This window comes from Aeromonas sp. 102P (genome assembly GCF_051920345.1).
Taxonomy (GTDB): Bacteria; Pseudomonadota; Gammaproteobacteria; order Enterobacterales; family Aeromonadaceae; genus Aeromonas; species Aeromonas veronii.
This window is the reverse complement of sequence record NZ_JBQBCZ010000001.1, coordinates 320001-373954: the sequence shown is the minus strand read 5'-3', so window position 1 is coordinate 373954 and position 53954 is coordinate 320001. Positions and strand designations below refer to the sequence as shown.

At 59.3% G+C, this 53954-nt stretch carries 64 protein-coding genes and 1 pseudogene (2 of these 65 cut by a window edge); 49 read left to right on the top strand and 16 right to left on the bottom strand.

Annotated features, from left to right (window positions below; translation table 11 throughout):
- A protein-coding gene (locus tag ACTG1K_RS01855; RefSeq protein WP_069527634.1) for a chromophore lyase CpcT/CpeT crosses the window boundary here: on the top strand, window positions 1-300 show its final stretch. The gene continues 351 nt to the left of window position 1, outside the view; 300 of the gene's 651 nt are visible here — the last part of the coding sequence; the start codon falls outside the window, past its left edge; its stop codon occupies window positions 298-300.
- A 100-nt stretch (window positions 301-400) separates the two neighbouring features.
- Here the strand turns inward: ACTG1K_RS01855 and rpmE are convergent, their stop codons facing one another.
- Window positions 401-616: a 50S ribosomal protein L31 gene (gene rpmE / locus ACTG1K_RS01850; RefSeq protein ID WP_005340673.1), complete on the bottom strand. Its 216-nt coding sequence runs from the start codon at window positions 614-616 to the stop codon at window positions 401-403.
- 147 nt (window positions 617-763) lie between these two features.
- Here rpmE and priA point away from each other — a divergent pair, with 147 nt between their 5' ends.
- Window positions 764-2971, top strand: coding sequence for a primosomal protein N' (gene priA, locus ACTG1K_RS01845; protein WP_440004744.1), 2208 nt, complete (start codon window positions 764-766; stop codon window positions 2969-2971).
- 61 nt (window positions 2972-3032) lie between these two features.
- Here priA and ACTG1K_RS01840 read toward each other — a convergent pair whose 3' ends face one another.
- Entirely contained in the window at window positions 3033-4130 is a 1098-nt protein-coding gene (locus ACTG1K_RS01840) for a hypothetical protein (protein WP_440004743.1), read from the bottom strand.
- 286 nt (window positions 4131-4416) lie between these two features.
- Here ACTG1K_RS01840 and ACTG1K_RS01835 point away from each other — a divergent pair, with 286 nt between their 5' ends.
- From ACTG1K_RS01835 to dtd, 5 genes are all read left to right on the top strand, one after another.
- Window positions 4417-5850, top strand: coding sequence for a DUF2867 domain-containing protein (locus tag ACTG1K_RS01835; protein ID WP_101530388.1), 1434 nt, complete (start codon window positions 4417-4419; stop codon window positions 5848-5850).
- A gap of 169 nt (window positions 5851-6019) precedes the next feature.
- On the top strand, window positions 6020-7246 hold the full coding sequence (locus ACTG1K_RS01830; protein WP_005355439.1) for an aromatic amino acid transporter: 1227 nt from the start codon (window positions 6020-6022) through the stop codon (window positions 7244-7246).
- Between the two features lie 254 nt (window positions 7247-7500).
- Window positions 7501-8742: a malic enzyme-like NAD(P)-binding protein gene (locus ACTG1K_RS01825; protein ID WP_101530374.1), complete on the top strand. Its 1242-nt coding sequence runs from the start codon at window positions 7501-7503 to the stop codon at window positions 8740-8742.
- Window positions 8743-8918: 176 nt separating this feature from the next.
- On the top strand, window positions 8919-9791 hold the full coding sequence (locus ACTG1K_RS01820) for a virulence factor BrkB family protein (protein ID WP_005340664.1): 873 nt from the start codon (window positions 8919-8921) through the stop codon (window positions 9789-9791).
- 86 nt (window positions 9792-9877) lie between these two features.
- Entirely contained in the window at window positions 9878-10315 is a 438-nt protein-coding gene (gene dtd / locus ACTG1K_RS01815; protein WP_335812675.1) for a D-aminoacyl-tRNA deacylase, read from the top strand.
- Here the strand turns inward: dtd and ACTG1K_RS01810 are convergent.
- Window positions 10304-10984, bottom strand: coding sequence for a spermidine synthase (locus ACTG1K_RS01810; protein ID WP_368157481.1), 681 nt, complete (start codon window positions 10982-10984; stop codon window positions 10304-10306). The two genes, dtd and ACTG1K_RS01810, sit on opposite strands and share 12 nt — an antisense overlap.
- 51 nt (window positions 10985-11035) lie before the next feature.
- On the opposite strand from ACTG1K_RS01810, the gene ACTG1K_RS01805 reads away from it, so the two are divergent.
- On the top strand, window positions 11036-11944 hold the full coding sequence (locus ACTG1K_RS01805; RefSeq protein ID WP_115544223.1) for a bifunctional GNAT family N-acetyltransferase/hotdog fold thioesterase: 909 nt from the start codon (window positions 11036-11038) through the stop codon (window positions 11942-11944).
- Between the two features lie 54 nt (window positions 11945-11998).
- On the opposite strand, the gene ACTG1K_RS01800 is transcribed toward ACTG1K_RS01805, so the two are convergent.
- From ACTG1K_RS01800 to gntU, 4 genes are all read right to left on the bottom strand, one after another.
- Window positions 11999-14128, bottom strand: coding sequence for an AsmA family protein (locus ACTG1K_RS01800; RefSeq protein ID WP_368157475.1), 2130 nt, complete (start codon window positions 14126-14128; stop codon window positions 11999-12001).
- Window positions 14129-14271: 143 nt separating this feature from the next.
- Window positions 14272-16341, bottom strand: coding sequence for an ATP-dependent DNA helicase RecG (gene recG, locus ACTG1K_RS01795; protein WP_368150119.1), 2070 nt, complete (start codon window positions 16339-16341; stop codon window positions 14272-14274).
- 190 nt (window positions 16342-16531) lie between these two features.
- Entirely contained in the window at window positions 16532-17881 is a 1350-nt protein-coding gene (gene pssA, locus ACTG1K_RS01790; protein WP_193860903.1) for a CDP-diacylglycerol--serine O-phosphatidyltransferase, read from the bottom strand.
- Between the two features lie 150 nt (window positions 17882-18031).
- Window positions 18032-19372 carry a gluconate transporter gene (gene gntU, locus ACTG1K_RS01785; protein WP_005355418.1) on the bottom strand — a complete coding sequence of 447 codons (1341 nt, stop codon included), beginning with the start codon at window positions 19370-19372 and terminating at the stop codon, window positions 18032-18034.
- Window positions 19373-19617: 245 nt separating this feature from the next.
- On the opposite strand from gntU, the gene ACTG1K_RS01780 reads away from it, so the two are divergent.
- Genes ACTG1K_RS01780 through ACTG1K_RS01770 form a run of 3 tightly spaced genes read left to right on the top strand, consistent with a single transcriptional unit; the run spans window position 19618 to window position 22571 of the window.
- A complete protein-coding gene (locus tag ACTG1K_RS01780) occupies window positions 19618-20127 on the top strand; it encodes a gluconokinase (protein ID WP_005340649.1) in 510 nt (169 codons plus the stop codon).
- Window positions 20124-21920, top strand: coding sequence for a phosphogluconate dehydratase (edd, locus tag ACTG1K_RS01775; protein WP_440004742.1), 1797 nt, complete (start codon window positions 20124-20126; stop codon window positions 21918-21920). The genes ACTG1K_RS01780 and edd overlap by 4 nt, the downstream gene beginning before the upstream one ends.
- A 9-nt stretch (window positions 21921-21929) precedes the next feature.
- Window positions 21930-22571: a bifunctional 4-hydroxy-2-oxoglutarate aldolase/2-dehydro-3-deoxy-phosphogluconate aldolase gene (locus ACTG1K_RS01770; protein WP_005342660.1), complete on the top strand. Its 642-nt coding sequence runs from the start codon at window positions 21930-21932 to the stop codon at window positions 22569-22571.
- A gap of 84 nt (window positions 22572-22655) precedes the next feature.
- Here the strand turns inward: ACTG1K_RS01770 and ACTG1K_RS01765 are convergent, their stop codons facing one another.
- The gene (locus tag ACTG1K_RS01765) at window positions 22656-23663 is read right to left on the bottom strand and encodes a substrate-binding domain-containing protein (RefSeq protein ID WP_106844209.1); all 1008 of its coding nucleotides are present in this window, start codon (window positions 23661-23663) and stop codon (window positions 22656-22658) included.
- Between the two features lie 89 nt (window positions 23664-23752).
- Between ACTG1K_RS01765 and ACTG1K_RS01760 the strand changes: the two genes are divergently transcribed.
- A complete protein-coding gene (locus ACTG1K_RS01760) occupies window positions 23753-24403 on the top strand; it encodes a Qnr family pentapeptide repeat protein (protein WP_374880129.1) in 651 nt (216 codons plus the stop codon).
- A gap of 132 nt (window positions 24404-24535) precedes the next feature.
- Here ACTG1K_RS01760 and envC read toward each other — a convergent pair whose 3' ends face one another.
- Together envC and gpmM are read right to left on the bottom strand one after the other, a co-directional pair.
- Window positions 24536-25888 (bottom strand): murein hydrolase activator EnvC, encoded by a 1353-nt coding sequence (envC, locus tag ACTG1K_RS01755; protein WP_440004741.1) that lies wholly within the window; start codon window positions 25886-25888, stop codon window positions 24536-24538.
- Between the two features lie 9 nt (window positions 25889-25897).
- Window positions 25898-27427, bottom strand: a complete 1530-nt coding sequence (gpmM, locus tag ACTG1K_RS01750; protein WP_421284604.1) for a 2,3-bisphosphoglycerate-independent phosphoglycerate mutase — start codon at window positions 27425-27427, stop codon at window positions 25898-25900.
- Between the two features lie 246 nt (window positions 27428-27673).
- Between gpmM and ACTG1K_RS01745 the strand changes: the two genes are divergently transcribed.
- Genes ACTG1K_RS01745 through gpsA form a run of 3 tightly spaced genes read left to right on the top strand, consistent with a single transcriptional unit; the run spans window position 27674 to window position 29633 of the window.
- Window positions 27674-28105: a rhodanese-like domain-containing protein gene (locus ACTG1K_RS01745; RefSeq protein ID WP_005340640.1), complete on the top strand. Its 432-nt coding sequence runs from the start codon at window positions 27674-27676 to the stop codon at window positions 28103-28105.
- A 50-nt stretch (window positions 28106-28155) separates the two neighbouring features.
- Window positions 28156-28626 carry a protein-export chaperone SecB gene (gene secB, locus ACTG1K_RS01740; RefSeq protein ID WP_042054222.1) on the top strand — a complete coding sequence of 157 codons (471 nt, stop codon included), beginning with the start codon at window positions 28156-28158 and terminating at the stop codon, window positions 28624-28626.
- Between the two features lie 2 nt (window positions 28627-28628).
- Window positions 28629-29633, top strand: coding sequence for an NAD(P)H-dependent glycerol-3-phosphate dehydrogenase (gene gpsA, locus ACTG1K_RS01735; RefSeq protein WP_005356865.1), 1005 nt, complete (start codon window positions 28629-28631; stop codon window positions 29631-29633).
- A 69-nt stretch (window positions 29634-29702) separates the two neighbouring features.
- Here gpsA and nfuA read toward each other — a convergent pair whose 3' ends face one another.
- Both nfuA and ACTG1K_RS01725 read right to left on the bottom strand, forming a co-directional pair.
- Window positions 29703-30281 (bottom strand): Fe-S biogenesis protein NfuA, encoded by a 579-nt coding sequence (gene nfuA, locus ACTG1K_RS01730; protein ID WP_005340636.1) that lies wholly within the window; start codon window positions 30279-30281, stop codon window positions 29703-29705.
- An 80-nt stretch (window positions 30282-30361) separates the two neighbouring features.
- Window positions 30362-31090: a ComF family protein gene (locus tag ACTG1K_RS01725; protein ID WP_440004740.1), complete on the bottom strand. Its 729-nt coding sequence runs from the start codon at window positions 31088-31090 to the stop codon at window positions 30362-30364.
- Between the two features lie 38 nt (window positions 31091-31128).
- Between ACTG1K_RS01725 and bioH the strand changes: the two genes are divergently transcribed.
- The 4 genes from bioH (at window position 31129) to ACTG1K_RS01705 (ending at window position 33331) form a co-directional block, all read left to right on the top strand.
- Window positions 31129-31893 (top strand): pimeloyl-ACP methyl ester esterase BioH, encoded by a 765-nt coding sequence (gene bioH / locus ACTG1K_RS01720; RefSeq protein WP_425856567.1) that lies wholly within the window; start codon window positions 31129-31131, stop codon window positions 31891-31893.
- Between the two features lie 71 nt (window positions 31894-31964).
- A complete protein-coding gene (locus ACTG1K_RS01715; RefSeq protein WP_075113715.1) occupies window positions 31965-32198 on the top strand; it encodes a flagellar basal body rod C-terminal domain-containing protein in 234 nt (77 codons plus the stop codon).
- A 1-nt stretch (window position 32199) separates the two neighbouring features.
- A complete protein-coding gene (locus tag ACTG1K_RS01710; protein WP_439971415.1) occupies window positions 32200-32967 on the top strand; it encodes a putative metalloprotease CJM1_0395 family protein in 768 nt (255 codons plus the stop codon).
- 85 nt (window positions 32968-33052) lie between these two features.
- Window positions 33053-33331, top strand: a complete 279-nt coding sequence (locus tag ACTG1K_RS01705) for a hypothetical protein (RefSeq protein WP_005355353.1) — start codon at window positions 33053-33055, stop codon at window positions 33329-33331.
- Window positions 33332-33401: 70 nt separating this feature from the next.
- Here ACTG1K_RS01705 and ACTG1K_RS01700 read toward each other — a convergent pair whose 3' ends face one another.
- Window positions 33402-35711 (bottom strand): Tex family protein, encoded by a 2310-nt coding sequence (locus ACTG1K_RS01700; protein WP_440006787.1) that lies wholly within the window; start codon window positions 35709-35711, stop codon window positions 33402-33404.
- 201 nt (window positions 35712-35912) lie between these two features.
- Window positions 35913-36386: a transcription elongation factor GreB gene (gene greB, locus ACTG1K_RS01695; RefSeq protein WP_005342682.1), complete on the bottom strand. Its 474-nt coding sequence runs from the start codon at window positions 36384-36386 to the stop codon at window positions 35913-35915.
- A gap of 249 nt (window positions 36387-36635) precedes the next feature.
- On the opposite strand from greB, the gene ompR reads away from it, so the two are divergent.
- Both ompR and envZ read left to right on the top strand, forming a co-directional pair.
- The gene (gene ompR, locus ACTG1K_RS01690; protein WP_005340625.1) at window positions 36636-37358 is read left to right on the top strand and encodes an osmolarity response regulator transcription factor OmpR; all 723 of its coding nucleotides are present in this window, start codon (window positions 36636-36638) and stop codon (window positions 37356-37358) included.
- Window positions 37355-38665, top strand: a complete 1311-nt coding sequence (gene envZ / locus ACTG1K_RS01685) for a two-component system sensor histidine kinase EnvZ (protein WP_021230784.1) — start codon at window positions 37355-37357, stop codon at window positions 38663-38665. Before ompR ends, envZ begins: the two co-directional genes overlap by 4 nt.
- Window positions 38666-38702: 37 nt before the next feature.
- Here envZ and ACTG1K_RS01680 read toward each other — a convergent pair whose 3' ends face one another.
- Complete coding sequence (locus tag ACTG1K_RS01680; RefSeq protein ID WP_440004739.1) at window positions 38703-39617, bottom strand: DMT family transporter; 915 nt, start codon at window positions 39615-39617, stop codon at window positions 38703-38705.
- A gap of 356 nt (window positions 39618-39973) precedes the next feature.
- Between ACTG1K_RS01680 and rpsJ the strand changes: the two genes are divergently transcribed.
- From rpsJ to rplQ, 28 genes are all read left to right on the top strand, one after another.
- Entirely contained in the window at window positions 39974-40285 is a 312-nt protein-coding gene (gene rpsJ / locus ACTG1K_RS01675; RefSeq protein ID WP_005307944.1) for a 30S ribosomal protein S10, read from the top strand.
- Between the two features lie 22 nt (window positions 40286-40307).
- Entirely contained in the window at window positions 40308-40940 is a 633-nt protein-coding gene (gene rplC, locus ACTG1K_RS01670; RefSeq protein WP_005340620.1) for a 50S ribosomal protein L3, read from the top strand.
- 17 nt (window positions 40941-40957) lie between these two features.
- Entirely contained in the window at window positions 40958-41563 is a 606-nt protein-coding gene (gene rplD / locus ACTG1K_RS01665) for a 50S ribosomal protein L4 (protein WP_005340616.1), read from the top strand.
- Window positions 41560-41862, top strand: coding sequence for a 50S ribosomal protein L23 (rplW, locus tag ACTG1K_RS01660; protein WP_005307955.1), 303 nt, complete (start codon window positions 41560-41562; stop codon window positions 41860-41862). The genes rplD and rplW overlap by 4 nt, the downstream gene beginning before the upstream one ends.
- 15 nt (window positions 41863-41877) lie before the next feature.
- Window positions 41878-42699: a 50S ribosomal protein L2 gene (rplB, locus tag ACTG1K_RS01655; RefSeq protein ID WP_005340614.1), complete on the top strand. Its 822-nt coding sequence runs from the start codon at window positions 41878-41880 to the stop codon at window positions 42697-42699.
- Between the two features lie 22 nt (window positions 42700-42721).
- Entirely contained in the window at window positions 42722-43000 is a 279-nt protein-coding gene (rpsS, locus tag ACTG1K_RS01650; protein ID WP_005307960.1) for a 30S ribosomal protein S19, read from the top strand.
- A 10-nt stretch (window positions 43001-43010) separates the two neighbouring features.
- Entirely contained in the window at window positions 43011-43355 is a 345-nt protein-coding gene (gene rplV / locus ACTG1K_RS01645; protein WP_005319741.1) for a 50S ribosomal protein L22, read from the top strand.
- 3 nt (window positions 43356-43358) lie between these two features.
- Entirely contained in the window at window positions 43359-44072 is a 714-nt protein-coding gene (rpsC, locus tag ACTG1K_RS01640) for a 30S ribosomal protein S3 (protein WP_005307962.1), read from the top strand.
- Between the two features lie 13 nt (window positions 44073-44085).
- Window positions 44086-44499: a 50S ribosomal protein L16 gene (rplP, locus tag ACTG1K_RS01635; protein ID WP_005340612.1), complete on the top strand. Its 414-nt coding sequence runs from the start codon at window positions 44086-44088 to the stop codon at window positions 44497-44499.
- Complete coding sequence (gene rpmC, locus ACTG1K_RS01630) at window positions 44499-44690, top strand: 50S ribosomal protein L29 (RefSeq protein WP_005307965.1); 192 nt, start codon at window positions 44499-44501, stop codon at window positions 44688-44690. The genes rplP and rpmC overlap by 1 nt, the downstream gene beginning before the upstream one ends.
- Window positions 44690-44938 carry a 30S ribosomal protein S17 gene (rpsQ, locus tag ACTG1K_RS01625; RefSeq protein WP_005307966.1) on the top strand — a complete coding sequence of 83 codons (249 nt, stop codon included), beginning with the start codon at window positions 44690-44692 and terminating at the stop codon, window positions 44936-44938. The genes rpmC and rpsQ overlap by 1 nt, the downstream gene beginning before the upstream one ends.
- Before the next feature lie 147 nt (window positions 44939-45085).
- Complete coding sequence (gene rplN, locus ACTG1K_RS01620) at window positions 45086-45454, top strand: 50S ribosomal protein L14 (protein WP_005307975.1); 369 nt, start codon at window positions 45086-45088, stop codon at window positions 45452-45454.
- 11 nt (window positions 45455-45465) lie between these two features.
- A complete protein-coding gene (gene rplX / locus ACTG1K_RS01615) occupies window positions 45466-45783 on the top strand; it encodes a 50S ribosomal protein L24 (protein ID WP_005307977.1) in 318 nt (105 codons plus the stop codon).
- A 13-nt stretch (window positions 45784-45796) separates the two neighbouring features.
- Window positions 45797-46336 carry a 50S ribosomal protein L5 gene (gene rplE, locus ACTG1K_RS01610; protein WP_005331162.1) on the top strand — a complete coding sequence of 180 codons (540 nt, stop codon included), beginning with the start codon at window positions 45797-45799 and terminating at the stop codon, window positions 46334-46336.
- A gap of 10 nt (window positions 46337-46346) precedes the next feature.
- Window positions 46347-46652 carry a 30S ribosomal protein S14 gene (rpsN, locus tag ACTG1K_RS01605; protein ID WP_005340609.1) on the top strand — a complete coding sequence of 102 codons (306 nt, stop codon included), beginning with the start codon at window positions 46347-46349 and terminating at the stop codon, window positions 46650-46652.
- Window positions 46653-46673: 21 nt separating this feature from the next.
- The gene (gene rpsH, locus ACTG1K_RS01600; RefSeq protein ID WP_005307980.1) at window positions 46674-47066 is read left to right on the top strand and encodes a 30S ribosomal protein S8; all 393 of its coding nucleotides are present in this window, start codon (window positions 46674-46676) and stop codon (window positions 47064-47066) included.
- Between the two features lie 13 nt (window positions 47067-47079).
- Complete coding sequence (gene rplF, locus ACTG1K_RS01595) at window positions 47080-47613, top strand: 50S ribosomal protein L6 (protein WP_005340607.1); 534 nt, start codon at window positions 47080-47082, stop codon at window positions 47611-47613.
- A 9-nt stretch (window positions 47614-47622) separates the two neighbouring features.
- The gene (gene rplR, locus ACTG1K_RS01590) at window positions 47623-47976 is read left to right on the top strand and encodes a 50S ribosomal protein L18 (RefSeq protein WP_005340606.1); all 354 of its coding nucleotides are present in this window, start codon (window positions 47623-47625) and stop codon (window positions 47974-47976) included.
- A gap of 14 nt (window positions 47977-47990) precedes the next feature.
- Window positions 47991-48491, top strand: coding sequence for a 30S ribosomal protein S5 (gene rpsE / locus ACTG1K_RS01585; protein WP_005340605.1), 501 nt, complete (start codon window positions 47991-47993; stop codon window positions 48489-48491).
- 6 nt (window positions 48492-48497) lie between these two features.
- Entirely contained in the window at window positions 48498-48677 is a 180-nt protein-coding gene (gene rpmD, locus ACTG1K_RS01580; RefSeq protein ID WP_005307985.1) for a 50S ribosomal protein L30, read from the top strand.
- A 2-nt stretch (window positions 48678-48679) separates the two neighbouring features.
- Window positions 48680-49117: a 50S ribosomal protein L15 gene (gene rplO, locus ACTG1K_RS01575; protein WP_005340604.1), complete on the top strand. Its 438-nt coding sequence runs from the start codon at window positions 48680-48682 to the stop codon at window positions 49115-49117.
- An 8-nt stretch (window positions 49118-49125) separates the two neighbouring features.
- A complete protein-coding gene (gene secY, locus ACTG1K_RS01570) occupies window positions 49126-50454 on the top strand; it encodes a preprotein translocase subunit SecY (protein WP_005340602.1) in 1329 nt (442 codons plus the stop codon).
- A gap of 27 nt (window positions 50455-50481) precedes the next feature.
- Window positions 50482-50595: a 50S ribosomal protein L36 gene (gene rpmJ / locus ACTG1K_RS01565; RefSeq protein WP_005319705.1), complete on the top strand. Its 114-nt coding sequence runs from the start codon at window positions 50482-50484 to the stop codon at window positions 50593-50595.
- Between the two features lie 139 nt (window positions 50596-50734).
- Window positions 50735-51091, top strand: a complete 357-nt coding sequence (gene rpsM, locus ACTG1K_RS01560) for a 30S ribosomal protein S13 (protein ID WP_005307991.1) — start codon at window positions 50735-50737, stop codon at window positions 51089-51091.
- Window positions 51092-51105: 14 nt separating this feature from the next.
- The gene (rpsK, locus tag ACTG1K_RS01555) at window positions 51106-51495 is read left to right on the top strand and encodes a 30S ribosomal protein S11 (RefSeq protein ID WP_005307993.1); all 390 of its coding nucleotides are present in this window, start codon (window positions 51106-51108) and stop codon (window positions 51493-51495) included.
- A 39-nt stretch (window positions 51496-51534) separates the two neighbouring features.
- Window positions 51535-52155, top strand: coding sequence for a 30S ribosomal protein S4 (rpsD, locus tag ACTG1K_RS01550; RefSeq protein ID WP_005340600.1), 621 nt, complete (start codon window positions 51535-51537; stop codon window positions 52153-52155).
- A gap of 25 nt (window positions 52156-52180) precedes the next feature.
- The gene (locus tag ACTG1K_RS01545; RefSeq protein ID WP_005307997.1) at window positions 52181-53170 is read left to right on the top strand and encodes a DNA-directed RNA polymerase subunit alpha; all 990 of its coding nucleotides are present in this window, start codon (window positions 52181-52183) and stop codon (window positions 53168-53170) included.
- Between the two features lie 43 nt (window positions 53171-53213).
- A complete protein-coding gene (gene rplQ, locus ACTG1K_RS01540; RefSeq protein ID WP_005307999.1) occupies window positions 53214-53597 on the top strand; it encodes a 50S ribosomal protein L17 in 384 nt (127 codons plus the stop codon).
- Window positions 53598-53878: 281 nt separating this feature from the next.
- On the opposite strand, the pseudogene ACTG1K_RS01535 reads toward rplQ, so the two are convergent.
- Window positions 53879-53954 (bottom strand): annotated as a pseudogene (locus tag ACTG1K_RS01535) (gamma carbonic anhydrase family protein); its annotated part runs 11 nt beyond the window's last position; the annotation flags it as partial.

Genomic DNA, 53954 nt, shown 5'->3' with positions numbered 1-53954 from the left:
GCCGGTGCCTGGCATGATCCCGCCCTGCTCGACAGTCTGACCCCGCAGCAGCTCTCCTTGCGCCACGGTTGCGAGATCTGGCTGACACGCACTCCCTCCGGCGAATATGCCGGTCACACCCGGGTGGGCCATTGCTCCACCGATTTTGGAGGTGCCACGACGCTGGTGCAGCATATCTGGATTGGCCCCGATAGCGTCAGATTGCTGGATCGCGCCTATGACAACGCAGGGAGCCCGCGCTGGGGCAGCCCTGGTGAGGGGTATGTTTATTTGCGTCGTTCCAAAGGATTTGGCCAGTAGGGGAGAGTGCGTCTGGCTGCGGGAACATGAAGGATGAAAAACAGGGATCGTAAAAAAGGCGCCCATTGGGCGCCTTTTTCAGAATTCTTCAGAAGTAAAATTACTTCTTGGTGGTCATCGCACCGAAACGCTTGTTGAACTTGTCTACGCGGCCGCCGCTAGAAACTTCTTTCTGCTTGCCGGTGTAGAACGGGTGGCACTCGGAGCACACGTCCAGGTTCAGATCTTTACCGATGGTAGAGAAAGTGTTGATGACGTTACCGCAAGAGCACTTGGCGGTGATGGCTACGTAGTCAGGATGGATACCAGCTTTCATGGACAACCTCAATTAATAGGCCGTGTCGCCATCCGATCTCTTGTCGGACACCACACGATTGTTGAACACAGTTTCAAAGGCTGCGAATAATATAGGAAATGCCTGAGATCAGGCAAGTGGCTTCGCAGAAAAAATAGGCAACCCCTGGTGAATTCTTCCCAAACGCTGGATCTGGTTCGTGTCGCTGTCCCGGTACCGTTACGCCGTCACTTCGACTATCTCTCTCCCCTGCCGTTACCTGCCCCCGGTTGCCGGGTCGAGATCCCTTTCGGTCCCCAGACCCTGGTCGGGCTGGTGGTGGATCATCCGGCTGACAGCCAGGTGCCCCGCAACAAGCTCAAGCCCATCAAGCGCGTACTCGATGCGACGCCGGTGCTGGGGCCGGATATTTTGGCGCTGATGAACTGGAGCGCCAGCTACTACCAGCATCCGCTGGGGGAAGTGCTGCCCCACGCCCTGCCGGTGCTGGTGCGCAAGGGGGAGCCTGCCGCTTATCGTGAACTGGAGTTCTGGTTTGCTACCGAGGCTGGCATGGCCATCGACCTTAACGAGCTCAAGCGGGCGGCCAAGCAGCAGCAAGCGCTCGCCTTGCTGCGCAAGGGGCCGCAGACCCCCTCCGCCCTCAAACAGGAGGAGATCCAGAGCGCAGCTCTCACCGCGCTGGAGAAGAAGGGGCTGCTGGAGAAGCGTTCGCTGGAGCCGAGCCACGATGGCGATTGGGCTGCCCGTTTCGAGCCGGGGGAGGGGCTGCGCCTCAACGGCGAACAGGCGCTGGCTGTCTCTGCCGTTACCAGCCAGAGCGACAAGTTCGGTGCCTTCCTGCTGGATGGCATCACAGGCTCCGGCAAGACCGAGGTTTACCTGAGCATCCTCGAGCCCTTGCTCAAGGCGGGCAAGCAGGCGCTGGTGATGGTGCCGGAGATCGGCCTCACCCCGCAGACCATCAACCGCTTCCGCCGCCGCTTCAACGTGCCGGTGGTGGCGATGAACTCCGCCATGAGCGACAGGGAGCGGCTCGATGCCTGGCTCGCCTGCCGCGACGGCGGCGCCGCCATCCTGATCGGCACCCGCTCTGCGGTGTTCACCCCGTTTCACAACCTCGGCATCATTATCATCGACGAGGAGCACGACGGCTCCTTCAAGCAGCAGGACGGTTTTCGCTACCACGCGCGGGATCTGGCGGTGATGCGGGCTCATCGTGCCGGTATCCCCATCCTGCTTGGCTCGGCCACCCCGTCACTGGAGACATTGCACAACGCTCGCACTGGCAAGTATCACCACCTCACCCTGACTCGCCGCGCCGGCAATGCCCAGACCGCCCGTCAGGTGATCCTGGATATCAAGAACGTGCGACTGCAGGCCGGGCTTTCCCCTCAGCTGGAGCAGTTGATGGCGGAGCATCTGGCGGCGGGCAACCAGGTGATGCTGTTTCTCAACCGCCGCGGCTATGCCCCGGCCCTGATCTGCCACCAGTGTGGCTGGAGCGCCGCCTGCGAGCGCTGCGATGCCTGGTACACCTGGCATCAGGCCGGGCGACGGCTGCACTGCCACCACTGCGACAGCGTGCGCCCGCTGCCCCATCACTGCCCCGAGTGCGGCAGCAACGAGCTGATCGGCTCCGGGGTTGGCACCGAACAGCTGGAGCAGCTGCTTAGCACCGTTTTCCCGCAATATCCGGTGGTGCGTATCGATCGGGACAACACCCGTCGCAAGGGGGAGCTGGAGACCCACCTCGGTGACATCAAGGCGGGCAAGTACAAGATCCTGATCGGCACCCAGATGCTGGCCAAGGGCCACCACTTTCCGGATGTGACGCTGGTAGGGCTGCTGGATGTGGATGGCGCCCTGTTCAGTGCCGATTTTCGCGCCGCTGAGAAGCTGGCCCAGCTCTACACCCAGGTGGCGGGTCGTGCCGGTCGCGCCAGCAAGCCCGGGCTGGTGGTGTTGCAGAGCCATCATCCCGAGCACGCCCTGCTGCAGGATCTGACCCAGAACGGCTATGGCCACTTCGCCGACACGGCGCTGAAAGAGCGCCGCCTGCTGGGGCTGCCGCCCTTCAGCTATCAGGGACTGTTCCGCGCCGAGGCCAACGGTCGTGACGAGGTGCAGCTGTTCCTCAGCCGCCTCGCCGATACCCTGCGCAGCGCTCACTATCCCCATGTTCAGGTGCTGGGTCCCATCAGCGGCTTTATGGAGCGCAAGGCGGGCAAGTTCCGCATGCAGTTGCTGGTGCAGGGGCCGAACCGGGCTCCACTGGCCCAGCTGCTCGATTGGGCGGTGAAGGAGCTGGAAGGGTGGTCCGAGACCAAGCGGGTACGCTGGAGTCTGGATATCGACCCCACCGAGCTGAATTGAGTCAGGTTCTGGTCGCTGACGGGCTTCGTCCGCGACCGGGTTTGCCATGCGGGTGCCGGTTTCAGACCCGCAGGTCGATCTGCTGCACCCAGCCGCCCTTGCCCTGCTCGGTCACATAGAGACCGGACTGGCGCAGCACCCCCTGATTGCCGCTTTCCCCCAGATGGTTGAAGGGGGTGTCGAGGGGATGGAGCAGGATGGCGCCGATCCCCAGCTCCACCAGAGCGATGGGGGAGTGTTCCGGCTGCCAGAACTGCAGCGCCGAGAACTGGCTATCCCGCTCGTCCAGCACCCCGTTGCCATCCTCATCCAGGGTTGCCAGCTCGCCAAAACCGTTGCCGGAGCGGGCCCCGAACAGCTCGCCGCCGTCATCTATGGTGCCGTTGCCGTTGCGATCCAGCGCCACAAAGCCGCTGCCTTCACTCAAGCCCGGCAGGCTATCCTCTTTGCCATCCTGATCAATGTCGAACTTGACCCGGGCGTCGGTCAGGCCGGCAATTTTTCCATCCAGACTGAGCACCAGTGGATCCTTGAGGGCATTGAGGGTAGTGCGGCGCTTGCTGATATCGAGCTGGCGCCAGTCCAGCACAAAACCGAGATCAAGTTGCAGGCTCTGGCCATCCTGAGTCTCTATGCTGGCCGAGGCGACTACGTTGAGCTGCTCCTTTTGCAGCAGGCTGTCGGTTACTTCCACCAGTTGATCCGGCTCGGCGGCGGGTTGACTACTGTCGCCCGTCGGGGAGTTCACCCCCTCCGCGCTCTGGTCGGTCGGTTTGATCGGATCCGGCAGCTCTATCTCGTGGCCCAGCATCGCCTCGATCATCAGCTTGATCAGCCGCTGGCGGTTATCCAGCCCATCGTCGGGAATACCATCCTGCTCTTTGCCGACGTCCGCTGCGGGCGGGGCGGGAGGTGTTGCCGCTGGCTGGCTGGCGGCGGATTGCCTCGCGGTTTGCAGTGTCAGGGCGCTGGTGAGGGTCAGGGTGCTGCTGCGTTCGCCGGCCACTGCCGCGTTGTTGCCTTCCGGTGGATTGACGACGGGTGGCACTGGCCCGAGGTTGCGCACCTTGCGGCTTTGGGCCTGTTGTTGCCGGTATTGCACCTCCCCCTGGAGGTCGTAGTGATCGATGCGCATACGTTCGCCCTCGGCGCTATACATCTGGTCAGTTATCGACCAATTGATGAGCAGGGCTTAACACCAAATCGGACTAATCAGGGAGGTGGTTAGTACTAGGTTGCAAGGTGGTGACGTGGCAGGATGGCAAGAGATTGGATGGTGGCGCAGTGGTTGAACATTTTCAGGTAGCGCTGCGCACTCTGGCTGACAAGCGGCATCGGTGAGGATAGGGAGAATTACATGAGAAATTGTCTGGTGATGGACGTGGCAGTCTATGGTGGATTCCTGTCTGGTGCCCCTTGCATCAATGATGCTGAGGGCTGCACTCATGCGTAACTGTCTGGTGATGGGAGCGGCAGGATATATCGGTTCCTATCTGGTACCCCACCTGCAAACGCGGGGCTACAGGGTGATTGCCGGGGCGCGCCGTCCCTGCCGCTTGCCTGAGGGAGTCGAGTTTCGCCTCGCCGACAGCCTCAAGCCGATCACCTTGCTGCCTGCGCTGGCGGACATAGATACCGTCTTCTATCTGGTGCATGCCATGGGGGCGGGGGCCGATTTTCACCGGCTGGAGCAGCAGGGGGTAAAGAATTTTGCCGCCGCTGCCCGCGCCGCCGGGGTGCGCCGCATCATCTATCTCGGGGCGATCCAGCCCGAGCAGTGCAACAGCCGCCATCTCAACTCCCGCCGCCACTGTGGCGAGCTGTTTCGTGACTCCGGCGTACCGACGGTGGAGCTGCGCGCCGGCATCATCATCGGGCCCGGTTCGGCGGCGTTCGAGGTGATGCGGGATCTGGTGTTCAACCTGCCGATGATGGTGACGCCCAAATGGGTGCGCTCGCGCACGCCGCCGATAGCGCTGTCCAACCTGCTTCACTATCTGGGTGGGCTGGTGGAAGCCGACGAGGTGGATGGCCGCATCTTCAATGCGGTCGGCCCCGAGCTGCTCAGCTATCAACAGCAGTTGCAGAAGTTCGCCGCCCATATCGGCAAGCGCTGCCCCATCATTCCCATCCCGTTTCTGAGTCCGCGCCTCTCCGCCTGGTGGCTGCAGTTTGTCACCTCGGTGCCACAGCCGGTGGCCAAGGCGCTGGTGGGGGGTCTCAAGCACGATATTCCAGCCGATGACGGCCCGCTGCGCGCCTTGCTGCCGCAGACCCTGCTCAGCTTCGACGAGGCGCTGGCGGAGAGTCTGGCGCTGGAGCAGAAGCTGGGTGCCGAACAGCAGGGGCAGGAGACGCCGCTCGGCCTGCGCTGGCGCCATCCCGAATATGGTTTCTACGATCGCACCGCCAGCGGCGAGGCCATCTGCCTAGCCTCTCCCGAGGTGGTGTGGCAGGTGTTGCAGCAGCTGGGGGGTGAGCAGCGCTACTTCTACATGAACGAGCTGTGGGTGGTGCGCGAATGGATGGATCATCTGATCGGCGGCCCGGCCCGCACCCGTGGCCGCACCAATCCCGATCGCTTCGTGAAGGGTGATATGCTCGACTCCTGGCAGATTCTCGGGGTGGATGAGGGGCGCAGGCTCGATCTCTTGTTCAACATGAAGGCCCCGGGCGTCGGGCGGTTGGAGTTCAACATCCTGCCGGAGGAGTCCGGGTTGACCCGCATCCGGGTCACCGCTCACTGGCACCCGCAGGGCGCCTGGGGGCTGGCCTACTGGCTCGCCATGCTGCCGTTCCACCTCTTTATCTTTCAGGGGATGACCGAAGCCATCGCCCGTCAGGCCGAAGCGAGGGCAGGTATCCCGGTGATGGATTAACCCCTCTTCACATCATTCCCGCTGATAGAGTGCCCCGTTCGGGGCATTTTTTATGCGGCGGCCATACCCTGTTATGGCAGATAGTGGTAGGCGTCTCATGGCAAAGGCTGGCATCATGCCGCGGTCTTGTTTACCGCGGATAGATAATCAGTCAGAAAAAGAAGGGATTATGAAGAAAAAACCGTCAATTTTGGGGGGCGCCTGCATCATTGCCAGCGTCTGCGTGGGGGCCGGCATGCTCGGTCTGCCGAGTTCGGGGGCGGGGGCCTGGACCCTCTGGTCGGTGCTGGCGCTGACCGTCACCATGGTGATGATGACCCTCTCCGGCTGGATGCTGCTGGAATCCTTCCAGCACCACGATATGCGGGTCTCCTTCAATACCGTGACTCGCGAGCTGCTGGGGGAGAAGCTCAATCTCCTCAACAACCTCTCGGTCTACTTTGTTGGCGGCATTCTGCTCTACGCCTATATCACCTCCTCCGGTGCCATCCTGCAGGGGATTCTGGGGATCGACAGCAAGCTTGCATCCGTGCTGTTTGTGGCGCTCTTTTCTGCGGTGGTGTGGCACTCGACCCGCGCCGTTGACCGTATTTCGGTGGTGCTGATCGCCTTCATGATCCTCAGCTTCGCCCTCGGTGTGGCCGGTCTGCTCGGCAGTATCAAGCTGCCGACCCTGCTCGATCTGGCGGGCAGCGAGAGCCGCTATGCCCCCTATGCCATGGCGATGTTGCCGGTGGCACTCACCTCGTTCGGCTATCACCACTCGGTGGCCTCTCTGCGTGCCTACTACCAGAACGAGCAGCAGGCCAGATGGGCCATTCTGGGGGGAACCCTGATCGCGCTGGCGCTCTACGTGCTCTGGCTGCTGGGGATTTTCGGCAACCTGCCCCGTCAGGATTTTGCCCCCGTGATTGCCAAGGGGGGCGATGTGAGCGTGCTGCTCTCCGCGCTTTCAGGGGTGATCGAATCGGAGAAGGTGGCCAGCGCCATCAACGGCTTCTCCATGGCGGCCATTCTCTCCTCCTTTATCGGGGTGGGGCTCGGGGTGTTCGACTATCTGGCTGATCTGTTCAAGTTCGACAACAGCCGCGCCGGTCGCTGCAAGACCTGGGCGGTCACCTTCCTGCCGCCGCTGGTGCTCTCCCTGCTCTTCCCGTTCGGCTTCCTGCTGGCTATCGGTTATGCCGGTGCCGCCGCCACCATCTGGACCTGCATCATCCCGGCATTGCTGGTGCTGCGGACCCGGGCGCGGGCCGAGCGGGGCGAAGTGACACCCCATTTCGTCACCCCCGGCGGCAAGCTGATGGCCTGGCTGCTGATCCTGTTCGGATTGGCGACCGCGCTGTTCCACTTCCTGTCGATGGCAAATCTGTTGCCGGTCTATCTGGGCAACTGAGTCAGGTCTACAGCACTGACAGAAAGGGCGGCAAGGCCAACTTGCCGCCCTTTTTGCTCCATTTTTACCCCACATAGCAGGATCTATAACTAAAGTGGTAGGTGTGGATGGGGTAAGGTGCTGAAATAACTGGTCTGATCTGGCTGACGGCAGCATGATCTGCTGGGCATGCCCACCGCTTTCTTTTATGATCCCCGCCCTTCTGCGTGCCCCCTGTCGGCACCTCATTTGCACCAACCACATCGGGGTCCCCCATGTCCGATCTGCGTCAAGAAGCACTCGATTACCACGCCCAGCCCGTACCGGGCAAAATTGCCATCGCCCTGACCAAGCCTGCCGAAACCGCCCGCGATCTGGCGCTGGCCTACAGCCCGGGTGTTGCCGAGCCGGTGCGCGAGATCGCTGCCAACCCGGCCGATGCCTACCGCTATACCGGCAAGGGCAATCTGGTGGCCGTCATCTCCAACGGCACCGCCATTCTGGGGCTGGGTAATCTGGGGCCGCTGGCCTCCAAGCCGGTGATGGAGGGCAAGGCCCTGTTGTTCAAGCGCTTCGCCGGTATCGACGCCATCGACATCGAGGTGAAGCACGAGACCAGCCAGCAGTTTATCGACACGGTGGCGGCTATCGCCGATACCTTCGGTGGCATCAATCTGGAAGATATCAAGGCGCCGGAGTGTTTCGAGATTGAAGAGGCGCTGATCGCGCGCTGCGACATTCCGGTGTTCCACGATGACCAGCACGGTACCGCCATCGTCACCGCCGCCGGTCTGCTCAACGCGCTGGAAGTGCAGGGCAAGCAGATCAGTGACAGCCGCATCGTCTGTATGGGGGCGGGGGCTGCCGCGACCGCCTGCATGGATCTGCTGATCAAGTGTGGCGCCAGGGCGCACAACATCTTCATGCTGGATCGTCAGGGGGTGATTCACACCGGCCGCAGCGATCTCAACAAGTACAAGCAGCGTTTCGCCAACGAGACTCCGCTGCGTACCCTGATGGATGTCATCGAAGGGGCGGATGTGTTTGTCGGTGTTTCAGGCCCCGATGTGCTGCCCGCCGAAGCGGTCGCCCTGATGGCGCCCAACCCGGTGATCTTTGCCTGCTCCAACCCGGACCCGGAGATCAAGCCGGCGCTGGCCCACGGAGTGCGCAGCGACCTCATCATGGGCACCGGCCGTTCCGACTACCCGAACCAGATCAACAACGTGCTCTGCTTCCCCTTCATCTTCCGCGGTGCGCTCGACGCCCGTGCCAGCCGCATCAACGATGCCATGAAGATTGCTGCGGTCGAGGCGATCCGCGCGCTTGCCAAGGAGTCGGTGCCGGCCGAAGTGCTGACCGCCGCCGGGGTGAGCGAGCTCGCCTTCGGCAAGGATTACGTCATTCCCAAGCCGATGGATGCCCGTCTGCTGCCACGGGTTGCCCGCGCCGTGGCGCTGGCGGCGGTCGCCTCTGGCGTCGCCCGCATCGAGCTGCCTGCGGACTACATGCTGTAATCCGGCGTTGCAAACGGCCCCATAGCGGGGCCGTTTTTATTTCTGCTTCTGACGACAGCCAGAGACGCCAGCCGGGCGACAGGTTGGGGCATATGGAGGCAAATCGGGTTCAAAGGTGGTCAAACAGCGCTCTCCTCTGACACAATATTGCCACTATGACGCTAACGAGAATCAAGATGCAGCAGCCTGTCAGCGGCCGTTTGGCCCACGCCCTCTCCTTCTTGCGCCATGATGGTCGCCACTTTGCCCAGTTTGTCTGGGGCCGTTTCCAGCAGGACAGATTGACGGTTACCGCCGGTTATCTGGCCTATGTCACCCTGCTTTCACTGGTGCCGATGATCGCCGTGGTGTTTGGCATGATGTCCGCCTTCCCAGTGTTCCAGAGCCTCAAGCAGGCGATGGAGCAGTTCGTCTACCACAACTTCGTGCCGACCGCGGGCGACATGCTCAAGGAGTACATCGACGGCTTCGTGGCCAATGCCACCAACACCACGGCAGTGGGGATTGGGGCGCTGGTGGTGGTGGCGCTGATGCTGATCTCCGCCATCGACAAGAACCTCAACTACATCTGGCGTTCGACCCAGGGCCGCCCGCTGGCGCAGGCCTTTGCCATGTACTGGATGATCCTGACCCTGGGGCCCGTGCTTATCGGGGCCAGTATCGCCATCTCCTCTTACATCTTCTCGCTGCGGCTGTTTGGTGCCGAGAGCCTGTTCGGCATCGGCTATCTGCTGTTGCGCGGCTTGCCGTTCCTCTTCTCGGTGCTCACCTTCCTGCTGGTCTATACCGTGGTGCCGAACTGCAAGGTGCGGCTGATCCACGCCTTTATCGGTGCGCTGGTAGCGGCGACCCTGTTCGAGCTGGCCAAGCGCGGCTTTGCCATCTACATCACCAACTTCCCCTCCTATCAGGCTATCTACGGCGCGCTGGCCACCATCCCGATCCTGTTTGTCTGGGTCTATCTCAGCTGGCTGGTGGTGCTGCTGGGGGCTGAAACCACTGCCTGCCTCGGTGAATATGAGAAACCGGCGAGTGAGGAGCTTGGCTAAGCCATCGCCTTGGCCATCGGTTTATTGGTAGCATCGACGACCGCCCCTGTGAGGGGGCGGTCGTTCTGTTTTCAAAGGAGAGGGATGTGATTGCATTGATTCAGCGGGTCAGCGAGGCCAGCGTGACTGTCGAGGGGGAGGTGACCGGCGCCATCGGTCAGGGATTGCTGGTACTGCTCGGGGTGGAGCAGGGGGATGACGAGGCCAAGGCCGACAAGCTGCTGCACAAGGTGAGCGGCTATCGGGTCTTCAGTGACGAGAATGGCAAGATGAACCTCAATGTCAGCCAGATCGGCGGCAGCCTGCTGGTGGTCTCCCAGTTTACCCTAGCGGCCGACACCAAGAGCGGGATGCGCCCCAGCTTCTCCTGCGGAGCTCACCCGAGCGAGGCCGAGCGCCTCTATGACTACTTCGTGGCCAAGGCTGCTGCCAGCGGCATCCCGACCGCAACCGGGCGTTTTGCCGCCGACATGAAGGTGGCGCTGGTCAACGAGGGGCCAACGACCTTCTGGCTACAGGTCTGAGGATGTTTCGTCCCGCGGTGTGACGTGGACGATCACGTTGATAAGCCCCGCTACCGGATAGGGGGTTGCCGGGCCAATCCACTGTTCGATCAGCGTCAGGGCGTGGGTTAGCTCAAGCGCGGTGCGTGGCAGCAGGTTGATCACCAGCGTGCCGCAGAGGCGGGGAGCCAGCGCCCGGTAGAGTCGCTCCTGAAACAGCAGCAGCGGGTTGCCATCCTGACTGAAGAGATCGAGCAGGATGAGATCGTACTGCTGTTCGCTCTGCTCCAAAAAGGCGAGGGCATCGACCTGATGGAGTGCCGGAGCGGCGTGTTCATCGCTCTCCTGATACTGGAAAAACTGCTGATAAACGGTCAGTACCTCTTCGTCGAGGTCAACGCACTCGTGGCGTGCATCGGGCCAGCGCTGACTCAGATGGCGGGTGAGATCGCCGCCACCCAGACCCAGTTCTAGGATCCGGGTGGCCTGCTCCGGCAGCAGGCATGCGATGACCCGTTGATGGGGCAGACAGAGGATCGCGGGGTCGGCGAGCGACATGGCGGATTGCACCACGCCGTCTATCTCCAGCCAGCGGTGCTGGTCATTTTCCTGTACCGTGAGGCGGCGCTGGGGTTTGACGCTGAGGTGCAACAAGTGATCGGCTTGGTACGCTTGCAGATTGAAGTCCATGAATTTGCACGGCAAGATGGTTTCCGACCAGTGTAACTCAAGGATGAAACTATGTACCGGGTAGTCACCCCTCAGACAGTCGCCGAGCTGGATGCCTACTACCAGTTGCGCTGGGAACTTCTGCGTAAACCCTTCAATCTGCCCGTCGGTTCCGAGCGGGACGAGTACGACACCGTCGCCATTCACCGGCTGATGCTGGCACCCGATGGCACTCCCATTGCGGTGGGCCGCCTCTTTATCGGTGGTGACGAGGCGCAGATCCGCTTTATGGCGCTGCGTCCCGAATACCGCGGCCAGGGGCTGGGTGCCCAAATGGTGGAAGATCTCGAGCAGTTGGCCCGCAGCGAGAAGGTGAAACGGCTGGTGATGAACGCCCGTCAGGAGGCGGTGGAGTTCTATCGCAAGTGCGGCTTTCTCGAAGTAGGGGGCGGCCCCGTCTCCTTTGGCCGCATTCCCCATCGCCAGATGATCAAATCCCTGAGCCCGTTGCAGACTATCCAGTATCGGCCGGAGTGGTGTCAGGATCTCACCACCCGCTGGTCGCGCGGGGTGCCCATCAGCGAGAAGATGGGGATGCACATCAGCCACTACGACGGCCAGACCTTCCACCTCAAGGCCAATCTGGCGGCCAACTTCAACGTGCATGGCAGCATGTTCGCCGGCAGTGTCTACAGCCAGTGCGTGCTGGCGGGCTGGGGGCTGATCTGGCTGCAGCTTAAAGAGGAGGGGCTGGTGGGCGAGCCGGTGCTGGCCGAGAGCACCATCAAATATCATGGCCCGGTCGATGAGGAGCCCGAGGCGCGAGTGGCCCGCGAGGGGATGCCCGCCGTGCTGCAGCCGCTCAAACGGGGGGAGCCTGCCACCTTCAGCCTCAAGATCCAGCTGTTCAGCGGCAGCAAGCTGGCGGCGGAGTTCTGCGGTCACTACGTGGTGCAGCCGCCCCGCCGCCCGGGCCAGTAACCGCGTCGTTTCCCCATCAAACAACAAGGCCTCATCATGAGGCCCTGTCTGTTTTTACCCTTGCTGGCTGTCGCTTGTCTGCCCGGCTTGGGTCTGCACTTGGGCCTGGTTTTGGGCTTTCGTTGCGGGAGCCGGTCGCCAGAGCGGCGCACTGTTGCCTTGCGGCGGATAGCGTACTCCCACTTCCCAGCCGCAAGAGTCCTGCTTCTGCGGGAAGCTCCAGGCCAACGTGGGGGCAGTTAGCGGCCCGCGCCACTGGCCGAGCAGCTCGGCGCAGCGGTTGCCGTTGAGGATCCCCAGATCGAGCTGCCACTGTTCGTTGACCAGATCGATCCCCCCTTGCAGCGCCAGCAGATGAGTGATGGTGGAGGCGCCAGCCTGCTCGACTTGTAGTTGCCCCTTGTCGATCTTGCCCTGCAGCTTGATGCGGTAGAAGGGGGTGTCACCCTCCTGCATCGCCTGCCACAGCTGATCCGGCGTCAGGGTGGGCGGGGTCGCGCCCTTGAACCACTCATCCAGCAGCGGATCTATCTTTACTTTGTCCCAGAACGGCTCGTCGGCATCGAGGGCAAAGCTGCCCTGCAGGGTCTGGCGCCACTCGCCCGCCGTTTTGCCGTGTTCGGCTTGCAGGTCGGCGCTCACGTCCGCCTTGCCAGCGAACGAGACAGGGAAGTGGAATATCTTGCCCCATTGCTGCAGATCCAGCTTGGTCGCCTGCAGTTGGAGGCGGCTGTTCTGGCCCGGTTCGCGGCCCCACTGGCCGCTCATGCTGAGGCTGCCCTCATCCGGCAGCGAGCTGGTGAGTTTGCCCAGTTGCCAGGAGCCGGGGGTCAGTTCCCCATCCAGCTCGCCGTTGCGGGCGCTGAGGCCATCCCACACCAGCTCGAACCACTTGCTCTCGATACGGGCGCGGCCGAGCAGCGGGCCGGGTTGGTTATCGCGCAGGGCGAGATCACTCAGATAGAGCTGCCAGCCGGTCAGCGACAGAGGGATGGAATCGTCGAAGGAGAGCACCTTGAGCTTGTCGAACGCCAGCTTGCGGATATCGACCTGCTGCGGGCGCCAGCTCTGCCAATCCTGCCACCACCCCTGTGGCAGGCTGATATCCATGCCGCTCAGCGCCACGTCTTTCAGGGTCAGCTTCTGCTGCTGGCTATCGAGGGAGAGCTCGACATTGAACTCCCCTTCATAGGCCTTGCCCCGCAGTTCACCGTCGATCTGCTGGGGCGAGAAGGCGAGCTTGCCCTTGATCTCCTCCAGCTGGAACAGGCCGCGGCCCATGTCGCCCAGGGTGCCGCTCAGATAGCCGGTGGGCTGGTTGCCCGCCTGCCAGTTGAAGGCGGTGAGCTGGCCGCTGAAGTTGTTGAAGGAGAGCTCCTGATTGATGTCGTTGAGGCTGACGCCGTCCAGATGACCGCGATCCAGCGACACGCTTTGCAACGGGAAGCGCTGCGGGAAGCCTTGTTGTGTCAGATCGCCCAGCTCCACCCGCATGCCGCGCGCCTTGAGATCGTGCAGTTGCAGGGTGCGAGCGGGCCAGTCCAGCACCATGCCGCTCTCCAGCAGACCGTCAAACAGGTTGGTCACCAGCTTGTCGCTGCGCAGCACTTCCCCTTCCAGCCTTCCTTGCAGGTTGAGGCGGGCGAAGGTGAACTGTGGGGTCTCCAGCTGGCCGATATTGAGGCTCAGGTTGGCCTGTGGCTGCCGTTTCGGGTCGATCAGCTCCCAGTCACTCAGGGTGGCATTGAGGCCGCGCAGGGTCAGCTCGGGGCTCTCCAGACTGAGCCGGTCTATGGTGCTGTCACTGATGGTGAGGGAGTGCACCGGCAGGCTCGGTAGCAGATTGGATAACGATTGAGGCAGCGGCAGCTTGATGGCGGGACGAATGAGATCGAGATGGGCGATGCGCACGTCGCGGCTCAGCCAGTCGATGCTCTCGATTTCCAGATAGATCTTGTCGAGTGAGACTGCATCGCCGTAACGCACCTGCTCTGCCAGCAGGGTGTAAGGGTGCAGCGGGTTGAACACCAGTCGCCCTATGGTGACCGGCACGCCGGTCTGCTGGCTGATCCAGCTGGCGATGGGGCCTTTGGCGCGCTCGGCGTCGAACAGGCCGAGGGCAACCCAGACAAACAGCAGCAGGAAGGCGAAGGTGTAGAGCAGGCCGCGTAGCCAGGAATTCATGGTTGCTTTCCTCCTGTTTTGGGATGTGTTGTCAGGCGTTTGAGTAGTGGCCTCGCAGACCGAGCCAGCGCCGTATCAAGGGTTCGACATGACTCGGATGCCTATCCATAAGGACATGTGCCCATCTTCTGCATCTACTTCGATCAGGCATTGGAATAGTGATCCCGTAAGCCGAGCCAACGGCGAATCAAGGGTTCGACATGGCTTGGGTGCCTATCCATGAGGAAGCGCGCCATTTTTTGCACCTGCGGAATAAGCGGCTGATCCCGCACCAGATCGGCGATCTTGAGATCGGCCAGACCGGTCTGGCGGGTGCCGAGCAGTTCCCCCGGGCCGCGCAGTTCCAGATCGCGCTGGGCGATGAGGAAGCCATCGTTGGTCTCCCGCAGCACCCCGAGCCGGCTCTGGGCCGTCTTGGACAAGGGGGCATGATAGAGCAGCACGCAGTGAGAGGCTACCGCACCACGGCCAACCCGACCGCGCAGCTGGTGCAACTGCGCCAGTCCCAGTCGCTCCGGGTTCTCGATGATCATCAGGCTGGCGTTGGGCACATCCACCCCCACCTCGATGACGGTGGTGGCGACCAGCAGTTGCAGTATGCCCGCCTTGAACTCCTCCATCACCCGCTGTTTCTCCACCGGACGCATCCGGCCGTGCACCAGCCCGATGTGCAGGCCGGGCAGCAGGGTCTGCAGTTCGGCGGCGGTATCCTCGGCGGCTTGGCACTCCAGCACCTCCGACTCCTCGATCAGGGTGCAGACCCAGTAGGCCTGCTTGCCCTCGGTGCAGGCGAGTTTGACCCGCTCGATCACGTCGCCGCGACGGCTGTCGGGCAGCGCCACCGTGGTGATGGGGGTTCGGCCCGGCGGCAGTTCGTCGATGACCGAGGTGTCGAGGTCGGCATAGGCGGTCATCGCCAGGGTGCGGGGGATCGGGGTGGCGGTCATGATCAGCTGATGGGGATGTACCCCTTCCCGCTCCCCTTTTTCCCGCAGGGCGAGGCGCTGATGCACCCCGAATCTGTGCTGTTCATCGATGATGACCAAGGCGAGGCGCTGGAACACCACCTGCTCCTGAAAGATGGCGTGGGTGCCCACCACCATCTTGACGCTGCCATCGGCGATAGCGGCCAGCGACTCTTCCCGCGCCTTGCCTTTCTGTTTGCCCGCCAGCCAGCCGACTCCGATGCCGAGCGGTTCCAGCCACTTGGCGAAGTTGATGGCGTGCTGTTCCGCCAGCAGCTCGGTCGGTGCCATCAAGCCCACCTGACAGCCATTGCCGATAGCCTGCAGGGCGGCCAGCGCCGCGACCAGCGTCTTGCCGGAACCCACGTCACCCTGCACCAGCCGCATCATGGGGTGGCTCTGTTGCAGATCCTTGCTTATCTCGGCCACTACCCGGCTCTGGGCGCCGGTGGGCTTGAACGGCAGGGCGCCGAGCAGTTGTTCAACCAGCGCGGGCGCCGGTTTGAGGGCGCGGGCCAGCTGGGTTTGCGCCTGAGCGCGCACCTTGAGTACCGAGAGGTTGTGCGCCAGCAGCTCCTCCAGTACCAGTCGCTGCTGGGCCGGATGTTGGCCGCTTTCCAGCAGCGGCAGCGCTACCGATGGGGGCGGGCGATGCAGCAGTTTCAGGGCGGCGGCCAGTTCAATCTGGTGGGGATAGAGGCCGGCGGGCAGCAGCTCCTCCACGCCATAGAGGTCGAGCTGGGCCAGCGCCTGATCGGTGAGGTTGCGCAGGGTGAGCTGGCGTAGCCCTTCGGTAGTCGGGTAGACGGGGGTGAGCGCCTCTTCGGTCTGACCGGCCTGCTCCTCGCCGAGCAGCTTGTACTCGGGGTGGGCCATCTCCAGCCCGTATTTGCCGGGACGCACCTCGCCAAAGCAGCGGATCAGGCGGCCCGCCGCCAGACTGTTTTTCTGGGCGGCGGTGAAGTTGAAGAAGCGCAAGGTGAGGGTGCCGGTGCCATCGCTGATGCGACAGACCATCATGCGGCGGCGCCCCATCACCAGCTGAGTGTCCTGGATTTCGCCCTCGACGGCGCCGTGCAGGCCGGGCGGCAGATCGCCGATGGGCCACACCTGGGTACGGTCCTCGTAGCGCAGGGGGAGGTGGAACAGCAGATCCTGTACCGTGGCCAGCCCCAGCCGCTCGAGCTTCTCCAGCATCTTGCTGCCGACACCCTTGAGGCTATCGAGAGGAATTTTATCCAATTTCATCAATTAGATGCCCGAAAACACTGTAAATATGTCCAGATGATAGGGGTTGTTGAGGGGCCGATGCAAGCCGAGTTGCTGCTGGCTGGGCCGTCAAAGTGGGGGAAACGGCGGATATAACCAAGGCCTGCCGAAAACGGGAGGCCTTTGTGCGGCTGCCAACAGGCAAGGTGCGGGCGCATGGCGCCCGGAGTCAGATGATGCGTTTGAGCAGCAGGTGGGCCTTGACCCTGTGGATCCGTCCCAGCAGCTTGCGCACCTGTTCCGGGTAGTCCTGAATCTGCTCAACCTGATCAAAGTGGCTGATCCGCTTGGTGTTGGTCAGGATGTTCTCCCGCTCCGCGTTGAACTGGGGACGCAGCAGGTGGCGACGATCGTGTACCAGCAGGCCGTTCTCCAGATCCAGCGCCCAGGCGCGGGGGTTGAGGTTGTTGCCGGTGAGCAGGGCCCACTCGTCATCCACGAAGATCCCCTTGAGATGGTAGGAGTTGCGCTCGCAACACCAGAGCATCAGGTTGAGGCGACCGTCGTCGATGTGACGCTGGTTGCGCTCGGCAAACTTGCGCAGGTTGGTCTCGTAGAGATAGGGCAGGCCACCGATGGTGGAGAACTTCTCTTCCGGCGGAATGAAGAAGTCGTTGGCGGTCTTGTCGCCCACTACGATGGTCACCTTGCAACCGCGCTGCAGCAGATCCTCGATATCCTTGCTCAACTCCTTGGGGGGGTTGAAGTAAGGGGTGCAGATGAAGATCTCCCGCTCGGTGGCGCGCACCAGATTGCGGATCATCAGGTTGAGCTGATTGTTGCGCTTGCCCAGACCCACCATGGGGGTGATGGCCACCTCCTGGGTGTTGACCGGCATGGTGCTGAAACGGTACTGGCTCTGGCGCAGGCTCTGCTTGAAGCGGCGGATCGGCCCTTTCAGCTGTTTGGCGCTGGGGATGTCGCTGTGATCCAGTCGCTGCACCGCGTCGCTCTTCACGAACAGGTCATCCACATAGTTGACCATGCTGCGGGCCAGCTCCGGGCTGGTGATCTGGTGATAGCGATCGAAGCGGTAGCGATCCTGCTGATGCAGGTAGATGTCGTTGAGGCTGGCACCGGAGTAGAGCACCACATCATCAAAGATGAAGCCCTTGAGGTGGAGCACGCCGAGCAGTTCGCGCCCTTTGACCGGCACGCCGTAGATTTCGATCTGGTGCTCGTGTTCGGCAGCCATGGCCTGATACATCAGGTGGTTGCCGCCCTGCTTGCCTTTGCCGATCAGGCCGCGCTGGGCACGGTGGAAGTCGACGAACAGCTTGATGTCGAGGGCCGGATTGCGCTGCTTGGCGGCGTAGAGGGCGGAGAGGATCTCCCGGCCTGCTTCGTCATCTTGCAGATAGAGCGCGACCAGATAGATGCGCCGGGTGGCACTGGCGATAAGCGCAAGAATGCGGCGTTTGAAATCCTGGGCGCTATAGAGCACTTCAAACTGATCCGCTGCGACGGCGATCTGGGGCAGGCGCGCCAGCAGTTGTCGATAATGGGCCGATGAATGCATAGATAAACCTGAAATCACGGGGTTAAGCGTTCCACTCGGAGCGATGAATAGGCGATTCTAGCAATCTCGCCCTCTCAGCCAAAGAAAGAATCATCAGAAAGATGAAAAAGGCCTCACGAGTGAGGCCTTTTTGTCAGCATTTCCCCCTTGTCAGAGGAAGCTGTAGATGATCATCGCCATCACGCCGCCGGTGGTGCCGATGATGGTTTCCATCACGGTCCAGGTCTGCAGGGTCTGCTTCTCGGTCAGGCCGAGGTAGCGGTTCGCCAGCCAGAAACCGGAGTCGTTGACGTGGGAGAGCACGATGGCACCGCCGCCAATGGCGATGGTGACGGCCGCCAGCTGGGCGCCGTTCAGGCCGAGCGGCTCCAGCATCGGCAGCACCAGACCGCAGGCGGTCAGCATGGCGACGGTGGCAGAGCCCTGAATCACCCGTACCGCAGCGGCCAGAATGAAGGCCAGTGCGACGATAGGCAGACCGGAGTCGGCCAGCATGTTGCCCAGCGCGGCGCCCACACCGGAATCAACCAGCACCTGCTTGAAGACGCCACCGGCACCGGTCACCAGGATGATGACACCGGCGGGCTGGATGGCGCTGTTGCAGACGCTCATCACCTCGTCACGGGACATGCCGCGGCGAATACCCAGCAGGTAGAAAGCGGCCAGACAGGCGACCATGATGGCGGTGAAGGGGTGACCGATGAACTCCAGCCAGTTGTGCAGGGTGGAGCCTGCCTCGACGAAGCGACCGACGATGGTCTTGAGGCCGATCAGCAGCAGCGGCAGACCGATGAGGCCCATGGCCAGCCCGAAGGAGGGCAGGGATTTGCTGTCATCGTGAACGCTGTTCTGGGCATCAGCAGGCAGCGGCACATCGACGATCTTGCTGATGAAGTCACCGAACAGCGGGCCCGCCAGGATCAACGCCGGTACGGCGGCGATCAGGCCGAACAGGATCATATAGCCGAAGTCGGCACCCAGCTGGGAAGCCACCAGGATCGGGCCCGGCGCCGGAATAAGGAAGGCCTGGCAAGTGGCGATACCGGCCAGCAGGGCGATACCGATCTTCACCACGCTGCCGCCGCCACGACGGACGATGGCGAAGGCGACGCCGATCAGCAGCACCACGGCCACATCAAAGAAGAGCGGCAGGGCGCAGACAAAGCCGGTCAGGGCCATTGCCCAGTTGGCGCGCTTGACGCCGAACTTGCCGAGCAGGGTGTGAGCCACCCGGTCGAGAGCACCGGTCACTTCCATCACCTTGCCGAACATGGCGCCCAGCGCCACCACTACCGCGACGAAACCGAGGGTGCCACCCATCCCTTTCTGGATGGTGTTGGCGATGTCGGCCGGGTTCATGCCGGCGGCAAGACCCGCCACCATGGAGACCAGGATCAGGGCTACCACGGCGTGGAGCCGGGCCTTCATCACCAGGAAGAGCAGCAACACAATCGAGCCGGCGGCTGTCATGATCAGGGAGAGGTCAGACATTGTTATGCGTTCCTTTTTCCAAGTTCAGTCGTGACACCTTGCCGATCCGTCGGCAAACCATATCTTTATGATTTATTTAGATTTATGGCAAGGGCTCAACATCATATGCCCAGGTGACTATGGGTTTGCTCAGTCTGTGGCAGACTTCACATTTTTAATCGTTACCGGTAACATGTTACCGGTAACGTGTTAGATTAGAACCCATCAACAGCTGGTTTTTTGAAAAGTGGGACAGAGGTCAAATTATGGCGGGTAAGTGCATTATCGTGATGGGTGTGTGTGGTAGCGGCAAATCCAGCGTGGGTCTGAAAGTGGCCGAAGCGCTGGGCGCCAAGTTCATCGATGGTGATGACCTGCACCCCAAGGCCAACATCCAGAAGATGGCTGGCGGCAACCCCCTCAACGATGAGGATCGTGCCCCCTGGCTGGAGCGGATCCGCGACGCCGCCTACAGTCTCGAGCAGAAGAACGAGACCGGCATCATTGTCTGTTCCGCCCTCAAAAAGAAGTACCGCGACCAGATCCGCGAAGGCAACGAGTCGGTCAGCTTCATTTTCCTCGATGGCAGCCAGCCGCTGATCCTCGAGCGGATGCGTGCCCGCAAGGGCCACTTCATGCGTGAAAGCATGGTACAAAGTCAGTTCGATACTCTGGAGCGCCCGGATGGCGAAGCCGGTGTATTCCACATTGATATAGACGGCACCTTCGAACAGGTGGTTGACCGCGCCGTCACAGCATTGGAGCAAGCCCAATGATTCATCAGGTAATTTCCGACGTCACCGCCCGCATCCGCGAGCGCAGTGTCGCCCGTCGTCAGGCATTTCTGGCCCGCATCCAGCGTCAGGCAGAGCAGGGCAAGACCCGCGCCGCGCTGGCCTGCGGCAACCTGGCCCACGCCGTGGCCGCCTGCAGCAGTGACGAGAAGGGTCGCATTCTCGATATGACCCGCGCCAACGTCGGCATCGTCACCGCCTACAACGATATGCTGAGCGCCCATCAGCCTTATCAGGGCTATCCGGATCAGATCAAGGCGGTACTGGCCGAGCTGGGCCACAGTGCCCAGGTCGCCGGCGGCGTGCCAGCTATGTGCGACGGCGTGACCCAGGGTCAGCCGGGGATGGACATGTCCCTCTTCTCCCGCGACCTGATCGCCCAGGCGACCGCGCTGTCGCTTTCTCACAACACCTTCGACGCCACCCTGCTGCTCGGCATCTGCGACAAGATTGCACCGGGTCAGATCATGGGGGCCCTCTCCCACGCTCACCTGCCGACTGCATTCGTACCGGCGGGCCCCATGGCGAGCGGCATCAGCAACGACGAGAAGGTGAAGGTGCGTCAGAAGTACGCCGCCGGTGAAGTGGGCCGTGATGCCCTGCTGGAGATGGAGTGCGGCGCCTACCATGCGGCGGGCACCTGCACCTTCTACGGCACTGCCAACACCAACCAGCTGGTGTTCGAGGCCATGGGCCTGATGCTGCCGGGCTCCGCCTTCGTGCATCCCCATAGCGAACTGCGCCGCGCCCTCACCGATGAGGCCGCCCGCCGCATCAGCGCCATGATCCCGGGATCTCCGGCTTATCGCCCGCTCAGCACAGTGCTGGACGAGCGCTCGCTGGTCAACGGTCTGGTGGCCCTGCTCGCCTCCGGCGGCAGCACCAACCACAGCATTCACATGGTGGCGCTGGCCCGCGCGGCCGGTCTGGTACTGACCTGGGATGACATCAGCGATCTCTCCGATGTGGTGCCGCTGCTGGTGCGCATGTACCCGAACGGCCCAGCCGATGTGAACGCCTTCGAACAGGCGGGCGGTGTGCCCGGGATGATGCGCCGTCTGGCCGAAGATGGGCTGATCCACATGGATGCCACCCCGGTGTTTGGCGAGATGCAGGATTACCTCAGCCGTCCGGCACTGGTGGATGGCCAGCTGGTATGGCAGCCGGTCGGTGAGAGCGGCGATGCGAGCGTGTTGTCACCTTCCGGCAGCGTATTCCAGGCCACTGGCGGCACCAAGCTGCTGGCGGGCAATCTGGGCCGCGCCGTGGTCAAGGTCTCCGCCGTGGCTCCCGAGTATCGGGTTATCGAAGCGCCAGCGCGGGTCTTCTCCTCCCAGCATGCGGTGGAAGCGGCCTACAAGGCGGGCGATCTCAATCAGGATGCCGTTATCGTGGTGCGCCACAATGGTCCGGCCGCCAACGGCATGCCGGAGCTGCACAAGCTGATGCCGGTGCTCGGCAACCTGCAGAAGGCGGGTTACAAGGTGGCGCTGGTCACCGATGGCCGTCTCTCCGGCGCCTCCGGCAAGATCCCAGCCGCCATCCACGTCACCCCGGAAGCGCTGCACGGCGGGGCCATTGGCCTGCTTGCTGACGGTGACCTGCTGCGGGTTGACGCGGTAAACGGCAGCCTCGACTGCCTGACCGATTTGAGTGGCCGTACCCAGGCCGAGATTGACCTCACTCCGGAACAAGAGGGGTGGGGCCGTGAACTGTTCAGCGTGATGCGTCGCGCGGTATCGAGCGCCGAGTGTGGCGCCACCATCTTTGACTAAGGAAGAGCTATGCAGAACTGGAAAGTGACCCCGGCCGAGGTGTTTGCCGCCTCCCCGCTGGTACCCGTGATGGTTATCAACGAGCTGGATCAGGCCCTGCCGATGGCCAAGGCGCTGCTCGACGGCGGCATCTCTGTCTTCGAAATCACCTTGCGCACCCCGGTGGCGCTCGATGCCATCGCCCTTATCGCCAAGGCGATGCCGGATGCCATGGTCGGTGCCGGTACCGTGCTCAACTGCGAGCAGTTTGATGCAGCTGTCGCTGCCGGTGCCCGCTTCGTCATCTCCCCGGGGATGACCCCGGCCCTGCTGGCCCACGCGGCCAAGAGCACTGCACCGCTGATCCCGGGCGTGGCGACTCCGTCTGAAGTGATGCAGGCGCTGGAAGCGGGCTATGACCACCTGAAGTTCTTCCCGGCCGAAGCGAACGGCGGCACCAAGGCGCTCTCCGCCATTGCCGCGCCGCTGCCCCAGGTGAAGTTCTGCCCGACCGGCGGTATCGGCCCGAAAAACGTGGCCGACTATCTGGCGCTCAAGTGCGTCGCCACCGTCGGCGGCTCCTGGATGCTGCCGGCCGATGCGGTCAAGAGCGGCAACTGGGAAGAGGTGACCCGCCTCTCCCGCGAAGCGGTTGAGCTGGTTAAACGCTAAGCGTCAGTTGTGCAGAAAACCAAACAGGCCACCCTCGGGTGGCCTGTTTGTTATCGGCGTGACTTAAGTGGGTGAGGGAAGGGATTACCCCAGACTCTCCCCGACATAGAGGGAGAAGCCGATATCCTTGCGGGTGTCGGGTTGGGATTGGCCGCTGAGACGCGCCAGCAGCATGGTGGCCGCCTCCCGACCGATCGCTTCCCGCGGGGTGGCGATACTGGCCAGCTTGGGGGTCATGGCGTGGCCGATGTCGAGGGCGTTGCAACCGGCGATGGCGATCTGCTGGGGCACCGGGATCCACTTGGCCTGACACTGCAGCAGGGCGCCCACCGCCAGGTCATCGTTGGTGCAGAACAGGCCGTCGAGGTCGGGATAGCGCACCAGCGCCTGATCCAGCAGCTCGCCCCCCAGAGTGAAGCTGGAGGATTGTTCGGTCAGCAGATGCTGGCCGGTGAGGCCGAAGTCGGTCATCGCCTGATAGTAACCCTCCATCCGCAGCTGGGTACGCACGTCGAGCCGCGCTCCCAGATAGACCACCTTGCGTCGGCCCCGGTGCAGCATCTCTGTTACCATGGCCCGGGCCGCGGCTCTATGATCCATGCCGACCACCATGTCGATGGGGGTTTGCGGCAGATCCATGGTCTCCACCACCGGAATGCCGGCGGTGGCGATCATCTTGCGGGTGCGTTCGGTGTGCTGGCTGTCGGAGAGGATCAGCCCATCCACGTGATAGGAGAGCAGGGACGCGACCTGCTCCTCCTCCCGCTCCGGGCTGTAGCCGTAGTGGGCCAGCAGGGTCTGGTAGCCAGCCGGTCGGGTCACCGACTCGATGCCGTGGATCACCGCCGAGAAGACCTGGTTGGAGAGGGAGGGGATCAGGATGCCGATCGCCTTGCTGGTCGCGTTGGAGAGAATGTCCGGCGCCCGGTTGGGGATATAACCCAGCTCTTCCACCACAGCCGCGATCCGCTCGCGGGTCCCCTCCGCCACGGTCTGCGGGTCGCGCAGATAGCGGCTGACAGTCATCTTGGTCACGCCGGTCTGGTCGGCGATATCTTGCAGGGTGGGGCGGCGCTTGCGGGTGGGGCTCATAGGGGTTTCCAGCGTGGATGTTACATGTAACATTACCGTTTTTGGCGGATAAAGTCAGCATATGAAGCCGTTTTTGCAGGAGTTTTCCGATGATCAGAGGCAAGCAGTTCGTGGATGTCCGGTTCGAGCAACAGGATGTGGAGGGGGAGCAGTTCTCGGAGTGCCGCTTTATCGGCTGCAACTTCTCCTGGCTGGATTTGAGCGATAGCCGCTTCATCGACTGCAGCTTCTACGATCGGGAGAGTGAACGGGGCTGCCTGTTGCAGGGTTGCGATCTGCGCGAGGCCAGCTTCCTGCGCTGCGATCTCACCATGGCCGATTGCAGCCGCAGCCAGTGTCTGGGGTTGGAGATGCGCGACTGTCAGGCGGTCGGTATCAACTTCAGCCACGCCAGCTTCGCCAACCAGATCACCGCCAAAAGCTACTTCTGCGAGGCCCATCTGACCGGCAACAACTTCAGCTATGCCAGCTTCGAGGGCTGCCTGCTGGAGAAGTGCGAGCTGACCGGCAACCGTTGGCAGGGGGCCAACCTGTTTGGTGCCTCGCTGGTGGGTTCCGAGCTCAGCGGCTCCGAGTTTGGCCAGATCGACTGGACCAGCTTCAAGCTGCAGGGCTGCGATCTGCGCCAGTGCGACCTGCCGGGGCTGGATTTGCGGCGGGTCGATCTGCAAGGGGTGCAGATCAACGAGGATCAGCAGCAGACCTTGCTGGAGCAGATAGGTCTGGTTGTCTTCCCCTGAGCCGAGCGAAAAATTAGGTAATTTTTCATCAAATTAGGCCGACAGTGGGTAGGGCGCTCCTGAAACGACAAAAGCCTGCGTGATGCAGGCTTTTGTTCGTGAGCGTGTGACGCGTTTGTCGGCCGGGTTGACTCAACCCTTGGCCAGCCATTTGGTCGGGTTGATCGCCTCGCCCTGATAGCGAATTTCGAAATAGAGGCCCGGTCTGTCCTGACCGCCACTGTCACCGACCAGTGCCACAGGTTCACCCTGTTCCACATTCTGGCCCACCTGACGAAGCAGCGACTGATTGTGACCGTAGAGGCTCATATAGCCCTTACCGTGATCGATTACCAGCAGCATACCGAAGCCATCGAGCCAGTCGGCGTAAACCACTTGTCCCGGTGCGACCGCCTTGACCTGAGTTCCTTCGCTGGCGCCGATCAGGGTGCCTTTCCACTTAAGCTGGGCGGTGCGCGGCGAACCGTAAGAGATGAGGATCGGTCCCTGCACCGGCCAGCGCAGGCTGCCATTGGTCTTGAGGCCGCTGTAGTGACCGGCACTGCTGATGCCCGAGCCGCGCTCCGGTTTGCTGCTGGCCACCTCTTCGGCCGGTTCTGCCGGTTTGACGGTTTTGTTCTGCTGGGCGGCGAGTCGTTGTTGCTCGGCGCGGCGCTGTTCGGCCAGCTTGCGCTGACGCTCCTGCTCCGCTTTCAGCTTGGCCAGCCGTTCCCGCTCGGCCCGTTCACGGCGCTCCTGCTCTTCGCGCTTGCGACGCAACTCTTCCAGCCGGGCTTTCAGCGCTTTCTCCGCCTTGACCAGCTTGGTGAGCTTCTGCTCGTCATCCTGCACCGACTGCTGCAACTTGTTGCGCACCTTGGCCCGGCTCTGCTGGCTGGCCAGCAGGGTCTGGTGATGCTCCTGCTGTTCGGCAAGCAGGGTTTGCAGTCTGGTTTCGGTCTCTTTGGTTGCCTGCTGGTTTTTTGCCAGCTTGTCGCGGGTGGCGCGCAGGGCGTCGATGGCCTCGATACGGGCCTTGTTGAGGTAGTCGTAGTAGTCGAGCGAGCGGCTCAGTTTGGCCGGATCCTGCTGATTGAGCAGCAGTTTGAGGTAGTCGTGGTTGCCCGCCTGAAAGGCGCTCTCCGCCTGTTTGGCCAGCAACTGCTTTTGATGTTTGGCTTGAACTTCCAGCGCCAGCTTGTCTTTTTGCAGGGTCGCCAGCTTCTGCTGGTTCTGCTTCAACTGCTGCCTGGTCTGGTTGAGTTTGGCGGCGGCGGCCGAGATGGCCTGCTCGTCAGCCTTGAGCTGGGTATTGAGCTTGGCAAGCTCCTGCTTGCTGAGCTTGATGGTCTTCTGTTGCTCTTTGATCTGGGACTGCATGGTGCCCAGCTGCTGATTGGCGGCCAAAGCCGGTGTGCTGGCGCCAAACGACAGGCAAAAAAACAGCGCGCCGGCCAACAGGCCGACGCGACTGGTTTTCTGTGAAATAACTTCGCATCCCCGCATGGGGAAGGATTATTTCAGAATCATCAGGGGCTTGCCAGTCATTTCCGGCGGTACCGGCAGACCCATCAGGGTCAGCATGGTGGGGGCCAGATCGGACAGTTTGCCACCTTCAACCACCTCGGCTTTGCGACCGAAATAGATGAGCGGAACCGGCAGATTGGTGTGGGCGGTGTGGGCCTGACCAGTCTCTTCGTCCAGCATCTTCTCGGCGTTACCGTGGTCGGCAGTGATCAGGCACTCGCCACCCACTTCGGCCAGGGCGTCGGTCACGCGACCGATGCAGTGGTCAACGGCTTCACACGCTTTGACGGCGGCATCGAACACACCGGTGTGACCAACCATGTCGCCATTCGGGTAGTTACAGATGATGACGTCGTACTTGCCGCTCTTGATGGCCGCAACCAGCTTGTCGGTCAGCTCTTCGGAGCTCATTTCCGGCTGCAGGTCATAGGTCGCCACTTTCGGGCTGGCCACGATCTCGCGATCTTCGCCGGTGAAGCAGGACTCTTCGCCACCGTTGAAGAAGAAGGTGACGTGAGCATACTTCTCTGTTTCGGAGATGCGCAGCTGGGTCTTGCCCTGCTTGGCCAGCCACTCACCCAGGGTGTTGACCAGAGCGGTCGGCGGGTAGGCACAGGCAGTTTTGATGTCGGCCGCGTATTCGGTCAGCATCACGAAGTTCAGCTTCGGCTCAACGGCACGGACGAAGCCGGTGAAGTCGGTGTCAACGAAGGCGCGGGTGATTTCACGGGCACGGTCGGCACGGAAGTTCATGAAAATCAGCGCATCACCATCTTCCATCGGTGCAGCTTCGCCGATGCGGGTGGCTTTGACGAACTCGTCGTTCTCGTCGCGGGCATAGGCGGCAGCCAGGGCTTCGGTGGCGCTCTCGGCGGTGAACTCGCCCTTGCCCTGGGTCATCAGGTCATAGGCTTGCTGCACGCGATCCCAGCGGTTGTCACGGTCCATGGCGAAGTAACGGCCGATCATGGAGGCGAAACGACCCTTGCCGAGCTTGGCGAACAGGGCATCGAACAGCTCGATGGAGGACTGGGCGGAGCGCGGCGGAACGTCGCGGCCATCCAGGAAGGCGTGCAGGTAGATCTTCTCGGCGCCACGCTTAGCTGCCATTTCGATCATGCCCATGATGTGCTCTTCGTGGCTGTGTACGCCACCCGGGGACATCAGGCCCATGATGTGAACGGCTTTGCCGTTGGTCACGGCAGCGTCAACAGCCTTGGCCAGCTCGACGTTCTGGAAGAATTCACCGTCCTGGATGTCTTTGGAGATGCGGGTCAGCTCCTGATAGACGATGCGACCGGCACCGATGTTGACGTGGCCTACTTCAGAGTTGCCCATCTGGCCATCCGGCAGACCGACATCCAGACCGGAGCCGGAGATCAGGGTGCTGGTGTAGTCACGGGCCAGACGATCGAGGTTGGGAGTCTTGGCGGCAGCGACGGCGTTGTGCTCTTGCTTGGTGCTGTAGCCCCAACCGTCCATGATGACCAGAACCAAAGGTTTCTTAGCTGTTGACATAAGACTATGTCCTCTCGGATTGGAAAAAATGCGGGAAATGAAACTAGCGTAATATTACTACATCTGCCGAAATAGTCACCTGATAGCCAAGGGGCGCTCCCGCGGCCCCGCAAGCCACGCCCTTCCTGCCATGATCGATGCCCAATGATGATGGGAGCCTGCTCGCGCTTTGCCGCCAAGATGGCTGATCTTATCAATACCCCCATGTATACTCGGGCCCTTGTCTTGGTCCCTGGATAGTAGAAGATGCAAGAGTATTTGGATTTTGCGGCCCGTAACCCGCTGCTGACCGCAGCCTGGTTGGGTCTGGCTGGCACCCTGGTTTACACCACTGTGCGTGCCCGTTTGTCCCCGGTAAAAACCGTCAACAACCACACCGCGACCCTGCTGATCAACCGCGAGAATGCCACCGTGGTGGATATTCGCAGTCAGGAAGAGTACGCCAAGGGCCATCTGGCCGGTGCCCAGCACCTGCCGCTGACCCAGATCCAGAGCAATAACCTGGGCCCGGTTGAAAAGCATAAAGATGCCCCCATCATAGTGGTGTGCGAGTCGGGAATGACTGCGGGCGGCGCGGGCCGTCAGCTGAGCAAAGCTGGCTTCAAGCAGGTTTATGTGCTCGGCGGTGGCATGGCCCAATGGCGTGCAGAAAATCTGCCGGTAACCAAGAAACGCTGATTTAAGCAGGGCCTGAGCCCACTTATCCATATAACAAGGAATCAAACGAAATGGCTGACGAGATCAACAACCAGGAAGTACAACCGGAATTCCACATCCAGCGTGTTTACACCAAGGATGTCTCTTTCGAAGCGCCGAATACCCCGCACATCTTCCAGAAAGAGTGGCAGCCGGACGTCAAGCTGGATATGGATACCAAGACCAACATCCTGGCTGAGAGCGTGTATGAGGTTGTCCTGACCCTGACCGTAACCTGCAAACTGGAAACCGAAACCGCCTTCCTGTGCGAAGTACAGCAAGCCGGTATCTTCACCATAGGCAACCTGCCGGAGCCGCAACTGGCTCACTGCCTGGCTGCCTTCTGCCCGAACATCCTGTTCCCGTATGCCCGCGAAGCCGTGGCCAACATGGTGAGCAAGGGTTCCTTCCCGCAGCTGAACCTGGCACCGGTCAACTTCGATGCCCTGTTTGCCCAGCACATGGCGCAAGCACAGGCCCAGCAGGCGACTGCGGAAGCCTGATAATGGCTGACCAGATCGCTATCTCGGTCTTGGGGGCGGGGTCTTATGGCTCCGCCCTTGCCATTTCTCTGGCGCGCAATGGTCATCCGACCCTGCTGTGGGGTCACGACCCTGCTCATGTCGCCGAGCTGGAACAAGACCGCTGCAACAAGGCATTTTTGCCTGATGTCCCTTTTCCCGCCGATCTGCAGCTGACTGCGGATCTGCAACGTGCGGTACAAGCTGCCCCCGTGCTGCTGCTGGTCGTGCCAAGCCATGTATTTGGCGATGTGCTGACCCGGATCAAACCCTTCCTGCGCCCCGATACCCGTATCGCCTGGGCCACCAAGGGTCTGGAGCCGGACAGTGGCCGTCTGCTGCAGGATGTGGCCCGTGAAGTGCTGGGTGACGAGATACCGCTGGCGGTGATCTCCGGCCCCACCTTCGCCAAGGAGCTGGCTGCCGGTCTGCCGACCGCCATCTCGGTCGCTTCGACCCACGACGAGTTCGCCGACGATCTCTCCCACCTGCTGCACTGTGGCCGCTCGTTCCGGGTCTATACCAATCCGGATTTCGTCGGTCTGCAGCTGGGTGGGGCGGTGAAGAACGTCATCGCCATCGGTGCCGGCCTCTCCGACGGGCTCGGGTTTGGCGCCAATGCCAGAACCGCGCTCATCACCCGGGGTCTGGTGGAGATGCAGCGTCTGGGTGCGGCGCTGGGTGCCGATGCCAAAACCTTTATGGGGATGGCGGGGCTCGGGGATCTGGTGCTCACCTGTACCGACAACCAGTCGCGCAACCGTCGCTTCGGGCTGGCCCTCGGGGCTGGCAAGGATGTGAACACCGCCATGACCGAGATCGGTCAGGTGGTGGAGGGATATCGCAACACCAAAGAGGTGCATCTGCTGGCGGCCCGCTGCGGCGTCGAGATGCCCATTTGCGAGCAGATCTTCAAGGTGCTCTACGAGGGTAAGAACCCGAAAGAGGCGGCCATCGCCCTGCTGTCGCGAGACAAGAAGGACGAGTAATCTGCCGATTACCCATGCAAAAGGCCCCGCCAGATGGCGGGGCCTTTTCTTTGCTGCAAGGGCTGCAAATCAGTAGTAAGAGTGGTCGCCGCGCTGGTGCTCGGTGGCGTCTTTCACACCGTTGAGCTCACCCGGGAACTTCTCCAACAGCTGCTTCTCGATCCCCTCTTTCAGGGTGTAATCGACCATGGAGCAACCGTTGCAACCGCCGCCAAACTGCAGGATGGCCAGTTTGTCTTCAGTCAGCTCGACCAGGGTGACCTTGCCACCGTGACCGGCCAGCATGGGGTTCACTTCGGACATCAACACGTACTCGATGCGCTCGATCAGCGGCGCGTCGTCGGCCACTTTACGCATCTTGGCGTTCGGTGCTTTCAGGGTGAGCTGGGAGCCCATCTGGTCGGTCACGAAGTCGATGGTGGCATCCACCAGGAAGGGGGCGCTCAGGGGATCGACCATGCAGTCGAAGCCGCTGAAGGGCAGGTGTTGATCTTCCGGGTCCACGGCATCGGGCGGGCAATACGATACGCCACACTCGGCATTCTGGGTTCCCGGATTGACCACAAACACCCGGATATTGGTGCCATCAGGCTGTTTTTCCAGCAGTTTACGGAAATGGGCCTGGGCGGCGTCGGAAATGCTGATCATCACTATCCTCATAAACCTGAGTGTACGACTAGGGTATTCATGATAACGCGGTTATTAATGCTTGGGTAGCATGCCGATGTCTACTTGCTGTGCCGCAGGGTACGACAGATCGCCCACACTTCTACGTTTGTGATGCCGCTCTCATGGAGCAGACGGCTGAGCTGACCGGCGGTGGCGCCTGTGGTCACAACGTCATCGAGCAGGGCGACATGATGGTATTGGTGGGAGCGGATCCGGAATGCCCCGCGCAGATTGCGCCGCCGCTGCCCGGCGCTCAGGGTTGTTTGTTGCGGGGTCGCCTTGATGCGCTGCAACAGGGTGTTGTCGCAGGGAATGGCGGTGAACTCGCCAAGGGCTTGCGCGATCTCCTCCGCCTGATTGAACCCGCGCCGCCACTGCCGCCACCAGTGAAGGGGAACCGGAATGATCGCTTCTGGCGGCTCGCGGCTATCCAGATGATCGGCCAAGAGGCGTGCCAGTAGCGGCGCCAGCAGGATCTGGCCGGAATATTTGAGCCGGGGGATCAGCATGGGGTAGGGGGTTTGGTAGTCGCCGATCACCTGCAACCGCTCCCAGGGGGGAGGTCTGCGCTGGCAGCGGCCGCAGACCGGTATGCTCTCCTCTATATAGTCAGTCAGCGGTGCGGCGCAGAGGCGGCATCTCGGCTGTGACTGGTGCAGCGCCTGCCGACACCAGCTGCAGAGCAGGGGCTCGTTGTCGCAAGGCTGATGGCAGAGCAGGCAGCTCCCTTGCCAGTCACCGTGGCTGCCTAGCAGCGGGCTTGCTTTAGCGAGCAGTCGCTTTAACATGCTGACCCCAAGAGCATGAACAGGGATCTTGAGTCTAGATGAGCATATCGGTAGAGCAGTTTGGCCAGGGGCCAGATTTGGTGCTGTTGCACGGGTGGGGGATGAACGGTGCGGTCTGGCATGGTGTTGCCCAACAGTTGGCGCCCCACTATCGGGTTCATCTGGTGGATTTGCCCGGCTTTGGCAACAGCCCGCTGGCAGACGAGGTGGATTACAGCCTGCCCTGGCTTGCCGAGCAGGTGGCCGCCATCTTGCCGCAGAAGTGCCATCTGCTTGGCTGGTCGCTCGGCGGTCTGGTGGCAAGCCAGTTGGCGCTGACGCATCCCGATCGGTTGCACTCCCTGATCACGGTAGCCAGCTCTCCCTGTTTCATGGCCCGCGATGAGTGGCCGGGGATCGCCCCCAAAGTACTGACCGGTTTCAACCAGATGCTGGCAGGGGATTTTCGCCAGACCATAGAGCGCTTTCTGGCGATCCAGGCAATGGGCAGTGAACATGCCCGGGACGATATCCGCCAGTTGCGCCACTGGCTGGCCGAGCGCCCGGCGCCCCAGTTTGCCGCACTCGAGGCCGGGCTGACGCTGTTGGCCGAGATTGACCTACGCGAACCGCTGCGGGAGCTGGATCTGCCCTGGTTGCGGATCTATGGCCGACTGGATTCATTGGTACCCAAGGCCGCCATTCCCCTGCTGGATGATCTCTACCCTGCCAGCCGCAGCGTGACCCTTAATAAGGCCTCACACGCACCTTTTATCTCCCATCCTGACGAATTCATTGAAATCGTTCGAGATTTTGTTGGCTAAAAAATAGCCTGCAAGCTTCATTAATCCTCTGGTCTGGCGGATAATTAAGCTGTGACCAGAGGAGTAACACCATGCGTATTGATTCTGCTTTCAACAGCGGGGTACAGGGATTTCAGCGAGCCGAGCAGATTGCCGACAAGGCATCCAGTCAGATCGCCCGCCTCAACACCCCCAGCGGGGATCAGGTGCAAGTGACTGATGAGCTTGTCAATCTCAAGGTGGCCGAGCAGCAGGCTGGCGCTTCCGCCAAGGTAGTGCAGACCGCCAGCGATATGATGGGAACCCTGATCGACATCCGGGTGTGAGATGAACATCAATGTCAGTCTGCCTCCCCTTATCCCGACACAGCTGCAACCCCAGGTGGAAGCGGCGAGGACGGATAATCGCCGGGCAGAACTGATCCCACAGGCACGAGCGGGCCAAGCCTCCGTTGCCGAATCCGAAGTCGGCTCCCAGAAAGAGAAATCCAAAGCCGGTCAGGCCTCCAGCAATCAGAGCTCCCAGAATAGCCGTGAAACCGGGCAATTAGCCCCGACGACACTGCCAGACAATCGCTTTGTCGAGGCCACCGGCGAGGATGGGCAGCGCAAGCAGCAAGATCCCAAACAGCAGGAGCAGCAACAGCGGCAAGAGCAGCAGGTTCAGGATCTTGTCGAGCGTGACAAGGAGGTGCGCACTCACGAGCAGGCGCACCAGTCTGCGGGTGGAGAGTACGCCAGCTCGCCCACCTATCAGTTTACGCAAGGGCCGGATGGCAAGCGTTATGCGACGGGTGGCGAAGTCCAGATCGATACCAGTGTCGTACCCGGTGACCCTGCCGCTACCATCGCCAAGATGCAGCAGATCCGCTCTGCAGCGCTGGCGCCTGCCGAGCCTTCCGCGCAGGATTTGGCCGTTGCACGCAGCGCCGCCGCCAGTGAAGCCAAGGCGCGCAAAGAGCTGATGGCCGAGCAGAGCGCGAAATCGGGCGGTGTGCTGAGTGCCTATATGGACAAGCGCAACAGCGTCATCGCGGGCCACTATCAACAGGCTGTCAGCCCGGCTTCTACCCTGTCCCTCAGTCTGCATATCTGAATCACCCTCGCCAAACTTTCAGCTGCTTTGCCTGTTTTGCAACTAACCTGAAGATCAGGCCCATTCCAATTTCACAGGAGCTGTCATGCATTTCGATGAAGTCAAAGCGGAAGATTTCACCACCTTCTCCCGTGTACCGCCCCCCCACCTGCAGATGGAGCAATTTCTGATGCAGCTCGGAGGAGGAGGAACTGAAGGAACCAGTTTTAAGAAGAAAGTGATGCTGGCGGCTGGCTGGAGTCACACCGGCGTCGTCTCTTACGGCAAGTATCCGCAAGAGGCCTGCAAGGCATTCAACCGACTGCGGGAGGTGCTGGCCCAGCATGGAGAGCCCGAGAGCATTCTTGCTGCCCTGACGCAGTGATCCTGAGCTTCGCGTGTAAAAAAGCCCCTTGCGGGGCTTTTTGCATTCAGAGGCGTTCCGGACGGTTTCGTTACTTTTTCGCTTTGGAGAGCGCCGCCGCGAAGGCGTTGCCCATGGCACCACCCATAGGGGCGCTTTGGCGCGGCTCATTTCTTGGTTTGGCGTTGCCAGCACTGCTGTTGCGCGCTTCAGCCGACTTGCGGGCGGGTTGCCCTGCCTTTTCGTCGAGGCGCATGGTCAGGCTAATCCGCTTGCGCGGGGCGTCCACTTCCAGCACCTTGACCCGCACAATGTCGCCCGCCTTGACCACCTCACGGGGATCCTTGACGAAACGGTCGGTCAGGGAGGAGATGTGCACCAGCCCGTCCTGATGAACACCGATATCGACGAAGGCACCGAAGTTGGTGACGTTGGTGACCACCCCTTCCAGCACCATCTCGGGCACCAGGTCGCTGATCTGCTCCACCCCTTCCTTGAAGGTCGCGGTTTTGAACTCGGGGCGCGGGTCGCGGCCCGGCTTGTCCAGCTCGCCGATGATGTCGGTGACGGTAGGTACGCCGAATTGCTCATCGGTATAGTCGGCCGGTTTCAGGCTGCGCAGCAGGCTGCTGTTGCCGAGCAGGCTCTCAACTGTCTGCTCCAGCTTGGCGAGGATCCGCTCCACCACCGGATAGGACTCCGGGTGTACCGCCGAGCTGTCGAGGGGATTGCTGCCGCCGCGAATGCGCAGGAAGCCGGCACACTGTTCGAAGGCTTTGGGGCCGAGTCGGCTCACTTTCAGCAACTGCTGACGGCTCTTGAAGGCTCCGTGCTCATCCCGGTAGGCGACGATGTTCTGGGCCAACGTTTGGGAGAGGCCGGAAACCCGGTTGAGCAGGGCGACCGAGGCGGTGTTCACATCGACCCCGACCGCGTTCACGCAATCCTCAACCACGGCATCCAGCCGGCGGGCCAGCTGGCTCTGGCCGACGTCGTGCTGATACTGGCCCACCCCGATACTCTTGGGATCGATTTTGACCAGTTCGGCCAGCGGGTCTTGCAGGCGGCGGGCGATGGAGACGGCGCCACGGATCGAGACGTTGAGATCCGGGAACTCCTGAGAGGCAAGTTCGGAGGCGGAGTAGACCGAGGCTCCTGCCTCGCTCACTACTATCTTCTGCGCTTTGGCGGCGGGGTAGCGCTCGAACAGATCGCTCACCAGTCGGTCGGTCTCCCGCGAGGCGGTGCCGTTGCCGATGCTGATGAGCTCGACCTTGTGTTTCTGGCACAGCTCTCTCAGGGTCTTGAGGCTTTGATCAATCTGGCGTTTTGGTTCGAACGGATAGATGGTGGCGTGATCGACCAGCTTGCCGGTGGCATCCACCACGGCAACCTTGACCCCAGTGCGGATGCCCGGATCCAGCCCCATGGTGCAGCGCATGCCCGCCGGGGCCGCCATCAGCAGATCCTTGAGGTTCATGGCGAACACCTTGATCGCCTCCTCCTCTGCCGATTCGCGGATACGGCCGATCAGCTCGGTCTCCATCTGAAGCGACAACTTGATCTTCCAGGTCCAGCTCACCACCCCTTGCAGCCATTTGTCGGCCGGGCGGTTCTGCAGATTGAGCTTGAGGTGGTGGGCAATGATCCCTTCGCAGGGGCTGGCACTCTCATCGTCACCGGTTACCAGCGCCAGATTGAGGATCCCTTCATTGCGGCCGCGCAGCATGGCCAGCACCCGGTGGGAGGGGGCCTTGTGCAGGGGTTCGTCGTGTTCGAAATAGTCCTTGAACTTGGCCCCTTCCTGCTCCTTGCCTGCCACAACGCGGGCGCGCAGGGTGGCATTTTGCCACAGGTAGTCGCGCAGCTTCTCCAGCAGGTCGGCCTGCTCGGCGAAGCGTTCCATCAGGATATAGCGGGCGCCGTCGAGGGCTGCTTTGCTGTCGGCAATGCCCTGTTCGGGATTGAGGAAGGTGGCTGCAGCTTGCTCGGGATCCTGCATCGGGTCGCTGAGCAGCAGATTGGCCAGCGGCTCCAACCCGGCTTCGATCGCCATCTGCCCCTTGGTGCGGCGCTTGGGCTTGTAGGGGAGGTAGAGATCTTCCAGTCGGGTCTTGCTGTCGGCGCCATTCAATTCGCGCATCAGCTCGGGGGTCAGCTTGCCCTGCTCTTCGATGGAGCGAATGATCACCTGACGGCGATCTTCCAGTTCACGCAGATAGCCGAGGCGGCTCTCCAGAGTACGTAGCTGGCTGTCGTCCAGACCGCCGGTCACCTCTTTACGGTAACGGGCGATAAAGGGCACGGTCGAGCCTTCATCCAGCAGGCGCACTGCGGCCTGCACCTGCTCCGGGCGAGCATTGAGCTCACCGGCAATCTGTCTCTCTATGGTTTGCATCATGATGTTGTTGAGGGCCTCTGTGGTCGAGTCCGCGCCATCAGGCGCCAAGTGTGAGCACTATATGGGGTCGTGTTGCGGGATGCCACCCTGCGCCGGGGTCTGCACCCGTCAGACTGATAAGTCGCAGGGGAGAGCGCATATCTTGCCATTGCACCTGTGACTCAGGATGTGCCTGTGGCAAGCAGCTCACCAGTAGTCCGGCTATTTGGGGTAGCTGATCTCGTTGATATACCAGCAGACGTCACCAACTGGCGTACGGACGATGGCTTCATCACCGACCTCTTTCTTGAGCAGGGCGCGGGCCATGGGGGAGTCGATGGAGATGTAATCCTTGCGCTCGAAGATCTCGTCATAGCCGACGATGCGAAAGCGCTTGGTCTCGCCCTCTTCGTTTTCCACCTCGACCCAGGCGCCGAAGAAGACCTTGCCCTCCTGCGCGGGGGCATAGTCGACGATCCCCAGCTCTTCGAGGCACTTGCGCAGGTAACGCACCCGCCGATCGATCTCCCGCAGCCGCTTCTTGTTGTACTGGTAGTCGGCATTTTCGCTGCGATCCCCCAGACTGGCGGCCCATGCCACCTTCTTGGTGACCTCGGGGCGCTCCTGGCGCCAGAGGAAATCGAGCTCTTCTTTCAGCTTGTTGTAGCCTTCGCGGGTGATCAGCTTTGTCTTCATGGTGATGCGGACCTGGTCAAAGAGGGGTATTCATCGCTAACTGCTCCGGAATATTAGCTTTTGTCCTCTTGCTGTCGAGGGAAATCGTGATGGCTCGGCTGGCGCCATTCAGGGAGTCGCTGGCCAGCGCAGTGACTTGATGGCCTTCACGCTCTGATCATGGGTAATAACCGGTAACATATTTGTGCTTTGCTCCCGCTATATCCCCCCCTAGTATTGGGGGCAGCTAAAGAATGAAGAGGCAAAGCAATGAGTCAGCAGCAATACAAGGTCCTGGTCGTGGACGATGACCTGAAATTACGTTCCCTGTTGGAACGCTATCTCACCGAGCAGGGATTCGTAGTGCGCGGTGTGGCCAATGGCGAGCAGGCCGATCGCTTGCTGACTCGTGAAAACTTCAGCCTGATGGTGCTCGACCTGATGTTGCCGGGGGAGGATGGGCTCTCCATCTGCCGTCGTCTGCGGGAAGCGGGCAACCAGATCCCGGTGCTGATGCTCACTGCCAAGGGGGATGAAGTGGATCGCATCGTCGGGCTCGAGATGGGGGCTGATGACTATCTGCCCAAGCCGTTTAACCCCCGCGAACTGCTGGCGCGGATCCGTGCCGTGCTGCGCCGCCATACCGTCGAGCTGCCGGGGGCACCCTCTGCTGCAGAGAAAGTGGTCAACTTCGGTGCCTTCCAGCTCAATCTGGCGACCCGCGAGCTGAGCCGGGATGGTGAGCCGATGGCGCTCACCAGCGGTGAATTTGCGGTGCTCAAAGTGCTGGTCAGCCATCCGCGTGAACCGCTCTCCCGCGACAAGCTGATGAATCTGGCCCGTGGCCGCGAATACACCGCCACCGAGCGCAGCATCGACGTGCAGGTCTCTCGCCTGCGCCGCCTGCTGGAACAGGATCCGGCCCAGCCCCGCTACCTGCAGACCGTCTGGGGTCTGGGGTATGTGTTCGTGCCAGATGGTGACGGTGCATGAAAAAGGTCGGCAGCATGTTCTCGCGCATGCTCTGGTTTCTGGCTGCCGTTCTGGTGGTCTATCAAGCAGTCTCCTACGTCACCTTCTACAACTATCTGCTGGCGCCAACCGTCAAGCAGATCAGTCACTTGCTGGCCAATCAGGTCAAGCTGATCTTTCCGGTCAACACAGAACAACTGGCGCTGAGTGAAGATGCCGAGGCGCTGGTCTATGTGACGACCGGTACCGATATCTATACCCAGAGCGAGGCGGTGCAGCATGGCTTCAACGAGGCCAAGCCGTACCCCTATCTGGAGGAGAACATCAGCCGCGAGCTGGGTGGCCCGGCCAAGGTGCGGGTCGAGATCCAGGATCACTACATCATCTGGATCCAGCCGCCGCAGGCCAGCAAAATCTGGGTGCGGATCCCGCTGACCGAGATCGAAGATGACGATATCGAACCCCTTATCATCTATCTGAGCGTGCTGCTGGTGATCACCCTGTTTGCGGCCTGGCGCTTTGCCCGGCAGCTGGTGCGCCCGCTCGAAGATCTCGAGGCTGGTGCCGTTGCTGTTGCCAGGGGCCATTTCCCCGAGGCGCTGGGGGAGCTGGGATCACGGGAAGTGCGGCGACTGACCCGCACCTTCAACCACATGTCGCACTCCATCAAGAGCCTGATCGAAGAGCGTAACCTGATGATGGCGGGGGTTTCCCACGATCTGCGAACCCCGCTGACCCGCATCCGGCTGGCGACCGAGATGATGTCCTCCGGTGACGAGTACCTCAAGGAGAGCATCAACGCCGACATCGATGAGTCAAATGCCATCATCGATCAGTTCATTGATTACATCCGTCCGGATGAAGGCCAGGATCTGGAGCCTATCGACCTGACCCAACTGGTGCACGATACCTTGCTGATCTACTCGGAGCAGGGGTTGGAGGTCGATCTGGCGCTGCCGCAAGAGGCGGTGCGGGTGGCCTGCAATCCGGTCAGTATCCGGCGGGTGTTGAACAACCTATCAAGCAACTCGCAGCGTTACGGGGCGAGCCGCTTGCATGCTGAGCTCAAGGACGATGGGCACTGGGTGCGCCTGCGCCTATCCGATGATGGCCCCGGCATTCCGGAGCAGGACTACTCCCGGGTGCTCAAGCCGTTTACTCAGGGTAATGTGGCCCGGACCGTTGGCGGCAGTGGCTTGGGGTTGGCTATCGTGGCCAAGATAGTCGCCCAGCACCATGGCACTATCCGACTGGGAAGTTCGGATCTCGGCGGCTTGCTGGTCGAGATGCGGCTGCCGAAACATCAGCCACAGGAGTGGATGGATTGAGAGAAGGGCGTATCCGTTGATACGCCCTTCTGCATGGTCAGCTCTTGCTTTCGACTGATGCTCGATAGCGTTTGCCGTACTTGAGCTGCTGGATCAACAGGGCGGCAACGATGAGCGCCAACCCGATTGGGGTGGCTGGATGGATGGCTTCGCCTATCAACAGGTTGAGCAGCACCAGTGAGGCAAACGGCGAGATAAAGATGAGGTTGCTGATGGGGGCCGTGTTGGTGGCATGGCGCAGCGCCATCAGCCAGAGCACGAAACCGAAGCCCATTTCGAACAGTCCCACATAGATGGCTCCAGCCCATCCCTGCCAGGCGGTCATGGCAAAATCGGAGAGCAACCAGGTTGCAACGACGATAAAAGGCAGGCTGATCATAAAGCCGAGCAACAGGCTGACGATGGGATCGCCCTGATTGCGGGTGTTGAGGATCCAGTAGCTGGCCCAGATGAGGGTCGAGACCAGCGCCAGCGTCACGCCGAGGGGGCTGTCGAACTGGAGGCCGAATACATCCCCTCTGGTGGCGATCACCAGTGCGCCAAAGTAGCCGAGCACGATGGCGACGCCATCGCGCCGACGCAGCTTCTGGCCGAGGAAGGGGACGGCCAGCAGACTGAGGGTAATGGCCCAGGTGTAGTTGAGGGTCTGTGCCTGCTGGGCAGGCAGCAGGTCATAGGCCTTGAACAGCAACAGGTAATAGAGAAAGGGGTTCAGTACGCCCAGAGTCAGGTAGTAGAAAGGGCGGGCCTTGATGTAGCTCCCCAGCAGCGGCAGTTTGCCCTGTTTGGCGACGACGGCTGTCAGTGTGAGAGTCGAGGTGAAGGCGGCCACAAGCAACAGTTGCACAGGTTCGAAATAGGCGAGGGAGATCTTGAAGGCTGTGGCGACCGTCGACCAGAGGGCAACGGCGCAAAGGCCATACTGATAGGCTTTCTTTTGATCTTTGAGCATGGGATGTCGTTCCACTGACAGAGGCAAGCGCACAGTCTACCAGTCTGCTTGTAACATTGTCGTTACCTTGGTGTCGGCAGCAGAGTGTGTTGCCGCAGGCGAGATCCATCTGTCACATAAAACTGCGCATAATCTGTTCTCTCTCCCTTGCGCAAATTTGAAAAATCCGTATAATCCCCTCCGCTTACCCATGAGGTAAGCCAGACGATACGTCTGCTGCTGAGTTTCCTGTTTACAGGAGCCAGCCATACAGTCCTCCCGATATGGGGGGAAACGTGAAAAATCACACCTCTGGCGGGAGAAGTCTCGGTCGGGCGGTGTTGATTTATGTTCTTTTATCTATTGGAGCTCTGTCAATGCAGAACCAAAGAATCCGTATCCGCCTGAAGGCTTTTGATCATCGCCTGATTGATCAATCCACTGCGGAAATCGTTGAAACTGCTAAGCGCACTGGCGCGCAGGTTCGCGGTCCTATTCCGCTGCCGACTCGCAAAGAGCGCTTCACCGTCCTGATCTCCCCGCACGTCAACAAAGATGCGCGTGATCAGTACGAGATCCGCACTCACAAGCGTCTGGTAGACATCGTTGAGCCGACTGACAAGACCGTAGACGCCCTGATGCGTCTGGATCTGGCAGCTGGTGTAGACGTCCAGATCAGCCTGGGTTAATTACGGAAAGAGGTTGATAACAATGACAATCGGTCTTGTAGGTCGCAAAGTGGGTATGACTCGCATCTTCACTGAAGATGGCGTTTCTATCCCGGTGACTGTTATCGAAGTTGAAGCTAACCGTGTAACTCAGGTCAAATCTGTAGAAACCGACGGCTACAACGCTATTCAGGTTACCACTGGCGCCAAGAAAGCCAGCCGTGTGACCAAGCCGGAAGCTGGCCACTTCGCCAAAGCTGGTGTAGAAGCCGGTCGCGGTCTGTGGGAATTCCGTCTGAACAACGGTGAAACTTTCACTGTTGGTAGCGAGCTGAAAGTAGATCTTCTCGCTGACGTTAAGCTGGTAGACGTTACCGGCACATCCAAAGGTAAGGGCTTTGCTGGTACTGTTAAGCGCCACAACTTCCGCACCCAGGATATGACCCACGGTAACTCCTTGTCTCACCGCGTTCCGGGTTCTATCGGTCAGAACCAGACTCCGGGTCGTGTATTCAAGGGCAAAAAGATGGCTGGTCACATGGGTGCTGAGCGTGTAACGACTCAGAACCTGGAACTGGTTCGTGTTGACGCTGAACGCAACCTGCTGCTCATCAAAGGTGCAGTACCGGGTGCAACCAACGGCAACGTGATCGTCAAACCTGCCGTCAAAGCGTAACGTCTGAGGAGATAGTAATGGAATTGGTAATGAAAGACGCCAAGAGCGCTCTTGAAGTTTCCGAGACTACCTTCGGGCGCGAATTCAACGAAGCTCTGGTTCACCAGGTCGTCGTTGCATATGCCGCTGGTGCCCGTCAGGGTACTCGTGCGCAGCTGACTCGCTCTGAAGTGTCTGGTGGCGGCAAAAAGCCGTGGCGTCAGAAGGGTACTGGTCGTGCCCGTGCTGGCTCCATCCGTTCGCCCATCTGGCGTTCCGGTGGTGTGACTTTTGCTGCTAAGCCGCAAGATCACAGCCAGAAAGTAAACAAGAAGATGTACCGCGGCGCTATCCGTAGCATTCTGTCCGAGCTGGTACGTCAAGAGCGCCTGATCGTTGTTGAGAAGTTCGGCATCGAAGCTCCGAAGACCAAAGAACTGATCGCCAAGCTGAAAGAAATGGAACTGACTGACGTTCTGATCGTGACTGCTGAAGTCGATGAGAACCTGTTCCTGGCTGCTCGCAACCTGTACAAAGTTGACGTGCGTGACGTTGCCGGTATCGACCCGGTCAGCCTGATCGCTTTCGACAAGGTTCTGATGACTGCTGACGCAGTTAAGCAAATCGAGGAGATGCTGGCATGATCCGTGAAGAGCGTCTGCTGAAAGTTCTGAAGGCTCCGCACATCTCTGAAAAGAGCACCATGGTTGCAGAAAAGCAGAACACTATCGTGTTCAAAGTTGCTGTTGATGCTACCAAGGCGGAAGTCAAAGCTGCAGTTGCGAAACTGTTCGAGGTCGAAGTTGAGACCGTCCGTACCCTGAACATGAAGGGTAAGACCAAGCGCGCAGGTGCACGCGTAGGCCGTCGTTCCGATTGGAAAAAGGCTTATGTGACCCTGAAAGCTGGTCAGGACATCGACTTCATGGGCGCAGCCGAGTAAGAGGAGTTCTCAAAAATGGCAATCGTTAAGTGCAAGCCTACTTCTCCGGGCCGCCGCCACGTCGTCAAGATCGTCAATCAAGAGCTGTACAAGGGCAAGCCCTTCGCCGCTCTGCTGGACAGCAAAAGCAAGTCCGGTGGTCGTAACAACAACGGCCGTATCACTACCCGTCATATCGGTGGTGGTCACAAGCAGCACTACCGTATCGTCGACTTCAAGCGCGACAAAGACGGTATCCCGGCTAAAGTAGAGCGCCTGGAATACGATCCGAACCGTACCGCTAACATCGCTCTGGTGTTGTATGCAGACGGTGAGCGTCGTTACATCCTGGCTCCGAAAGGCCTGAAAGCTGGTGACGCGATCGCTTCTGGTGCTGATGCAGCCATCAAGGTAGGTAACGCCCTGCCGATGCGCAACATCCCGGTTGGTTCTACCGTTCACGCTGTAGAGATGAAACCTGGTAAAGGTGCCCAGCTGGCTCGTTCCGCTGGTACTTTCATCCAGATCCTGGCTCGTGAAGGTAACTATGTAACTCTGCGTCTGCGTTCCGGCGAAGTACGTAAAGTTCTGGCCGAGTGCCGCGCTACCATCGGTGAAGTCGGTAACTCCGAGCACATGTTGCGTCAACTGGGTAAAGCCGGTGCAAACCGCTGGCGTGGTATTCGTCCGACCGTTCGCGGTATGGCGATGAACCCGGTTGACCACCCGCACGGTGGTGGTGAGGGTCGTAACAAGGGCATGCAGCCTGTGTCCCCATGGGGCCAGAAGGCTAAAGGCTTCAAGACCCGTAAGAACAAGCGTACCGACAAGTACATCGTACGTCGTCGTAACAAGTAATTGTTAACATAGAGGAATCACCATGCCACGTTCTCTCAAGAAGGGTCCATTTATTGACCTGCACTTGCTGAAGAAGGTAGAGAAAGCGGTGGAAAGCGGGGATAAAAAGCCGGTTAAAACCTGGTCCCGTCGTTCAATGATCATCCCGAACATGATCGGTTTGACCATCGCTGTCCATAATGGTCGTCAGCACGTTCCGGTTTTCGTTACCGAAGAAATGATCGGTCACAAACTGGGTGAATTCGCACCGACTCGTACTTATCGCGGCCATGCTGCTGATAAGAAGGCTAAGAAGCGCTAAGGGATAAATGATGGAAGCTATCGCTAAACACCGTTATGCCCGTACTTCTGCCCAGAAAGCTCGTCTGGTAGCCGATCAAGTACGTGGTCTGTCCGTAGACAAGGCTCTGAATATCCTGACCTTCAGCCCGAAAAAGGCTGCAGTGCTGGTTAAGAAAGTGCTGGAATCTGCCATTGCAAACGCTGAGCACAACGAAGGCGCCGATATCGACGCGCTGCGTGTTGCTACTATCATGGTCGACGAAGGTCCCTCCATGAAGCGCATCCGTCCGCGTGCCAAAGGTCGTGCGGATCGTATCCTCAAGCGTACCGCTCACATCACTGTAGTGGTATCCGACGCTAAGGCTGGGAGATAAGCAATGGGTCAGAAAGTACATCCTAATGGCATTCGCCTGGGTATTACCAAGCCTTGGAATTCTACCTGGTTCGCGAACACCAAAGACTTCGCTGACAACCTGTACAGCGATTTTCAAGTACGCCAGTTCCTGACCAAGGAACTGAAAAACGCGTCCTTGTCCAAGATCACCATTGAGCGTCCGGCCAAGAGCATCCGTGTGACCATTCACACCGCTCGTCCGGGTGTTGTAATCGGTAAGAAAGGCGAAGACGTTGAGAAGCTGCGCAAAGCTGTAGCCACTATTGCTGGCGTGCCTGCTCAGATCAACATTTCCGAAGTCCGCAAGCCGGAGCTGGATGGCAAACTCGTTGCCGACAGCATCACTTCCCAGCTGGAGCGTCGTGTAATGTTCCGTCGTGCTATGAAGCGCGCCGTACAGAACGCAATGCGCCTGGGTGCCAAGGGCATCAAAGTGGAAGTTTCCGGTCGTCTGGGCGGCGCTGAAATCGCGCGTACCGAATGGTACCGTGAAGGTCGTGTGCCGTTGCACACCCTGCGTGCCGACATCGACTACGCAACTTCTGAAGCCCACACCACTTACGGTGTGATCGGCGTTAAAGTTTGGATCTTCAAGGGCGAAGTTCTGGGCGGTCTGGCTGCTGTTAACGCTGCCGCTGCTCAAGAGCAAGCTCCTGCAAAGCCCAAGCGTGACAACAAGCGCCGCGCTGCTAAGTAAGGAGATTCGGTAAATGTTGCAACCTAAGCGTACTAAATTCCGCAAGACCCACAAGGGTCGTAACCGCGGTCTGGCCACCTCTGGTAACGAAGTATCCTTCGGTACCTTTGGCCTGAAGGCGACATCCCGTGGTCAACTGACTGCTCGTCAAATCGAAGCAGCCCGTCGTGCCATGACCCGTCACGTTAAGCGTCAAGGTAAGATCTGGATCCGTGTGTTCCCGGACAAGCCCATCACCGAAAAGCCCCTCGAAGTTCGTATGGGTAAAGGTAAGGGTAACGTGGAATACTGGGTTTGCCCGATCCAGCCTGGCAAGGTTCTGTACGAGATGGACGGTGTACCTGAGGCTCTGGCGCGTGAAGCGTTTGCCCTGGCCGCAGCTAAGCTGTCTGTTCAGACCACTTTCGTAATTAAGACGGTGATGTGATGAAAGCCCAAGATCTGCGTCAAAAGAGCGTCGAAGAACTGAACCAGGAGCTGCTGGGCCTGCTGCGTGAGCAATTCAACATGCGCATGCAAGCGTCCACCGGCCAGCTGGCTCAGACTCACACTCTGAAACAAGTGCGTCGTGACGTCGCACGTATCAAGACTGTACTGACTGAGAAGGCAGGTGCGTAATGACTGACAAGATCCGTACTCTGCAAGGTCGTGTAATCAGCGACAAGATGGACAAATCCATCACTGTTGCTATCGAGCGCAAGGTAAAGCACCCGATCTACGGTAAGATCATCAAGCGCACTACCAAGCTGCACGTGCATGACGAAAACAACGAGTGCAAAGCTGGCGACCTCGTGGAAATCCGCGAATGCCGCCCGCTGTCCAAGACCAAGTCCTGGACCCTGGTTGCCGTTGTAGAAAAGGCCTAATCGGTACTTTGTAGTCCAAGCGGCCCCTTTCAGGGGCCGTTTGTTTTTTAGGCTACCTTTTCTGAAAATCCTGTGTTATAGTTTCGCGCCTTTTGAAGGCAGCCAGATCCCATTAGGGATAAGAAGTAAACAAAGCGGAGCACTAAGATGATCCAGATGCAAAGTATGCTGGGTGTTGCCGACAACTCCGGCGCTCGCAGTGTAATGTGTATTAAGGTTCTGGGTGGCTCGCACCGCCGTTACGCCGGCATCGGCGACATCATCAAGGTTTCCATCAAGGAAGCCATTCCTCGCGGTAAAGTGAAGAAAGGTGATGTGTATAACGCGGTGGTCGTACGCACCCGTAAAGGCGTTCGTCGTCCGGACGGCTCTGTCATCCGTTTCGACAACAATGCGGCTGTGTTGCTTAACAACAACCAACAGCCAATCGGTACTCGTATTTTTGGCCCGGTGACCCGTGAACTGCGTAATGAGAAGTTCATGAAGATTGTGTCCCTGGCACCCGAAGTACTGTAAGGAGTCGAACGATGGCAGCTAAAATCCGTCGCGAAGACGAAGTGATTGTTCTTACCGGCAAAGACAAGGGCAAGCGTGGCAAAGTCACTCAAGTCCTGATTGCAAAAGGTAAGGTAATCGTGGAAGGCATCAACCAGGTGAAGAAACACCAGAAGCCGGTACCCGCACTGGGTCAGGCTGGCGGTATCGTCACCAAAGAAGCCCCCATCGATGTATCAAACGTAGCGCTGTTCAACTCTGCCACTGGCAAAGCTGACCGCGTTGGTTTCCGGATTGAAGACGGCAAAAAAGTCCGTTTCTTCAAATCCACCGGCGAACTTGTGAAGTAATTGGAGTTTAACGATGGCGAAACTGCATGATTACTACAAATCCGATGTAGTAAATGAACTGTCCAAGCAGTTCGGTTACAAGACTATCATGCAAGTCCCTCGGATCGAGAAAATCACCCTGAACATGGGTGTTGGTGAAGCGATCTCTGACAAGAAATTGCTGGAAAATGCTGCTGCCGATATGGCTGCCATTTCCGGTCAGAAGCCGCTGATCACCAAAGCTCGCAAATCTGTTGCGGGCTTCAAGATTCGTGAAGGCTACCCGATAGGTTGTAAAGTAACCCTGCGTGGCGAGCGTATGTGGGAGTTCCTGGAACGGCTGATCTGCATCTCCGTACCGCGTATCCGTGACTTCCGTGGCCTGAACGCTAAAGCGTTCGACGGTCGTGGTAACTACTCCATGGGCGTGCGTGAGCAGATCATCTTCCCGGAAATCGACTATGACAAAGTCGATCGCGTCCGTGGTCTGGATATCACCATCACCACTTCCGCGAATACCGATGAAGAAGGCCGTGCTCTGCTGGCTGCCTTTAACTTCCCATTCCGCAAGTAAGGTTAGGGTTATGGCTAAAACATCCATGAAAGCGCGCGAAGCAAAGCGTGCCAAGCTGGTAGCCAAGTACGCGACCAAGCGTGCCGAGCTGAAAGCTATCATCGTTGACATGAACGCTTCTGAAGAAGCGCGTTGGGATGCTGTACTGCAACTGCAACAGCTGCCCCGTGATTCCAGTCCGTCCCGCCAGCGTAACCGTTGCAATATTACTGGTCGTCCGCACGGTTTCCTGCGCAAGTTTGGCCTGTCTCGCATCAAGGTGCGTGAGCATGCCATGAAGGGCGAAATTCCGGGCCTGAAGAAGGCTTCTTGGTAACGAATCTCGGGAGTTAGACTTATGAGCATGCAAGATCCGATCGCGGATATGCTGACCCGCATCCGTAACGGTCAGGCGGCGAGCAAAGTTGCGGTTTCCATGCCTTCTTCCAAGCTGAAAGTGGCTATCGCCAAAGTGCTGAAAGAAGAAGGTTACATCGCTGGCTACTCCGTAGCTGGTGACGTGAAGCCGGAACTGGAAATTGAACTGAAATATTTCCAGGGCAAGCCAGTTGTAGAACTGATCCAACGCGTAAGCCGTCCAGGCCTGCGTATTTACAAGCGCACTACTGATCTGCCGAAAGTTATGGGCGGTCTCGGTGTTGCTATCGTGTCCACGTCTAAAGGTGTGATGACTGACCGTGCTGCTCGCAAAGCAAGCATGGGCGGTGAGATCATCTGCTACGTCGCTTAATAGGAGGTAGGAAATGTCTCGTGTTGCTAAGGCACCCGTCACTATTCCTGCTGGCGTAGAGGTGACTCTGAACGGCCAGGAACTGACCATCAAAGGTGGTAAAGGTTCTCTGGTTCGCTCTATTCACGCCGGTGTAGAAGTGACCAAAGAAGACAATGTACTGAAGTTCGCCCCGCGCGGCAGCATCGCTGGTGCTGACGCTCAGGCCGGTACTGCCCGTGCATTGGTCAACAACATGGTAATCGGTGTTACCCAAGGCTTCGAGCGCAAGCTGCAGCTGGTTGGTGTAGGTTATAAAGCCTCCATCAAGGGCAATGCTGTTGCGCTGGCTCTGGGCTTCTCTCACCCGGTAGAGCATGCGCTGCCGGCTGGTGTGACCGCTGAGTGCCCGACAGCTACAGAAATCGTTCTGCGTGGCGTCGACAAGCAGCTGGTTGGCCAAGTCGCCGCCGATATCCGTGCTTACCGCGCTCCGGAGCCCTACAAGGGCAAGGGTGTACGCTATGCCAACGAGCAAGTGCGTACTAAAGAAGCTAAGAAGAAGTAAGGTAACACTATGGACAAGAAAGCAGCTCGTCTCCGTCGTGCTACTCGTGCTCGGAAAAAGATGCAGGAACTGGGAGCTACCCGTCTGGTTGTTCACCGTACCCCGCGTCATATCTATGCGCAGGTTATTGCAGCCAACGGTTCCGAAGTTCTGGCCTCTGCTTCCACAGTAGAGAAAGCCATCAGTGAAGCTCTGAAATACACCGGTAACGCAGATGCTGCTACCGCTGTAGGTAAGGCTATCGCTGAGCGTGCTATTGCCAAAGGCGTTCAGAACGTATCTTTCGATCGTTCCGGTTTCAAGTATCACGGTCGCATCGCTGCCCTGGCAGCTGCCGCACGTGACGCTGGTCTTCAGTTCTAAGCTAGGAGTCGAAGATGGCTAAAGTCGAATCTCAAGCCGGCGAACTGCAAGAAAAGCTCATTGCAGTAAACCGTGTTTCGAAAACTGTTAAAGGTGGTCGTATCATGTCCTTCACCGCGTTGACCGTGGTGGGTGATGGTAACGGCCGTGTAGGTTACGGTTACGGTAAAGCCCGTGAAGTTCCGGCTGCTATTCAAAAAGCAATGGAACAGGCTAAGCGTAACCTGAACAAGGTTGAGCTGAACAACGGCACTCTGCACCACCCGGTGCGTGGTGTTCACTCTGGCTCCACCGTGTTCATGAAGCCGGCCTCCCAAGGTACTGGTATCATTGCAGGCGGCGCTATGCGTGCTGTTCTGGAAGTTGCCGGTATCCACAACGTGCTGGCCAAGACCTACGGTTCCACCAACCCAATCAACGTTGTTCGCGCTACTGTAGACGCTCTGGTTCACGGTCAATCACCGGAACAGATCGCTGCCAAGCGTGGTCTGCGCGTTGAAGAAATTCTGGGGTAATGCGACATGGCTAACACTGTAAAAGTAACTCAAACTCGCAGCTCTATCGGCCGTCTGCCAAAGCACAAGGCGACTCTGCGTGGTCTGGGTCTGCGTCGCATTGGTCACACCGTTGAGCTGGAAGATACTCCTTGCGTACGCGGCATGATCAACCAGGTTTATTACATGGTTAAGGTGGAGGGCTAAGCATGCGTCTGAACACTCTGTCTCCGGCCGCTGGTTCCAAGCCTGAAAAACAACGTCGTGGTCGTGGTATCGGCTCCGGCCTGGGCAAGACTGGTGGTCGTGGTGTTAAAGGCCAAACCTCTCGTTCCGGTGGCGGTAAAGTCCGCAACGGTTTCGAAGGCGGCCAGATGCCTTTGAAAATCCGTCTGCCGAAGTTCGGTTTCTTCTCTCGCAAATCTTTGGTTTCTGCCGAAGTGCGTCTGAACGAAATCGCCCTGGTAGAAGGTGATGTGGTCGACCTGAGCACTCTGAAGCAAGCCGGTGTTGTTACTAAGAACATCGTGTTCGCTAAAGTTGTTCTGTCAGGCAACATTGACCGTGCTGTGACCGTTCGTGGTCTGTCCGTCACCAAAGGTGCACGCGCAGCCATCGAGGCCGCTGGCGGTAAAATCGAGGAATAATCAGTACAATGGCTAAGAAACCAGGATTGGATGTTAAAGCACAGGGTGGTCTGAGTGAACTGAAGAGCCGTCTGCTCTTCGTTCTCGGGGCGATTATCGTTTTCCGTGCAGGCTCTTATGTGCCGATTCCTGGTATTGACGCCGCCGTACTGGCCGAGTTGTTCCAGCAACAGAAGGGCACCATCATTGAGATGTTCAACATGTTCAGTGGTGGTGCACTCTCGCGTGCTTCTATTCTTGCGTTGGGGATCATGCCGTACATTTCGGCATCGATCATTATCCAGCTGCTGACAGTGGTTCACCCCGCTCTTGCTGAACTCAAGAAAGAAGGTGAATCCGGCCGTCGCAAGATTAGCCAATATACCCGTTGGGGCACGCTGGTTTTGGGAACTTTCCAGGCCATTGGTATTGCAACCGGTCTGCCGAATATGATGCATGGACTCGTGACTAATCCGGGTCTAGGCTTCTATTTCACAGCGGTTGTGAGTCTGGTCACCGGTACCATGTTTTTGATGTGGTTGGGTGAACAGATTACCGAGCGTGGGATTGGTAATGGTATCTCGTTGATTATTTTCACAGGTATCGTTGCTGGTCTGCCGCATGCCATTGGCGCTACGGCCGAACAGGCACGTCAAGGGGAATTGCACATCCTGCTGTTGTTGTTGCTGGGCTTGATTGTTTTCGCAGTGACTTACTTTGTGGTGTTCGTGGAGCGTGGTCAGCGTCGTATCGTCGTTAACTATGCCAAGCGTCAACAAGGCCGCCAGGTATTTGCCGCGCAAAGCACACACCTGCCGTTGAAAGTGAATATGGCTGGTGTGATTCCTGCGATTTTCGCATCCAGTATCATCCTCTTCCCGGGGACCATTACCTCTTGGTTTGGTCAGGGCGAGGGTAAAGTAGCTGATATCCTGCAACAGGTCTCTATGGTCCTGCAGCCGGGTCAACCGCTTTACGAGATGCTGTATGCAGCAGCCATTATCTTCTTCTGCTTCTTCTATACCGCGCTGGTGTTCAACCCCCGCGAGACAGCAGATAATCTGAAGAAGAGTGGAGCCTTTATCCCGGGGATTCGCCCGGGCGAGCAGACAGCACGTTACATCGATAAGGTTATGACTCGCCTGACATTGGCAGGTGCGCTCTATATAACCTTTATCTGTCTGGTACCCCAGTTCTTGATGACTGCCTGGAACGTACAGTTCTACTTCGGTGGCACTTCGCTGCTGATTATCGTGGTAGTTATCATGGACTTCATGGCTCAGGTACAAACCCATATGATGTCTCATCAATATGGCGACGTCCTGAGGAAGGCCAACCTGAAGGGCTACGGCCGCTAAAGGTCGGCGTAGTTACGGAGTTAAGCAATGAAAGTTCGTGCTTCCGTTAAGGCAATCTGCCGTAACTGCAAAATCATCAAGCGTCACGGTGTGGTGCGTGTGATTTGCAGCGAGCCAAAGCATAAACAGCGCCAAGGCTAATTTTTTACGGTTAGTACTTGCAACAAATAGTTGTGCTGGCTAATATAGCCAGCCAACTTTTGTTGTGTATTGGTTGACCGCCACGTATCCGCTCACGGGCTTTGTGGTGGTCGTAATCTACTATATGTAGGAGTGAATAGTGGCCCGTATCGCTGGCATTAACATTCCTGACCATAAGCATGCAGTCATCGCTTTGACTGCTATTTATGGCGTCGGTCGTACCCGCTCCAAGGCCATCTGTGCCGCAGCCGGTATCGCTGAGAATGTGAAAATTAAAGACCTGGACGAAGCTCAGATCGAGAGTCTGCGTGAACAAGTAGGTAAATTCACCGTTGAAGGTGACCTGCGTCGTCAGATTTCCATGAACATCAAGCGATTGATGGATCTGGGTTGCTACCGTGGTTTGCGTCACCGTCGTAGCCTGCCTGTTCGTGGTCAACGTACCAAGACCAACGCTCGTACCCGTAAGGGTCCGCGCAAGGCTATCAAGAAGTAACGGGAAGGTAGAAAATGGCTAAAACTCCGACTCGTGCTCGCAAGCGCGTTAAAAAGCAAGTGAGCGACGGTATTGCGCACGTTCATGCATCTTTCAACAACACAATCGTGACCATTACTGACCGTCAGGGCAATGCTCTGTCTTGGGCTACTTCTGGTGGTTCCGGTTTCCGTGGTTCTCGTAAGTCCACCCCGTTCGCTGCTCAGGTAGCTGCCGAGCGCGCTGGTGAGATGGCCAAAGAATATGGCGTCAAGAACCTGGAAGTCATGGTCAAAGGTCCGGGTCCCGGTCGTGAGTCTTCCATCCGCGCCCTGAACGCGGCTGGTTTCCGCATCACTAACATTACTGATGTGACTCCGATCCCGCACAACGGTTGTCGTCCTCCCAAGAAGCGCCGCGTATAACGCTGTAGCTACTTGGTCTAGGATTGTTGGAGAAAGAAGATGGCAAGATATATCGGTCCTAAGCTTAAGCTTAGCCGTCGTGAGGGCACCGACCTCTTCCTGAAGTCAGGTGTTCGTGCGATTGATTCTAAGTGCAAGATTGACACCGCCCCTGGTCAGCACGGTGCGCGTAAAGCGCGTCTGTCCGACTACGGTGTTCAGCTGCGCGAGAAACAAAAAGTTCGTCGTATCTACGGCGTATTGGAAAAACAGTTCCGCAACTACTACCGCGACGCTGCCCGTCAAAAGGGTAACACCGGTGAAAACCTGTTGCAGCTGCTGGAAGGTCGTTTGGACAACGTTGTTTATCGTATGGGCTTCGGCGCTACCCGTGCTGAATCTCGTCAGCTGGTGAGCCACAAGGCCATCATGGTAAACGGTCGCGTTGTGAACATTCCTTCTTTCCAGGTTTCCCCTGAGGACGTGATCTGCGTTCGTGAGAAGGCTAAGAAGCAAGCGCGTATCAAAGCTTCCCTGGAAGTTGCTGGTCAGCGTGAGAAGCCGACTTGGGTAGAGGTTGACGCCGCTAAAATGGAAGGTGCTTTCAAGCGTCTGCCAGAGCGTTCCGACCTGTCTGCCGACATTAACGAACAGCTGATCGTCGAGCTTTACTCCAAGTAAAGCTAGCTTCTAAAGAGAGGACACAATGCTGGGTTCTGTAACAGATTTTCTTAAACCGCGGCTAGTTGACATCGAGCAAGTTAGCCCGACTCATGCGAAAGTGACTCTTGAGCCACTCGAGCGTGGCTTTGGTCACACGCTGGGCAACGCCCTGCGTCGTATTTTGCTGTCATCTATGCCCGGTTGTGCAGTTACTGAAGTCGAAATTGACGGGGTACTGCATGAGTACAGCAGCAAAGAAGGTGTACAGGAAGACATTCTTGAAATCCTGCTCAACCTGAAAGGTATCGCTGTGAAGCTGGAAGGCAAGGACGAGGTAACTCTGTCCCTGACCAAGTCTGGAACAGGCCCCGTTACCGCTGGTGATATCACTCACGGTGATGAAGTCGAGATCGTAAACCCGGAGCACGTAATCTGCCACCTGACTGGTGCCAATGCTGAAATCAGCATGCGCCTGAAAGTTCAGCGCGGTCGTGGTTATGTGCCTGCTTCTGCTCGTGTTCACAACGATGACGAAGAGCGCCCGATTGGTCGCCTGCTGCTGGACTCTGCGTTCAGCCCCATCGTTCGTATTGCCTACAATGTTGAGGCAGCACGTGTGGAACAGCGTACCGACTTGGACAAGCTGGTCATCGACATGGAGACCAATGGTACCCTGGATCCTGAAGAAGCCATCCGTCGTTCTGCCACTATTCTGGCCGAGCAACTGGAAGCCTTCGTGGATCTGCGCGATGTCAGCGTGCCCGAGAAGAAAGAAGAGAAACCCGAGTTTGATCCGATTCTGCTACGTCCTGTCGATGATTTGGAGCTGACAGTTCGTTCTGCGAACTGTCTGAAGGCAGAAGCTATCCACTATATTGGTGATCTGGTACAGCGTACCGAAGTTGAGTTGCTTAAGACTCCTAACCTCGGTAAGAAGTCCCTGACTGAGATCAAGGACGTGTTGGCCTCCCGTGGTCTGTCTCTTGGCATGCGCCTTGAGAACTGGCCGCCCGCCAGCATCGCTGACGAGTAATCCAGATTACGGGTTTCACAGATTTAGTTAGAAGGATAAGGTCATGCGCCATCGTTTGAGTGGTCGTCAACTGAACCGGAACAGCAGCCATCGTCAGGCAATGTTCCGCAACATGGCCAGCTCCCTGGTTCGTCATGAGATCATCAAGACGACTCTGCCTAAGGCAAAAGAGCTGCGTCGTGTAGTTGAACCGCTGATCACCCTTGCCAAGACTGATAGCGTTGCTAATCGTCGCCTGGCATTTGCCCGTACTCGCGATAACGCGATCGTGGCTAAGCTGTTCAATGAACTGGGCCCGCGCTACCTGGAGCGCGCCGGCGGTTATACTCGCATTCTGAAATGCGGTTTCCGTGCAGGCGACAACGCCCCTATGGCTTATATTGAGCTGGTAGACCGCCCGGCGGCTGCTGAAGCAGCTGCTGAGTGATAAAGAAAAAGCCGGGCTTGTCCCGGCTTTTCTTTTAATGAATTCTGATACTGCCTCAACTGCCTCAACTGCCTCAACTGCCTCAACTGCCTCAACTGCCTCAACTGCCTCAACTGCCTCAACTGCCTCAACTGCCTCAACTGCCTCAACTGCCTCAACTGCCTCAACTCATCATTCACCTCTTATTTTTCTATAGAAGTAAGCGCTGTTCCCAAGCCCTGCTGAACGGTGAATAGTTGGCTCACTTGGCGTGAGCATCGTCAGCCAGCTTGATATCGCCCTACATATACCCATTTGCCCAATTGCGGGCATTTTCCCTTGTAGGGTCTCAGTCGCAAGTCCATCTTGGCCTCCTTG

Coding starts and splice junctions, on each gene's coding strand:
- rpmE (WP_005340673.1), bottom strand. CDS start 616: ATGAAAGCTGGTATCCATCCTGACTACGTAGCCATCACCGCCAAGTGC.
- ACTG1K_RS01840 (WP_440004743.1), bottom strand. CDS start 4,130: ATGTATAGCGCCGAGGGCGAACGTATGCGCATCGATCACTACGACCTC.
- ACTG1K_RS01835 (WP_101530388.1), top strand. CDS start 4,417: ATGCGTAACTGTCTGGTGATGGGAGCGGCAGGATATATCGGTTCCTAT.
- ACTG1K_RS01830 (WP_005355439.1), top strand. CDS start 6,020: ATGAAGAAAAAACCGTCAATTTTGGGGGGCGCCTGCATCATTGCCAGC.
- ACTG1K_RS01825 (WP_101530374.1), top strand. CDS start 7,501: ATGTCCGATCTGCGTCAAGAAGCACTCGATTACCACGCCCAGCCCGTA.
- ACTG1K_RS01820 (WP_005340664.1), top strand. CDS start 8,919: ATGCAGCAGCCTGTCAGCGGCCGTTTGGCCCACGCCCTCTCCTTCTTG.
- ACTG1K_RS01810 (WP_368157481.1), bottom strand. CDS start 10,984: ATGGACTTCAATCTGCAAGCGTACCAAGCCGATCACTTGTTGCACCTC.
- ACTG1K_RS01805 (WP_115544223.1), top strand. CDS start 11,036: ATGTACCGGGTAGTCACCCCTCAGACAGTCGCCGAGCTGGATGCCTAC.
- ACTG1K_RS01800 (WP_368157475.1), bottom strand. CDS start 14,128: ATGAATTCCTGGCTACGCGGCCTGCTCTACACCTTCGCCTTCCTGCTG.
- recG (WP_368150119.1), bottom strand. CDS start 16,341: ATGAAATTGGATAAAATTCCTCTCGATAGCCTCAAGGGTGTCGGCAGC.
- pssA (WP_193860903.1), bottom strand. CDS start 17,881: ATGCATTCATCGGCCCATTATCGACAACTGCTGGCGCGCCTGCCCCAG.
- gntU (WP_005355418.1), bottom strand. CDS start 19,372: ATGTCTGACCTCTCCCTGATCATGACAGCCGCCGGCTCGATTGTGTTG.
- ACTG1K_RS01780 (WP_005340649.1), top strand. CDS start 19,618: ATGGCGGGTAAGTGCATTATCGTGATGGGTGTGTGTGGTAGCGGCAAA.
- edd (WP_440004742.1), top strand. CDS start 20,124: ATGATTCATCAGGTAATTTCCGACGTCACCGCCCGCATCCGCGAGCGC.
- ACTG1K_RS01770 (WP_005342660.1), top strand. CDS start 21,930: ATGCAGAACTGGAAAGTGACCCCGGCCGAGGTGTTTGCCGCCTCCCCG.
- ACTG1K_RS01765 (WP_106844209.1), bottom strand. CDS start 23,663: ATGAGCCCCACCCGCAAGCGCCGCCCCACCCTGCAAGATATCGCCGAC.
- ACTG1K_RS01760 (WP_374880129.1), top strand. CDS start 23,753: ATGATCAGAGGCAAGCAGTTCGTGGATGTCCGGTTCGAGCAACAGGAT.
- envC (WP_440004741.1), bottom strand. CDS start 25,888: ATGCGGGGATGCGAAGTTATTTCACAGAAAACCAGTCGCGTCGGCCTG.
- gpmM (WP_421284604.1), bottom strand. CDS start 27,427: ATGTCAACAGCTAAGAAACCTTTGGTTCTGGTCATCATGGACGGTTGG.
- ACTG1K_RS01745 (WP_005340640.1), top strand. CDS start 27,674: ATGCAAGAGTATTTGGATTTTGCGGCCCGTAACCCGCTGCTGACCGCA.
- secB (WP_042054222.1), top strand. CDS start 28,156: ATGGCTGACGAGATCAACAACCAGGAAGTACAACCGGAATTCCACATC.
- gpsA (WP_005356865.1), top strand. CDS start 28,629: ATGGCTGACCAGATCGCTATCTCGGTCTTGGGGGCGGGGTCTTATGGC.
- nfuA (WP_005340636.1), bottom strand. CDS start 30,281: ATGATCAGCATTTCCGACGCCGCCCAGGCCCATTTCCGTAAACTGCTG.
- ACTG1K_RS01725 (WP_440004740.1), bottom strand. CDS start 31,090: ATGTTAAAGCGACTGCTCGCTAAAGCAAGCCCGCTGCTAGGCAGCCAC.
- bioH (WP_425856567.1), top strand. CDS start 31,129: ATGAGCATATCGGTAGAGCAGTTTGGCCAGGGGCCAGATTTGGTGCTG.
- ACTG1K_RS01715 (WP_075113715.1), top strand. CDS start 31,965: ATGCGTATTGATTCTGCTTTCAACAGCGGGGTACAGGGATTTCAGCGA.
- ACTG1K_RS01710 (WP_439971415.1), top strand. CDS start 32,200: ATGAACATCAATGTCAGTCTGCCTCCCCTTATCCCGACACAGCTGCAA.
- ACTG1K_RS01705 (WP_005355353.1), top strand. CDS start 33,053: ATGCATTTCGATGAAGTCAAAGCGGAAGATTTCACCACCTTCTCCCGT.
- ACTG1K_RS01700 (WP_440006787.1), bottom strand. CDS start 35,711: ATGATGCAAACCATAGAGAGACAGATTGCCGGTGAGCTCAATGCTCGC.
- greB (WP_005342682.1), bottom strand. CDS start 36,386: ATGAAGACAAAGCTGATCACCCGCGAAGGCTACAACAAGCTGAAAGAA.
- ompR (WP_005340625.1), top strand. CDS start 36,636: ATGAGTCAGCAGCAATACAAGGTCCTGGTCGTGGACGATGACCTGAAA.
- envZ (WP_021230784.1), top strand. CDS start 37,355: ATGAAAAAGGTCGGCAGCATGTTCTCGCGCATGCTCTGGTTTCTGGCT.
- ACTG1K_RS01680 (WP_440004739.1), bottom strand. CDS start 39,617: ATGCTCAAAGATCAAAAGAAAGCCTATCAGTATGGCCTTTGCGCCGTT.
- rpsJ (WP_005307944.1), top strand. CDS start 39,974: ATGCAGAACCAAAGAATCCGTATCCGCCTGAAGGCTTTTGATCATCGC.
- rplC (WP_005340620.1), top strand. CDS start 40,308: ATGACAATCGGTCTTGTAGGTCGCAAAGTGGGTATGACTCGCATCTTC.
- rplD (WP_005340616.1), top strand. CDS start 40,958: ATGGAATTGGTAATGAAAGACGCCAAGAGCGCTCTTGAAGTTTCCGAG.
- rplW (WP_005307955.1), top strand. CDS start 41,560: ATGATCCGTGAAGAGCGTCTGCTGAAAGTTCTGAAGGCTCCGCACATC.
- rplB (WP_005340614.1), top strand. CDS start 41,878: ATGGCAATCGTTAAGTGCAAGCCTACTTCTCCGGGCCGCCGCCACGTC.
- rpsS (WP_005307960.1), top strand. CDS start 42,722: ATGCCACGTTCTCTCAAGAAGGGTCCATTTATTGACCTGCACTTGCTG.
- rplV (WP_005319741.1), top strand. CDS start 43,011: ATGGAAGCTATCGCTAAACACCGTTATGCCCGTACTTCTGCCCAGAAA.
- rpsC (WP_005307962.1), top strand. CDS start 43,359: ATGGGTCAGAAAGTACATCCTAATGGCATTCGCCTGGGTATTACCAAG.
- rplP (WP_005340612.1), top strand. CDS start 44,086: ATGTTGCAACCTAAGCGTACTAAATTCCGCAAGACCCACAAGGGTCGT.
- rpmC (WP_005307965.1), top strand. CDS start 44,499: ATGAAAGCCCAAGATCTGCGTCAAAAGAGCGTCGAAGAACTGAACCAG.
- rpsQ (WP_005307966.1), top strand. CDS start 44,690: ATGACTGACAAGATCCGTACTCTGCAAGGTCGTGTAATCAGCGACAAG.
- rplN (WP_005307975.1), top strand. CDS start 45,086: ATGATCCAGATGCAAAGTATGCTGGGTGTTGCCGACAACTCCGGCGCT.
- rplX (WP_005307977.1), top strand. CDS start 45,466: ATGGCAGCTAAAATCCGTCGCGAAGACGAAGTGATTGTTCTTACCGGC.
- rplE (WP_005331162.1), top strand. CDS start 45,797: ATGGCGAAACTGCATGATTACTACAAATCCGATGTAGTAAATGAACTG.
- rpsN (WP_005340609.1), top strand. CDS start 46,347: ATGGCTAAAACATCCATGAAAGCGCGCGAAGCAAAGCGTGCCAAGCTG.
- rpsH (WP_005307980.1), top strand. CDS start 46,674: ATGAGCATGCAAGATCCGATCGCGGATATGCTGACCCGCATCCGTAAC.
- rplF (WP_005340607.1), top strand. CDS start 47,080: ATGTCTCGTGTTGCTAAGGCACCCGTCACTATTCCTGCTGGCGTAGAG.
- rplR (WP_005340606.1), top strand. CDS start 47,623: ATGGACAAGAAAGCAGCTCGTCTCCGTCGTGCTACTCGTGCTCGGAAA.
- rpsE (WP_005340605.1), top strand. CDS start 47,991: ATGGCTAAAGTCGAATCTCAAGCCGGCGAACTGCAAGAAAAGCTCATT.
- rpmD (WP_005307985.1), top strand. CDS start 48,498: ATGGCTAACACTGTAAAAGTAACTCAAACTCGCAGCTCTATCGGCCGT.
- rplO (WP_005340604.1), top strand. CDS start 48,680: ATGCGTCTGAACACTCTGTCTCCGGCCGCTGGTTCCAAGCCTGAAAAA.
- secY (WP_005340602.1), top strand. CDS start 49,126: ATGGCTAAGAAACCAGGATTGGATGTTAAAGCACAGGGTGGTCTGAGT.
- rpmJ (WP_005319705.1), top strand. CDS start 50,482: ATGAAAGTTCGTGCTTCCGTTAAGGCAATCTGCCGTAACTGCAAAATC.
- rpsK (WP_005307993.1), top strand. CDS start 51,106: ATGGCTAAAACTCCGACTCGTGCTCGCAAGCGCGTTAAAAAGCAAGTG.
- rpsD (WP_005340600.1), top strand. CDS start 51,535: ATGGCAAGATATATCGGTCCTAAGCTTAAGCTTAGCCGTCGTGAGGGC.
- ACTG1K_RS01545 (WP_005307997.1), top strand. CDS start 52,181: ATGCTGGGTTCTGTAACAGATTTTCTTAAACCGCGGCTAGTTGACATC.
- rplQ (WP_005307999.1), top strand. CDS start 53,214: ATGCGCCATCGTTTGAGTGGTCGTCAACTGAACCGGAACAGCAGCCAT.